This is a genomic window from Microbulbifer sp. YPW1 (genome assembly GCF_013367775.1).
Lineage (GTDB): Bacteria > Pseudomonadota > Gammaproteobacteria > Pseudomonadales > Cellvibrionaceae > Microbulbifer.
Map to the genome: position 1 here is coordinate 1,691,688 of NZ_CP055157.1, position 57,671 is coordinate 1,749,358.

The following is a 57,671-nucleotide window of genomic DNA, read 5'->3' on the forward strand; positions in this document are numbered from 1 at the left end:
GGATTGCGGATGCCAGTTCTGCCATTGTTTGGCGAGCAGGTGGTCGAACCAGATATCCAGGGCGATGCCGCCGAGTCGCCGCCACTGGGGGCCGAGACGGTGGAGTGCTTCGAGATAGGCGGGATGGCGGTCGCTCAACAGGTCGATGCGCCGGTGCAGGCGCATACCGTCTTCAATGGCCTGGGGGCGCTCGCCCTTGAGCGGGCCTTTGACGAAATCGCCCAGTAACCCGCCCAGTTGCCAGTCCGGGTCCGGACCGGAGAGAAGCAGGTGGGCGAGGTAGTTCATGGCGGCACTCTTAGAATAAGTACTGTGGCGGTACCGCAACCGGGTGCTGGTGCGTGAGACACGCCGTAAACCCATCCCCGGGGGCTCTGCAAAAACATCCTGTTTTTGAAGGTCTCACGCACCAGCACCCGGCAGCGGCACCTTCGATTCCGGTTATAAACCTTTCTGACAGAAGGTGTACTGGGCGTAATACTGCCCGAGAAAATCCTCGAACGTACCCGTGTCTGCGGCTTCAACCGCGGCTTGCTGCTGCAGGGATTCCTCGGCCAGGCGCTGGTATTCCGCCTGTTCTGCCTCACTCAGCGGGCGCTCGAGGAAGTACTGGCGGTGTTGCTCGGCCTTGGCCTGGGCCCACTGGAAGAAGGTCTGCTTGTGCTCGTGCATTTCCGCGAGCATCTGCGCCGCCGGGGTCGGGACCTTGCCATCGATCTTGTCGCGCTGGGCGGATACGGCGCGCTGGTAGTCGTGACTCTCCCAGGCGCTGTCGAGCAGCTCTGCCATGGGGCTGATTTCGTCGAGCAGCTCCGAGGCCCAGTCGGTGAGCTTGCGCTCGCTGCCGTTGTGCACCAGCTGGATTTCCGGGTCGCGCCCCTGATAGACGATGCGCGACTGGTTTTCCTGGATTGCGCGGTAGTCGGCGTCATCCGCCTGCGGGCTGTCGCTGAGCAGGCAGTGCAGCAGGAAGGCGTCGATAAAGCGCATCTGCGGGGCTTCGACGCCGAGGGGTACGAAGGGATTGAGGTCCAGACAGCGCACCTCGATATATTCGACACCGCGGGCGTCGAGTGCGGAGAGCGCGGTCTCCCCCATGCCCGCCGGGTTCTTCGGGCGGATCGGGGAGTAGAACTCGTTTTCGATCTGCAGTAGGCCGGTGGAGAGCTGCTGGTACTCGCCGTTGGCATCTTTCACGCCCTGCTCATGGTAGGGCGGATAGGGTCGGCTGATGGCCGCGCACAGGGTGGTCAGATAGCTGGGCAGGTCGTTGTAGCAGACGATCAGGGATTTCTGTGCGTCGCTGGTATAGCCCAGGTCGCCCATGCGCAGGGAGGTGGCCTGGGGCGCATACAGGCTGCGTCCGTCGCCGTCGAATGATTGCAGCTTGTGCTCGCGATCCTGCACGAAGGTGCCGCACACCGCGGGAGCGGCGCCGAACAGGTAGATCAGCAGCCAGTAGTGGCGACGGAAGTTGCGGATCAGGTCGAAGTAGCGGCGGGTTTTGAAATCCTGCAGCGATTCGTCACTGCCTTCTTTCGCTTGTAGCCACTGCCAGAAACTGTCTGGCAGGGAGAAATTGTAGTGGATACCGGCAATGGTCTGCATGGCGCGGCCGTAGCGCAGGCCGAGACCGAGCCGGTAAATGGTTTTCATGGTGCCGCTGTGGGAGCTGCCATAGCGGGCAACGGGAATGTCTTCATCGCGACCGATGCGGCCGGGCATGCTGTTGACCCACAGGCGTTCGTCGCCGATCTGGCTGTAGGTATAGCGGTGGATCTGGTCGAGCTTTTCCAGCGCCTGTTCCGGGGTGGCTACCGGCGGCGTGATGAACTCCAGCAGGGCTTCGGCAAAGTCGGTGGTGATGCACTCGTGGGTGAGTGCGGAACCGAGGCCGCGGGGGTGCTCGGTGTGCGCCAATTCGCCCTCGGGGGAAACCCGCAAGCTTTCTTTCTCGATGCCGCGGCGAATGCCCTTTAACAGAGCTAAAGCTTCCGGCTGGGCCAGTTCGGCCAGGTTGAACGTGGTCACTGGGATCTCCTGTGGGCAGCCGGTCGGCTAACGGGCCGGGTTGCCGCAAACCGGATGGTTTACGCATCCGGCCTAAATGGGGGCGCGGCACAGCAACTCAAGGGGGCTGGGGGGAATCCCCGATTTGCCCGGCACATTTGAATCAACAGGCGCGCGATGGTGGCCGCTCAGGCCGGGCCGGATACGGATTCCGGGGGTTGGTTGGGCTCCACTTCCGGGGTAGTACCGGGGAACTGATCCGGATTCACTTCCGGCTGGGGTTGTGGCTCCACTTCCGGTACCGGCTGCGGGTCCGCTTCCGGGTTGTACTCCGGCGGTGTTTCGCTCGGATCCGGTTGCGGCAGCTCTTCCGGATCTCCCGCGGCGATCCCCTCTTCAGTGGCGAGCAGCGGCTCGTCGCTCAGGGCCTCGGCGGGAATCTGGGGGTGCTTTTTCGTGTCCAGCGCACACTCGAGCAGCTCGATGCGCAGGGTGACATCGCGAGTGTTGGCCTCGAACATCTGATTGATGGCGACATCTTTGTGTTCGGTGCGGAACAGCTTGGTGCTCTCGCGGCCATCGATCCACTCGTTGCTCTTGCTTAAAAACTGCTGGTGCTGGTTGGTCAGCACATAGACGTGACTCATGCGTGGGGACATCTTTGCTCAGACATGGGGGCAGTTTAGCGGCGGTAGGGGGGAGGCTCAAGGATCGGGAGGCGAAGTGATTATTTGCCGTCCGGTTCCACCGAAATGCGGGTCGAAGGTGGCGATGGCCAGTGCAGACTTGTGAGACCTTCTAAAACAGGGATGTTTTAGAAGAGCCCCCAGGGATGGGTTCACGGCGTGTCTCACAAGTCTGCACTGGCTGGCGCCACCGCCAGCGGGATTTCAATCCACCGCTAGAGGGTTTTCAGCGGGTAGTGCGCCGGATACGGCAAGCGTGCGGCGCCGCTGTCCACCGCGGCGCGCGCAACGGCTGCGGCCACTTCCGGCAACAGGCGCGGGTCGGTGGGCTTGGGCAGGATGTAATCGGAACCGAAGCTCAGTTCCACACCGCCGTAACCTGCGCGCACTGCTTCCGGCACCTCCTCGCGTGCGATCTTGCGGATCGCCTCGATGGCGGCCAGTTTCATATCCTCGTTAATACGCGTGGCGCGCACGTCCAGTGCACCGCGGAAGATGAACGGGAAGCACAGTACGTTGTTCACCTGGTTCGGGTAGTCCGAGCGGCCGGTGGCCATGATCAGGTCGTCGCGGGTGGCGTGGGCCAGTTCCGGGGCGATTTCCGGGTTGGGGTTGGAACAGGCGAATACCACCGGATTGGGGGCCATATGTGCCAATTGTTCCGCGCTCAGCAGATCCGGGCCGGATACGCCGAGGAATACATCGGCGCCTTCGATGGCGTCGTCCAGGGTCCGCATTTCGGTATCCCGTGCCCACTCGCCCTTGTAGGCGTTGATGTCGCTGCGACCGGAGTGGATAACACCGCGGCTGTCGAGCATGGTGATCTGTTCTTTCTTGGCGCCGGCGGCCAGCAGTAGCTTGCAGCAGGCAGTGGCGGCCGCACCCGCGCCGAGGCACACGATGCGCACGTCTCCGATCGTTTTACCCTGGATCTCCAGCGCGTTGAGCATGCCGGCCACGGTGACGATGGCGGTGCCGTGCTGGTCGTCGTGGAACACCGGTACCGAGCAGCGCTCGATCAGGGTCTCCTCGATGTGGAAACACTCCGGCGCCTTGATGTCTTCCAGGTTGATACCGCCAAAGGTGTTGGCGATGGCCGCGACCGTCTCGATAAAACGCTCGGGACTGGGGCAGTCCACTTCAATATCCACCGAGTTGATGTCGGCAAAACGTTTGAACAGCAGCGATTTACCTTCCATTACCGGCTTGGAGGCCAGCGGCCCCAGGTTGCCGAGACCGAGGATGGCGCTGCCATTGGAGATTACCGCTACCAGGTTGCCCTTGCCGGTATACAGGTAGGCGGCTTCGGGGTCTTTGGCGATTTCGCGCACCGGCTCTGCCACGCCCGGACTGTAGGCCAGGGACAGGTCTTCCTGGGTTTGTGCAGGGGTTGTGAGCTCCACCGAAAGTTTGCCCGGTGTCGGCATGGCATGATAATCGAGCGCTGCCTGGCGCAAGGAGTCGGTCATCAGGATGTCATCTCTATAGGTTTGGAATGCGGCCGGCACTGGTTGGGCGGGCGGCAATTTACAGCGGATTTTTGATTTTATTGTGGGGGCAGGAGGACGCCCCTATCCGAGGCGCGAAGGATAACCGAGACGACTGGATATCCACAAGCTCAAAAACTGAACGCCATAGTTAATTTCTACTAATTTCGATAGTAAATTCAGAATCGGACGCAATAAACCATCTTTTATTCTCCCTATTCCGGGATGAATATCTCTTGCCTCGGTCCACCAGCCAGCCTTTCACCACTATTTGACGCCCTTGCCAATTGCGCCCGTTTCGGTGGCCATAATCCCGTTTCGGATCCAGGCGCACCGCTACCGGGCCGTCCAGTTCCAGCCACAGGAAGCGGTTGCGATCGGTTTTCTCGACCCTGCCGGTGAGCAGCACAAAGCCGCCATCTCCCGGTCGCACCTGGGAGGCTTCGAGCACCGGCCATACTCCCGGGGCCCAGACGCCGCGCTGGTACTCCCGGGCGCGCTCCTCGCGGCTGGCAAGGCACTCGGCGAGACTGAGATTGGGCGCGACCGCGATGTGGAAGGCGAGGCCGGCGGAGAGCAGCGCGGACTCGAGGCTGTCGCCGCGATGGTTGTAGACATGGGCGAGCAGGCGGCCGTGGTTGTCGTAGCGGTCCTTGTCGTAAACCAGTTCCAGGTCGCCCCCGGCCAGGAAGCGCTCGGTAAACTCCTTCGCCTCCTGCGCCAGTGGCTGTGCGCGGCGCCGGCCGTGGGCCAGCTCCGGTGTGTTGACGCCGATAAGACGCACCCGGCGGCCGTCTTTGAGACGCAGGGTGTCGCCGTCCACCACCTTCTTGAGCGCGACCACCTCGTCCGCCTCGCCCAGTACGCAGTCGGCGAACACCTGCGCGGGCAGCAGCGCGCTGATAAACAGAAACAGGCAGGCACAAAAAAAGACGCCGAGGGAGGCCCTGGGCGTCTTTTTCTTCGCTGCCGGAATCACACAAGCCATTCCGGTGCGCGGCTCGGCGGCACTTACTTGGAAATGCGGCTGCCGAAGCGCTTCTTGAAGCGGTCTACGCGGCCGCCGGTGCTCGCTTCGCGCTGCTTGCCGGTGTAGAACGGGTGGCAGTTTGCGCAAACGTCCAGCTGGATGTCCTTGCCCAGAGTGGAACCCATTTTGTAGGAGTTGCCACAGGAGCAGGTCGCGGTGATTTCGCTGTAATTCGGGTGGATATCGGTTTTCATGATGGCCTCTTTTCGACACCGCCACCCAGTCTTTCGCTGAGCACGGAATCGTCTTTGGTGCAGGGGTCTTCACCCCGGGCTGTTTAAAAAGTCGGCGCATACTATCAGATTAGCCCGGCGATTCAAGCGCAAATGCGGCTGCGGGGCCGTCGCGGCGCGAGACCCCGCCAGCCGGGGCTCAGCCACCGGTGCCGCTGGTGTCGATCAACGCCTGCAGAGCGGCCATATGCCCGTTCAGGGCAGTGCGACCGGCAGGTGTCAGCTGATACCACGTGGTCGGCTTGCGCTCCACAAAATCCTTGCGTGCTGCAATATAGCCGCGCTCTTCCAGTTTGCGTAATTGCGCCCCCAGATTGCCGTCGGTAGCCTGCAGCTGGGACTTGAGACGGGCGAAGGTGATTTCGCCGTGCTTGGCCAGCAGTACACAGGTGCCCAGGCGGAGGCGGTGCTCCAGCAGCGGGTCCAGTGCGCTCAGCGCCTTCATTCTTTTGCCCCGGTATCCTGTGCCCTGAGTGCCGCGCGACGGCTAAACCCTGCCCAGCACAGCGCCAGCCCCACGGTGATGCCGGTGATGGTCCAGGAATAAGGTGGCAGCAACACCACCATTACCCCGTAGGCCAGCAGCATCACAATGCCACACCACAGCAGCGGCCGTTCCAGGTGTACACCGGCCAGGCCGTAGGCGATACCGGTGATCAGCAGAAAATTTGCCCCGCCCATCTCCGGTGATACGCGCCCCAGCATCAGCGGCAGAAAGCACAACAGAAAGGCGGCACCGGCCAGCGACCAGTGCAGGCCGTAGCGCAGGCCCAGACGGCAGTCGTTGATACCCTGCCGCCGGCTCTCGCGCGCGCCCAGGTACCAGCTGAACAGGCCGCCGCCGATCCCCGCCACCAGCCAGTAAATCCCCGCCAGCCGGGGTGCGAAATCCGGCAGGCTGAAGCCCACCGCAATCAGCAGGGCCCACAGAAAATACAGTGCCGGAATACCGCCGGCGGTAGCGTCTGCGCGCACCGCGCTGCTGATATAGTCCAGGTCACTCTGTAATTTGTTCACGTCCGTCATGTTCACCTCCCTTGTGGATATATTTTGGCGGGACGGCTGTGGATAAGTCCCGTATGCGGATCGGCCCCGCCCTGCCTGCGAAATCTGATCAGGGGCGTGTCGGTGCCGCTAGAGAACTCTAATATTTAGAGTTGATCTGTAGAGTACTTTAAATTTTAGAGTTGGCAACTGGAAGCGACGCCAAACGAGGTATTTAGGTGGTATTGCGCGCCAGTTTTTCGCCTTTAGCCGCTTCCGGTGGGAGCGCGAGCGCGAAATGGCGCGTAACCATCTACCGCGTGGCATCGCGGCCTGCCACGTCGCAGTGCGGTAATGGCTGGCCATCGGTGATGGTGGTGCTGTACCCGGGGGCGCCAACCGGTACACTAGCGCGCTTTCGCGGCGCGAACGCGCGTACCTGATACCGGGCAGTTTGGGGGACAGATTGGAGCAAGCGGCGGCACATACAGGCGGAGTGCACGGCATCCTGCGATTGGCGGTGCCGGTACCGTTGCGTCGTCTGTTTGACTATCTGCCGCCGCAAGGACTCACCGCGGAAGACCTGCGTCCCGGGCAGCGTTACTGGGTCTCCTTTGGCAATCGCAACCTGGTGGCCGTACTGGTGGAGGTGGTTTCCGACTCGCCGCTGGCGGAGCTGAAGCCCGCCCTGGAGCGGATCGACCGCCAGCCCATTTTTGACGATCGCAGCCGCGGCTTTCTGCAGTGGGCTGCGGATTACTATCAGGCGCCGCTGGGTGAACTCTACGCGGCCGCACTGCCGGTAGCCCTGCGCAAGGGCAAGCCGGCGGATCACTGGGCGGAGCAGTGGCTCGAGCTCACTACCGAGGGCAAGGGGCTGCCGGAAACAGCGCTGGCGCGGGCCAGGAAACAGCAGGAATTGTTGCAGCTGCTGTTGCGCAGTGGGCGCCAGAGTCGCACCGCACTGAATGCCCGCGGGCTCAACAGCAGTGTGTGCAAGGCGCTGATCGAGCGCGGGCTCGCGCGCTGGGTATCGGGGCCCACCGCACCGCCGCCACTGGAGGTAGTGGAACCGCGCCCGGCCCCGGAACTGAATGACGAGCAGCGCCAGGTGATCGACGGTGTGGCTGCCACCGGGTTCAGCGCCTCGCTACTCGAGGGCACTACCGGCAGTGGCAAGACCGAGGTTTACCTGCGCCTGATGGAGCGTGCCCTGCAGCGGGGGCAGCAGGCGCTGCTGCTGGTGCCCGAGATCGGCCTGACGCCCCAGACCCTGCGCAGAATTGCCGCGCGCTTTCCCGACTTCCGTATCGCCGCCCTGCACTCCGGTCTCGCCGATGGTGAGCGCGCCCGGGCCTGGCTGTCGGCGGCAAGCGGTGTGGCGGACATTGTGATCGGCACCCGCTCCGCCATTTTTACCCCGCTGCCGCGGCTGGGGGTGATTCTGATTGACGAGGAGCACGACGGCTCTTTCAAACAGCAGGACGGGGTGCGCTACTCCGCCCGCGACCTGTCGCTGGTCCTCGCCAAGCGCGCCGATGTGCCAGTATTGCTGGGTTCCGCCACCCCGTCGCTGGAGAGCCTGCACAACGCCCTGAGCGGGCGCTACCAGCACCTGCGCCTGCGTCAGCGCGCGGGCAATGCGCGTCCGCCGGAAATCAGCGTGGTACCGACGTTTCACCAACAGCTGCAGGAAGGATTTGCGCCGCAGGTATTGCGGCATATCGGCGAAACTCTCAACCGTGGCGAACAGGCGCTGGTGTTTATCAACCGCCGCGGCTATTCCCCGGCACTCACTTGCGACGACTGCGGCTGGCTCGCGGACTGCCCGCACTGCTCTGCCAAGCTCACCCTGCACCGCCGCCAGCGCCAACTGCGCTGTCACCACTGCGACTACCGCATGCGCGAAGTGCACAATTGCCCGCAGTGCCACAGCCGCAACCTGAATGCACTGGGTGCCGGCACCGAGCGCAGTGAGGACTTCCTTACCCATACCTTTGCGAATTTCCCGGTAATCCGCGTGGATCGCGATACCACCGCCAGCAAGCAGGCGCTGGACAAACTGCTGGAACCCGCGCGCAACGGGGAGCCCTGCCTGCTGCTCGGCACCCAGATGCTGGCCAAGGGCCACCACCTGCCGCGGGTCACCCTGGTGGTGATCCAGGATGCCGACGGCGGATTGTTCAGTGCCGACTTCCGCGCACCGGAACGCATGGGGCAGCTGCTCGAGCAGGTGGCCGGCCGCGCCGGCCGCGGCGACCTGCCGGGACACGTGCTGGTACAGAGTCGCTACCCCGAGCACCCCCTGCTGCAGTTGCTGCTGAACAAGGGCTACGGCGCCTTCGCCCGCCAGTTGATGGAGGAGCGCAAGATCGCCCAGCTGCCGCCGGCGCGGGCAATGGCGCTGGTGCGCGCCGAATGCGAAGAGCCGCGCTGGGCGGAGGAGTTTCTCAGCAGTGCGCGGGAATACCTGCAGGCCATGGCGCCGCCCTCGCCGGAACTGCAGTATCTGGGACCGGTGCCGGCGCTGCTGGAGCGCAAGTCCGGACGCTTCCGTTTCTATGTGCAGATCACCGCCGACAAGCGCGGCTTGTTGCAGAAACTGCTCGCGCAGTTCAGCAGCTGGGCCGAGGGCAACCGCAATCGGCGCATACGCTGGGCGATCGACATGGATGCCCAGGAATTATCGTAAACCCCGCACACAGTGCCCAGCGCAGCGGTTACAATTTGCCGTCCGTACAATAATCATCGAAGACTGAGAGAAGTGTCATGGCTCGCCGCAATACCCGCCGCCAACAATCCACCGGCAAACCCGCCTGGGTCTGGTTTGTACTGGGCAACTTCGTCGGTGGTTTCGCGGTGTTTGTATTCCTGCTGAATGACCTCAAGATCGAACAGGGCAAGGTTGCAGCCCGGGCCGAAAAGCCCGCCGCCCGCGAGCCGGCACCAGCGGAAGCCAAGCCGCGCTTTGATTTCTACAAGTTGCTGGAAGAGAACGAAGTCAAAGTGCCCGAGCCGAAGAAGCAGCAGGCGAGAGTAAAAGCGGGAGAAGAGAAAAGCGGGGATACCGCGCAACGGGTAGAGCCAAAATCCGACCTGGTCTACATCCTCCAGGCTGCCAGCTTCCGCGACAAAGCCGAAGCCGATCGTCTGCGTGCACAGCTGATGCTCGCCAACCTGGACGTCAAGGTCGAATCTGCCACCGACACCCGCGGCACCTGGCACCGGGTACTCGTCGGCCCCTATACCAACCGCTCAAAAATGGCCGCGGCGCGTAGCGTGCTCGCGGAACACCGCCTGATGCCGCTGGTGCTCAAGCGACCTGCCAAGGGCTGACCTCGCAGACTGCGGAGTCTAAACCTCGGTTTCCACCAGGCTGCGCGCGATCCGGTGCGCCACCGGCGCGATCAGGGAAATCAGCGGAAATGCCACCGCCCAGGCCACCAGCCCCGCGTGCAGCCAGCGCGACAGGAAGCCCTCGGTCACCCCGGTATTGATGATTGTTACCACACCCGACATCAGTGTCGACATAAAGAACGACATAAAAAACGCGAACACCAGGGTGTAATAACGGGACTTCAAACGGGCCACAGGCACTCTCCATCCAACCTCAGGAAGTAGCCGCGGAGTATAAAGCCGCACCCCCCAAGTTGAAATCCTGCCCCTTCGACCACACTTAGTGCTCTTGAAATGTAAAACGCAGAGGCACACGTGCAACAATATCGCGGTACAACCATTCTCTCCGTCCGCCGGGGCGGCAAAGTCGTCATCGGCGGTGACGGTCAGGTTTCCATGGGCAACACCATCATGAAAGGCAACGCCCGCAAGGTTCGCCGCCTCTACAACGACAAGGTCATCGCCGGATTTGCCGGTGGCACCGCCGACGCCTTCACCCTGTTTGAACGCTTCGAAGCCAAACTGCAGGCCCACAACGGCCAGCTCACCCGCGCCGCCGTCGAACTCGCCAAAGACTGGCGTACCGACCGCGCCCTGCGCCGCCTGGAAGCCCTGCTCGCCGTCGCCGACGAAACTGCCAGCCTGATCGTGACCGGCAACGGCGACGTCATCCAGCCGGAAGACGACCTGATCGCCATCGGCTCCGGCGGCCCCTTCGCCCAGTCTGCAGCGCGTGCGCTACTCGACAATACCGAAATGGATGCGCGCAGCATCGTCGAGCAGGGATTGAAAATTGCCGGTGATATCTGCGTGTACACCAACCACAACAATACGATTGAAGAATTGAATTACTAAGTAAGAACCCACTTGCTGAAGAAGTAATTTTCTACGAATTGAAGGGCGGGCGCCGGGGAACAGGTTTCAGGACTGTCGGAAACAGGGATGTTTCCGACAGAGCGTACAGGGATGTATTCACAGCGGTCCTGAAACCTGTTTCCCGGTGACCGCCCGCCACCGCTCCAGCTTTAGAACGTAAAAGACTGGAACAAAGCGACAAAGAATCCGAGTAAAGACCATGTCCATGACCCCCAGAGAAATCGTCCACGAACTCGATCGCCATATCGTTGGCCAGAACGACGCCAAGCGCGCCGTTGCCATCGCGCTCCGCAACCGCTGGCGCCGCATGCAGGTCAACGAAGAACTGCGCGCGGAAATCACCCCGAAAAACATCCTGATGATCGGCCCCACTGGCGTCGGTAAAACCGAAATCGCCCGTCGCCTCGCCAAGCTGGCCGGCGCGCCGTTTATCAAAGTCGAAGCCACCAAATTCACCGAAGTCGGCTACGTCGGCCGCGACGTCGAATCCATTGTCCGCGACCTCGTCGAAATGGCCATCAAACTCGAGCGCGAGCGCGCCACCGAAGGCGTCAAACAGCGCGCCATGGACGCCGCCGAAGACAGGGTGCTCGACGCCCTGCTGCCCCCCGCTCGCAACACCGACCCCAGCGAAAAAGACTCCAGCACCCGTCAGGTCTTCCGTAAAAAACTGCGCGAAGGTGAGCTCGACGACAAAGAGATCGAAATCGACGTCTCCGCTAACCCCATGGGCGTCGAAATCATGGCGCCTCCGGGCATGGAAGAAATGACCAACCAGCTGCAGGGCATGTTCTCCAACATGTCCAAGGGTAAAACCCAGAAGCGCAAGCTCACCGTCAAGCAGGCGCTCAAGCAACTGACCGACGACGAAGCTTCCAAGCTGATCAACGACGAAGAAATCAAAACCAAAGCCATCCGTTCCGCAGAACAGAACGGCATCGTGTTTATTGACGAAATCGACAAGGTCGCCAAGCGCCAGGAAAGTGGCGGTGCCGACGTATCCCGCGAAGGTGTGCAGCGCGACCTGTTGCCACTGATCGAAGGCTGCACCGTCACCACCAAATACGGCATGATCAAAACAGACCATATTCTGTTTATCGCCTCCGGCGCCTTCCACCTGTCCAAGCCCTCGGACCTGATTCCCGAACTGCAGGGTCGTCTGCCAATTCGCGTGGAGCTGAGCTCGCTGACTTCCCAGGACTTCCAGCGCATCCTCACCGAACCCAGTGCCTCGCTGACCGAACAGCAAAAAGCACTGATGGGCACCGAAGGAGTAAACCTGGAGTTCTCTGAAGACGGCATCCGCCGGATTGCGGAAGTGGCCTTTGAAGTGAACGAATCCACCGAAAATATCGGTGCCCGCCGCCTGCACACGGTTCTCGAAAGATTGCTCGAGGAAGTGTCTTTTGCCGGCGGCGACGGCAATACCACCGTAACCATCGATGCGGGCTACGTGGACGCGCAGCTCGGTGAGTTGAGCAAGGACGAAGACCTGTCCCGCTTTATTCTTTAATTGTCTATTTTTGCGAGCAGAAAAAACAATTTGATCAGGAAAGAGGGGCCGTAGAGCCCCTCTGTTATTTGCATGAAATCTTCAGTAAAAAAACAGCAAAAACCGCCGCAGAAAATCCGCCTGGATAAAGCTGCCCGACAGCTGGTTCTGCAATACCCCGACGGCGAGTTTTCGCTGCCGGCGGAATATCTGCGTGTCTACTCTCCCAGCGCAGAGGTGCGCGGCCACGGCGCCAGCGATGGCATCCTGGTAACCGGAAAAATACATGTGGGTATTGAAAAAGTCGCCGCCGCAGGTCGCTATGCCCTGCAGATATTTTTTGACGATGGCCACGACAGCGGTATTTACACCTGGGCCTATTTGCGCGAGTTGTGTGAGGAGCAAGCGTCAAAATGGCAGGCTTATCTCGCGCAACTGGAATCCGCCGGCCAAGGTCGCGACCCGGATGAAAGTGCCGTGAAGTTTATCCAGTGATCCGGTGAGCCATGGACAGGGGATTTTGTTTGGTGTTACCGACTTCAGTTTGTGAACAGATTCCGAATTAATAAAAAGTTCACCAATACTTCACGCGCAATGTCACGACTCTGTCATTTCGAATCGTTTCAATCCCCGCTCGAAAATAATTTAGCTGGGTGGGTACATCATGATTCCTTTTTCCAAAACACCGCTGGCGATGAAGCTCGGGGTAATGCTCGCCGCATTTGCCCTGCTTCCCGCCTGTAGCGACGACAACAACAATCGCAACAATCCGCCGGTGGTCACGCCGGATCCGAATCCCGGTGATGGCGGTGATGAAGCGCCCGAGCGTTCCCTGAGCTTTACCGGAGTGCCGGCACCTGCCACCGACAGCGAAAAGCGTCAGATCCTGGCATCGCCCAAGGTCGAAGTGGACGGTGAAGAGTTCGATATCGGATTCCACACCCTGCTGCGCTCCGGCGATTCGGTAAATGGCAATGTGGTGTTCGGCCAGCTGGTGGATGCCGCGGGCCAGCCCCTGTACGGCGAAGACGGCATGCTCAAGGTCACCGATGCCAATGAGCACACCTCCCTGCTGCCGATCGGCGATCGCCTGTTCTCCGTATCGCAAATGGAAACCCGCCCCGGCGCCATGTTCCTGATGGAGCTGGACCAGAATCCGGAAAACGGTGCGCTGTCCACCAAAGATCTGTGGCAGATTGACCAGTCCGGTGTGGATGGTGGCTGGGTACACTGCGCCGCGTCGGTGACGCCGTGGAACGCCCACCTGGCGTCGGAGGAATACGAGCCGGATGCGCGCAGTCTGCGTACTCATGTCGAAGCCTCCGAGGACGGCTACTCCGCCGGTATGCTGGATTACTACGCGGATCCCAGCCAGTGGAACCCCTATTTCTACGGCTGGAATATCGAGATCAATATCAACGCGGAAGGCGAAGGAGAGCCGACCACCGACCTGGTCAAGCACTACGCCATGGGCCGTATTGCCTTCGAGCTGTCCTACGTGATGCCCGACAGCAAAACCGTATACATGACCGACGACGGCACCAATGTGGGCCTGTATATGTTTATCGCGGACACCGCCGGCGACCTGAGTGCGGGTACCGTGTACGCGGCCAAATGGAACCAGACTTCCGCCGAGGGCCTCGGCAGTGCCGATCTCGAATGGGTTTCCCTCGGTCACGCCAGCAATGACGAAATTGACGTGGCGGTGCACGGTGCCGAAGGCCAGCCTGCGGTGACCTTCGACGATATTTTCGAAGTCGACGGCGAAGGCTGCGTCGAGACCGCCACCAACGGCAACAGCGAGTGCCTGAGCGTCAAGCCGGGCATGGAAAAGATCGCTTCCCGCCTCGAGACCCGCCGCTATGCCGCGCTGATGGGCGCGTCCACCGAATTCCGCAAGGAAGAAGGGGTCACCTTCGACCCGGACGGCAGCAAGCTGTACGTGGCCATGAGCTCTGTGGGCCGCGGTATGACCGACGACGTTGGGCATATCCAGATTGCCGAGGGCAATTCCTGCGGCGCGGTCTACCAGCTGGATGTGGCGGCGGATACCGACATCGGTTCCGATTACGTGGCCACCAATATGAGCGGCCTGATCGGCGGTATCGAAGCGGAGTACCCGGCGGACAGTCCCTTTGCTACCTACAGCTGCGATGCGGATGCCATTGCCAATCCGGACAACGTGACCTTCATCACCGGTTACAACACCCTGATCATCGGTGAGGACACCGGTTCCGGTCACCAGAACGACGTAATCTGGTCGCTGGACCTGGATGAAGTCGATGCGGCTGACTCCACCGCGGGCCTCACCCGGATCCAGACCACGCCCTACGGCTCCGAGACCACCTCGCCCTACTGGTACCCGAATATCAACGGCTTCGGCTACCTGATGAGTGTGATCCAGCATCCCTACGGCGAGTCCGATGGCGACAAGCTGGCCCCCGGCTCCCTGGAACACCGCGCCTACACCGGCTACGTGGGTCCCTTCCCGGCCATGGATGTTACCGGCCAGTAAGCGGCACTGGCGCCCATCACGGGTAAAGCCATCCAGGCTGAAAACCCCGGCAGGTGACTGTCGGGGTTTTGTCTATCCGCTGTTCGAGCGGGCTTCTGAAAACGTTTTGAGTGAACTCCATGCGTACCATCATTCTGGCAATCACTACCGCACTGTTCGGGTCCGGTGCGGTTTCCGCCGAGCCGGAAAATCTCGGCCGCCTGTACCTTTCCAACCCGGCAGCGGTGACGCCACCGCAGTGTTATACCAAGACCGAAAATGAAAACGCGCCGGCGAGTAATCCCTGTTACGTCTGCCACACCGATAGCCGCGCGCCCAACTTTACCAACGACCTCGACCTGCAATTGCTGTACGACTTCGCGGAACCCGCGCGCACCAACCGCTGGCACAACCTGTTCAAGGACCGATCCGAGTATCTGGCTGAAGTCAGCGACGAGCAGATTCTCGGCTACGTGCGCGAAAGTAATTACCGCGCGAAGGATGGCAGTGTGCCCTTGCGGGAAAAATTGCGCGAAAACCTGCCGGCGCACTGGGATGGCAATGGCAACGGCCGCTGGGATGGCTATGTGCCCGATGTGCAGTTCAATTTTGACAGTGCCGGTTTTGACCGCGATGCCGACGGCGGGTACAGCGGCTGGCGCGCGCTGGCCTACACCCCTTTCCCGGGGACTTTCTTTCCCACCAACGGATCCACCGACGATGTGCTGATCCGCCTGCCGGCCATGTATCAAAACAATGAGCAGGGCGAGTTTGATGTCGAGGTGTATCGGATCAACCTGGCGATTGTAGAGGCGCTGATCAAGCGCGCGGATATTGCCATCGACCCGGTAGACGAGGAAAAGCTCAAGGTGGACCTGGACAAAAACGGCGAGCTGGCTACCGCTACACAGATTACCTATGACTGGGCGCCGCTGGAGCAGCGCCATATGTCCTATGTGGGCGAGGCGCGGCTGGCACAGCAGCGCAAAGAGGCACCTCTGTCTGCCGGTTCCTATCCGCTGGGCACCGAATTCCTGCACAGCGTGCGCTACCTGGATGTGGACACCAATGGTGAAGTCTCTATGGCTGCACGCATGAAAGAGCTGCGTTACGCGCGCAAGGTGCGCTGGGTCACTTATTTCCAGCATCGCGAACTGGCTGCAGACGAACTCAAGGACGCGCACGATTTTCCCGACCGCTTGGAGCCGGTGATCGGGGATATCGAGCGCGGTGTCAGCAATCGTCGCGGCTGGCGCTACAGCGGATTTATCGAGGATCGTCACGGCGGATTGCGACCGCAGTCCTACGAAGAGCTGGCCACCTGTAGCGGCTGTCACGGCGCCATTGGCGCCAATGTGGACGGCAGCTTCGCCATGACCCGCAAACTGGATGCGGGCAAGAGTTTCCAGCGCGGCTGGTACCACTGGGACCAGAAATCCCTTGCCGGCACGCCGGAGCCCCTGCGAGGGGATGGGCAGGGCGAGTATGCCTACTACCTCAAGCAGGTGGGCAATGCGGACGAGTACCGCTCCAACGGCGAGGTGCGTGCGCGCTTCTTCGATAGCGAGGGCGCACTCAAGAGCGCGATGCTCGACCGCCTGGCGAAGGATATCAACGTGTTGATCATGCCCTCACCGCGCCGTGCCCTCGACCTGAACAAGGCCTACCGCGCAATTGTGCAGGAACAGAGTTTCCGCGAAGGCCGCGATGCGGTGTTGAGCCCGCGCGACAACCTGCTGCGCGAGGTTGCCGAGGGACAGGAGACCGGTGTGCAGCGGGCGTCGTCGTATTTTTGATGCAGGCGTCCGCCGGCGCACGGAGGCGCTGGGATTCTTGCATCATTTGTCGTGGGCGGCGATCGGTCGCCGCCCCGGTCACGGTTCTGTAATATTCCCCCTCTTTAATTGGCGCGTTTGTTCTCTCAGGGGTATTCAGAATGATCCAAAAAACGCTCTCCGCGGTGCTCGCCGCGCTCTCGACCGCAGCCATTCTCGGCGGTTCTCTCGCCTACAGTTCGGAGGGCGTTGCTGCCGCCAAGGATTCCGGCAATGACGCCGTGCAGTTGCAGGGCAGCCAGCGTTCCAGCCACTGGTTCAATGAGGGGCAAGCAGCCCTGCGGCAGGCTATCTCGCAGCCGGTCAACAACAAGCGCGGCGCGGCAAGAAACGTCATCCTGTTTGTGGGCGACGGCATGGGTATTTCTACCGTCACCGCCGCGCGTATTCTTGCCGGCCAGCAGCAGGGTCTGGACGGTGAGGAATACCGGCTCAGCTTCGAAAAAATGCCCTTTGCCGGCCTGATCAAAACCTACAACACCAACCAGCAGACCCCGGACTCCGCCGGTACTGCTACTGCGATGCTGACCGGTGTGAAAACCAAGGCTGGATTTATCGGTGTCGATGAAGCGGTGGATCGCGGCGATTGCCCTGCGAGCCTCGAGCATGGTCTGACGACTGCACTGGAGCTCGCCGAGCAGCAAGGCAAAAGCACCGGCCTGGTGAGCACCGCTCGCATTACTCACGCCACCCCGGCTGCGGCCTACGCCAAGGTGCCCGAGCGAGGCTGGGAGTTCCAGGCACCGGAAGGCTGCCGGGATATTGCCGCGCAGTTGGTCGCCCTGCCTGCGGGCGACGGTGTTGATGTCGTACTGGGTGGCGGTCGCCGCAGCTTTCTGCCGCAAGAAGTCACGGACCGGGAAGGTAAAAGCGGCAAACGTACCGACGGCCGCAATCTGGTGAGCGAGTGGAAGCAGCGTTACGGTGACAGCGCGGCCTATATCGAGGATCAGGAGGGATTCGACGGCCTGGATCTGGCGGCCACTGACAAGCTGCTGGGCCTGTTTGAAAGCTCGCATATGCGCTACGAAGCGGACCGCAAAAACGATGTGGCCGGCGAGCCCGCCCTGCACGAGATGACCGCCAAGGCCATCGACCTGCTGGAGAAAAACGACAACGGTTACTTCATGCTGGTGGAAGGTGGACGCATTGACCACGGCCACCACGCGGGCAACGCCTACAACGCCTTGAATGATGCGGTGGAAATGGCGCGCGCGGTGCAGGTGGCGATGGAAAAAACCAGTGCGGAGGACACACTGATCATCGTCACCGCCGATCACAGCCATGTGATGACCATCGCCGGATATCCGACCCGCGGCAACCCGATCCTGGGCAAAGTGGTGGGCAATGACAGCCGTGGCCAGGCCGAGGACACGCCGTCACTGGCCGCCGATGGCAAGCCCTACACCACTATCGGTTACACCACCGGCCTCGGCCACGCCCACTATGGCGACGAGACCGATGCCGATGTGCGCTACAGCGACCCGATCGACAGCGGACGCAAGGACCTGTCCAAACTGGATACCACCGCGCCTGGCTATCACCAGGACTCCCTCGTGCCTCTGGGCTCGGAAACCCACGGCGGCGAGGATGTCGGTATCTGGGCGCGCGGCCCGGGCGCACACCTGTTGAGCGGCACCAATGAGCAGAGCTTTATTTTCCATGTGATGGCCCACTCCGGAGGCCTGTTGGGGGAAGACTGAGCCTGTAATAGATCTGTGGGAACAGCGGAATTAAAAATACTGAGGAGAATCTGCGAGACGGGATTCGGATAACAAAAAAAGCCGCATCGTTGGATGCGGCTTTCGAAGCGGGAGCCTTGCGGCTCCCCGGTTCTTGTTGTTTCTCTGAGAGAGATTTTTAGAAGGTGTAGTTCACACCCATGTAGAAACTGCGACCCAAAGTGTCGTACATACCGGAGCCACCACCGGTACCGGAAAGGTACGCGGGGGGATCCTGATCTTCGATGTTGTTGATACCACCGTAAACTTCGAAGGAGTCCTGATACAGGTATGCTGCACGCAGGTCGTTGTAGCGGATCACACCGGTGTTACTCGGAGCTGCGCTTTCCGGCTGAGTCAGGCCAATGTCGTACAGGGCCATGTCATCCAGGTAGCGATGCGCCCAGTTCACGGACAGGTCACCGTAGCGGTAGGTGACGTTCATGTTGTACGCGTTGGTGGGATCACCCAGTTCGCCGTCGATGCGGTCTGCACTGTCAGGCTCGTTCTGGAAGGAGTAGTCGTCGCGTTCCAGCAGGCGAGTACCCTGCAGGCTCAGGGTCAGGTTGCCCAGCTCGGATTTGAACAGGTCGGCCAGCGCCATTTCGTAACGCACTTCGTAGTCAATACCGCGAGCAGTGAGCTTGGATGCGTTCAGGGCCGAGCTGGTCAGGGAAACCAGGTCGCCGTTGGCATCGCGCTGGATGTTGCCACAGAACTGGTTGTCGATGGAGGAAGCGTCAACACACTTGTCCAGAATCGTCTGGCCACCGTAGTAAGAGATCGCATCTTCGATTTCGATGTCCCAGTAGTCTGCGGTAACGGTCAGGCCTTCAGCGAAGCGCGGGGTGAGCACCACACCGAAGGTCAGGGTAGTCGCAGTCTCTTCCTGAAGATTTTCGTTACCACCGCTGAAGCCCGGCAGAGTCGGACCTTCGTTCCATGGGGACTGGTAGTCTGCGGCCAGGCCCAGGGCGGCACAGTTGGCTGCACGCTGAGTCGGGTTCGGAGCGTAGGCTACCTCGTCGGCATCACACGGATCGTCAATATTGAAGAAGTTCTGGCCCAGCGGTGCGAACAGCTCGTCGATGTTCGGAGCACGTACTGCCTGAGAGGAGGTAGCGCGGACACGAACGTCGTCGATCACAGTCCAGTCCAGTCCGGCCTTCCAGGCACCGGTGCTACCGATGGTGGAGTAGTCAGCGGCGCGGTATGCGGTGTCGAATACCAGGCTCTGGACACCCGGGAGGTCGGACAGCAGCGGAGCAGACAGTTCTACGTAGGCTTCCGATACGTCGTATTCACCGTCAGTGGTCGCGAGCGCGTTCATGAAGGTAGCGCCGCTTTTGATGATTTCATCAAAGTCGACAAAACTGGTTTCTTCGCGGTATTCGAAGCCGCCGACTACGGACAGCGGGCCCGCAGGAAGGTCGAACAGGTCACCGCCGATAAAACCGGAAGCGACGGTTTGAGTCATCTCTTCCACTGAACCGGTGTTATCCAGCATTACCCAGTCGATAGCTTCCTGGGAGTTCTGGTTTTCGCCGAACAGGTCAAGCGGCTGACAGCCAGCTGCGCGGGCGTCGGCGTCGGCACAGACAATCTGTCCATCGACTTCGATGGCGTCGATGGCCTGGGCGAAGCGCTCGTTATGGCGGTTGTTCAGGTAGAAGATGTCGGCGTCGTACTGGCCGTAAACGAGGCTGGCCTCGTAGTTCCAGCGGCTACCGATGTCGCCCTTTACGCCCACTACGTAGCGCTGGGTTTCACGCTCGGCCAGATCGCCGCGGTAACCCAGGTCGGAATGCATGCGGTACATGCCGAAAGCGGGAATGCCGGCAGCTACCAGCTCGTCGGACAGATCTTTGTCCAGGAACGGGTTGGTGGAGGAGTAGCCATTGTAGCTGAAGCTCGCCTGACCCCAGCTCTCGGCTTCGTGGCTGACGTATTTGGCTTCGGCAAACAGGCGCGTGGAGTCGTTCAGGTCGAAGTGACCCTTCACGTACACATTGTTGGTATCCATGCTCGGATACATCTGGTACTGGCCAATCCAGCGATAGCCGTCACCACCGGTACAGCGGCCGGCGGAATCACAGTAGTCACCGGGGATAACCGGGCGCGCGGAGCCGTCTTCGTCAAAGGTGTAGTCACCGAAAGGCGCGGGCAACCAGGCGATACCGGCGTCACTCAGGATGGGCAGGGTGTAGTTCTGCACGATGAAACGATCCGGGATGCCATCTTCGGGGCCGGTGTCGTTGGGGTTGCGCAGGGTGCCGTAGCCTTTGGTGATCCAGTCGCGATCGGTGCCGTACACATCGCCGCGGCTGGTAAGGGAGACACTACCAGCGACGTTTGCGCGGCCGTCGAAAAAGTTTTGGCCGAAGGTAAAGGAAGCTTCAGTAGTTTCCGCGCCACCGTTTGTGGTATCGCTGGCGAAGGCGCTGATCTTCACGCCTTCGAAGTCATCTTTCATGATGAAGTTAACTACACCGGTTACAGCGTCCGCACCGTAGATCGCGGAAGCACCGCCGGTGATCACGTCGACGCGCTCAATCAGGTCTTCCGGGATAGTGTTTACGTCAACCGCAGAAGTACCTACAGAGGAGGCGATGTGACGACGGCCGTCCTGCAGTACCAGGGTGCGGGAAGTGCCGAGACCGCGCAGGTCCAGCAGGTTCAGGCCCACGGTGCCGATAAAGCGACCGGAGTTCTGACCGGAAAAGGTGGAGCGCAACGCAGGCAATTCGTTGAGGAAGTCACCCAGGTTGGTTTCACCACTGAGGCTGATATCTTCCGCGGTCAGGGTGGTGACCGGGGTGGGGCTCATGGAATTGGGACGCGCGATACGCGAGCCGGTCACGGTGACCTGTTCAATGGCGCCATCGTCGATTTTGGAAGCATCTACTGCTTTGGTGTCTTCCTGAGCGAATGCGGGAGTAACACCAACCGCCGCCAAAATGGCGCCGCGGATGGCCATGGAGAGCGTGTTGCCTTTCATATTTTTTATTCCCCCCCCAGAGGGTTTCTCGTTCTTGGTCAGAAATTCGGCGTTTAGAGTTTTGTGCCGTATTCCAGTAACGATTGGGAGGAAAGTTCCCTCATGGAAATTATTAACAAGATTAAATATTTTTTGTTTCAGATGAAACCTAATGAGATATTGTGCAAGGAGGGCTAAAAAATGACATTAATGCTAAAGTTGAGCCTGACTGACGGCTGAGTCACCCTGCTGTGGCGAGCCTTTCGTTGGCCAATGTGCTCGACGCAAAAAGGTTCCTGCATGTCCCATTCCAATTCGGCCCATGTACAATACCGCCCTCAAATCTGGCTCAGCAGGCATACGATGACGGAACGCAAGACGACCCACTTTGGCTACCAGGAAGTACCGGTGGAAGAGAAGGCCGGTCGGGTGGCGGATGTTTTCCACTCGGTGGCGGCCCGCTACGATGTGATGAACGACCTGATGTCCGGCGGTGTGCACCGGTTGTGGAAGCGTTTCACCATCGAGCTGTCCGCGGCGCGACCGGGGCAGACGATCCTGGATATTGCCGGTGGCACCGGTGACCTGACGGCGCGCTTTTCGCGTATTGTCGGCCCTACCGGCAAGGTGGTGCTTGCCGATATCAATGCGTCGATGCTGAAGGTGGGCCGCGATCGCCTGCTGGACCGCGGTATTGCGGGCAATGTGGAGACGGTACAGGCGGATGCCCAGTACCTGCCCTTCCCGGACAATACCTTTGATTGCATTACCATTGCCTTTGGCCTGCGCAATGTGACAGATAAGGATCTGGCGCTGCGCTCAATGCTGCGGGTGTTGAAGCCCGGTGGTCGGCTGCTGGTGCTGGAGTTTTCCAAGCCGCAGTCCAAGCTGCTGGAGAAGGTCTACGATCAGTACTCTTTCCGCCTGCTGCCTTTTATGGGCAAACTGGTGGCGGACGATGCGGACAGTTACCGTTATCTCGCCGAGAGTATCCGCATGCATCCGGATCAGGAGACCCTGAAAGACATGATGGGCGAGGCCGGTTTCGTGGATTGCGAATTCCACAACATGACCGGTGGCATTGTGGCTTTGCACAAGGGTATCAAACCCTAGCTCTTTTCTCTGTCTGTGGCGGTCCGAGCGGCGTGAACCCCTCGCGAGACACGCCGTGAACCCATCCCTGGGGGCTCTTCTAAAACATCCCTGTTTTAGAAGGTCTCGCGAGGGGTTCACGCCGCCCAGACCTTCGCATCAGCGTATTTCGCACGGACGAATTCAGAAAAAGTAATGACCGACCCCACCTTCCGCGCCGGCTTCGACGCCACTCTGGAAACCGCCATCAACTCCGCACTCCGGTATGACCCGGGTACCCGCGCGCGCCTCGGCAAACTGGCGGGCAAGGTGCTGGCGGTGAAGTTGACCGCACCCGCCATGACCCTGTTTCTGGCGATCGAAGATGACGGCGATGGCGGTTTTATCGAGGTGCATGGTCGCTGGAGTGGCGAAGTGTCCACCGAGCTGTCCGGGTCGGCGATGGCGTTTGTGCAACTGCTGCGCAACCGCGATGCCACGCCGGCCAAACTGGGGGTGACGGTGCGCGGCTCCAGCGCACTGTTGGCCGAACTGCAGTCGATTCTGCGGGATCTGGATATCGACTGGGAAGAGCCGCTGGCCAAGTTGATTGGCGACGCGCCAGCTCACCAGCTGGGCACGGGCATGCGTATGGCGGCGAGCTGGCTGAAGGGCGCGCTAGCTGCGGCGCCGAAGGCCGGTGCCGAAGCGGTGAGTGAGGAGTGGAAGGTGACACCGCCGCAGGCGCAGTTTGAAGCGTTTGCGGAGGATGTGGCGGAGTTTGCCCAGGGGGTAGACCGGCTGGAGGCGCGCATCGAGATTTTGCGTCGCAAGCTGGAAGGTGGCCAACCGCCGAATGAACGCAAACCGGGTCAGGGGAAAGATTGACGTGCCAGTAGCGAGAAGCCTGACCATCGCGCGGATTTTTCTGCGCTATCGACTGAACGAACTGGTGCCTGCCGAGCATCAGCCCCTGTGGCTGCGCGCGTTGTGGGCGCCGGCAAAACTGCTGCCGGCAAGTGGCAAGATCAAGCAGATGGGGCGCGGGGAGCGGCTGCGACGGGCGCTGGAGGACCTGGGGCCCATCTATGTGAAGTTCGGGCAGTTGCTGTCAACGCGCCCGGATCTGCTGCCGCCGGATATGGTGCTGGAGCTGAACCAGCTGCAGGACAATGTGCCGCCCTACCCGGCGGATCAGTGTATTGCGCGTATCGAAGCGGCGCTGGGGGCACCGGTAGACGAGCTGTTCGCAGAGTTTGAGCGCGAGCCCCTGGCTTCGGCATCGGTGGCCCAGGTGCACGCCGCGCGGCTGAAAGGCGAGCGGGGCGCAGCGGGAAAGTCCGTGGTGGTGAAAGTGCTGCGGCCCGGTATCGACAAGATCATCCAGCAGGACCTGCAGCTGTTGCGGCATATCGCGCGCTGGATCGAGCGCTTTCTGCCCGACGGCCGCCGCATGCGCCCGGTGGAGGTGGTGGAGGATTACCGCCACACCATCGAGGGGGAGCTGGACCTGGTGCGCGAGGCCTCCAACGGTTCCGAGCTGAAGCGCAATTTCGCCAATTCACCGCTGTTGTACATTCCCGAAGTCTACTGGGATTACACCCGCGACAATGTGCTGGTGCTGGAGCGCATTGACGGTATTCCGGTTACCGACCTTGAGCAGTTGCGAGCCCAGAACACCGATATGGAATTGCTCGCCGAGCGCGGCGTGGAGATATTCTTCAAGCAGGTGTTCGAGCACAACTTCTTTCACGCGGATATGCACCCGGGCAATATTTTTGTGTCCCGGGAAAATCCGCAGCGCCCCAAATATATCGCCATCGATACCGCCATCGTCGGCAGCCTTACCCGCGAAGACCAGTACTATTTGGCGCGTAATTTGCTGGCTATGTTCCGCCGCGACTATCGCATGGTGGCGGAGCTGCATGTGCAGAGCGGCTGGGTGCGCAAAGATACGCCGGTCAATGCATTCGAAGCGGCGATCCGCTCGGTGTGCGAACCGATTTTCGAAAAGCCCCTGGGAGAAATTTCCTTTGCGCGGGTGCTGATCAGCCTGTTCCAGACGGCGCGGCGCTTCGATATGGAAGTGCAGCCGCAACTGGTGTTGTTGCAGAAAACCCTGCTCAATATCGAGGGGCTGGGGCGACAGCTTTATCCGCAACTGGATCTGTGGAAGACTGCCCATCCATTTCTTGAGCGGTGGATGCGCGAGCGTATTCACCCCAAGACCATCGTCGGCGAAATCCGGCGATACGGACCGGAATGGCTGGAAAAATTCCCGCAACTGCCGCAAATGGCGTTCTCTGCGCTTGAGCAGGGGCAGCAGCTGGGGCCACAACTGCAGCAGTTGAGCGATCAGCTCGCAGGCAGCCGACAGCGCGGGCGTGCCCGCTATGCGCGAATGATCGTGGGAGGGCTGCTCGCAGCGGGAGCAGCGCTGGTGGCTTCCCCTGGATTGCTGGCGCAGATACCGGTGGCCAGTTGGGTACTGGGGGCGGCGGCTCTGGCCATGTTGCTCTGGCCGTGAGCCGCTGCCCTGAAGCGAACTCGCCAGCCTACAATAACGAATGCAGTAAGGACGCACACGTGAGCGATACCGATTTCACCCAGGCAGTCAGCTGGAACAGTGACGGGCTGGTGCCCGCCATCGCGCAGGATTACAAGAGCGGCCGGGTGCTGATGATGGCCTGGATGAACGCCGAGTCCCTGCGACTTACGGTGGAGGAAGGGCGCGCGGTCTACTGGTCTCGCTCCCGCGGCAAGCTCTGGCGCAAGGGGGAGTCCTCCGGTCACGTGCAGCAGGTGCGCGAAATCCGACTCGATTGCGACGGCGACACGCTGGTGCTGATGGTGGAACAGCTCGGCGGCATTGCCTGTCACACCGGTCGCACCAGTTGCTTTTATCAGGTACTGGAAGACGGCCAGTGGCAGATCCGCCAGCCGGTGATCACCGACCCGAAAGAGATCTATTCAGGGGAGAAATAGACAGCGCCATGAGTAATATGCTGATACAACTGGATCGCGTACTGCGGATGCGTATGCAACAGGGGGATGCGGAGTCCTCCTATGTCGCCAGCCTGCATCACAAAGGGCTGAACAAGATACTGGAAAAGGTGGGCGAAGAGGCCACCGAGCTGGTGCTCGCGGCGAAAGACGCCGAGGGCGCGGATCTGGATAGCGACGCGCACAAGGCGCTGATCAGTGAAACCGCAGACCTGTGGTTTCACTCGCTGGTGGTGCTCGCACACCTGGGGACGGATTCCCGCGCGGTACTGGATGAACTGGGGCGTCGCTTCGGCCTGTCCGGTCTGGAAGAAAAGGCCGCGCGCAAGCCGGACTGATTTGAATTTCACCGGCCCAGGCCGATACAAGATCAAGAATTTTATTCAGGAGTAATTCACATGGGTATTAGCTGGCAACAACTACTGATTCTGCTGGTCATCGTTCTGCTGATTTTCGGCACCAAGCGTCTGCGCAACCTCGGTGGCGATCTGGGTGGAGCCATCAAGGGCTTCAAAAAGGCCATGAAGGAAGAAGGCAAGAAAGACGGCGAGGAAGAAGATGCCGACAAGGATCCGGAACTTCTGACCAAGGACGAAAACGCCAAGCCCCAGCAGAAAACAACCAGCGAAGAAAAGCAGTCCCAGGACAAGTAACCTGGCACCGGCATCGTCCGCAACTGATAGAGCGAACCGCGCGTGTTTGATATCGGATTTTTTGAATTACTGCTGATCGGTATCGTTGGCCTGGTGGTCATCGGTCCCGAGCGCCTGCCGGACGCGGTGCGCACCACCGTGCGCTGGTGGACGCAGCTGAAGCAGACCCTGAGCAGTGCCAAAGACGAACTGGAGCGGGAAGTGGGTGCCGACGATATCCGTCGGGAGCTGCACAACGAGCGCGTACTGCGCGAGTTGCGCGAAAGCCAGGAGGCGATGGAGCGCACCTTCAGTGATGCCGAGCGCAAGTTCGAGCAGGATCTCAAGGCGGTGGAAGCCCAGGCGCAGTCGCTGAAACAGGACGCAGAGACTGAGGGTGAAGCAGCGCCGGAAAAAGAGCCGCCTGCAGAGCCGGATGTGGCGGCGGACCAGCGTCGGCAGGCCGCGGACTACCTCCCGGAAGAAGATCGCGAAGCGCGTATCGACGAGAGGTCCGATGAGGAGTACCTGCCGGAGGAAGATGAGGACGACGAGGATCAGGAAGATCCCGAATATCCCGAGCATCTACACGATCATGGCGACCCGCAATACAACCCGCACCACCCCGACCACTTCAAGCACGAGGAAGATGAAGCCTGGGCGGAAGTGGATCGGCTGGACCCGGCGGAGACGAAGGACCGTGCCGAAGCAAGTGCCGAAGAAAGTTCAGAATCGGCAAGCCCCGCAAAAAGCGACAGTGCAGGCCAGGTGGAAGACAAGCGTCAATGACCGAGAAAGACCAACCGTTTATTGAGCATCTTATCGAGATGCGCGACCGCCTGCTGAAAACCCTGATGGTGGTGGTGGCGATCTTTGCCTGTATGGTGCCTTTCGCCAACGAGATCTACAATTTCGTTGCCGACCCCCTGCAGGCCCGCCTGACCGAGGGCGCGGGGATGATCGCCACCGAGGTGACATCGCCGTTCCTGACCCCCTTCAAGACCACTTTTGTGCTGGCGTTTTTTGTCGCGATTCCTGTGGTGCTGTATCAGTTCTGGGCATTTATTGCCCCTGGCCTGTACAAGCACGAAAAACGACTTATTGCACCGCTGATGTTCTCCAGTGTGTTCCTGTTTTACGCGGGCATGGCCTTTGCCTACTTCGTGGTGTTCCCGCTGATTTTCGAGTTCTTCATCAGCTCCGCCGATGCCGATATCAAGGTACTGCCGGACATCCGCAGTTATCTGGACCTGGCGCTGAAGCTGTTTTTTGCGTTTGGCTTCGCCTTCGAAATCCCCATCGCCACCGTGTTGCTGATCTGGAGTGGTGCCGTCACCGCCAAGGATCTGGCGAAAAAGCGCCCCTACGTGATTGTCGCCTGTTTCGCTGTGGGCATGCTGCTCACCCCGCCGGACGTCATCTCACAAACCCTGCTGGCCATTCCCATGTGGCTGCTGTTCGAGGTGGGTATTTTATTCGGTCGTATGATCAAAAAGCGCGGTAAAAAGGAAGCGGAAGCCGAATCGTCCTGATGTCATCCGCGGGCCTGTATGCGGCGTACAAACCCTGCACAGATCCCGTGCTACTGTCAGTGCAGAGGGCGCGCGATTTTCGGTGATGTACTCGAATTGACGGCGGAATTCCCCGGAATTCTTAAGGGTGGCTTTCTGTGGTGGTACACAAAACCTGTTCGGCGGTTACCCGCGTGCTGGGGCTACTGGCAGCACTGTGCATACCCGTTACAGTGCTTTCCGCGCAGTCCTATCCTGTAGGGGCGGAAGACAAAGCCTCCGCCGCCAACGCCTGTGTCATCCTGCTGCACGGCATCACCAAAGATTCGTCATCGATGCGCTCGATAGAGCGCGCCCTGCGAGAGCGGGGCTATCACACGGTCAACCTCGACTATCCCTCCCGCAGTAACCCCATCGAAGTACTGGCCACTGAAGCGATTCCGCGGGGGCTGGCTGCATGTGAGGAGGCCAACACCGGTGACTTGCACTTTGTCGCCCATTCCATGGGCGGATTGCTGGTGCGTTACTACTATGACCGCCGCGATGCATCCGACGTCACCAGTGTCGTTATGCTCGGCACCCCGAATCAGGGCAGCCGCCTGGGCAATTTCCTTTCCTGTATTCCGTGGATCAAGGACGTGAACGGCCCCGCCGGCAAACAGATGGGTATTGATCCGCGCAGCATCCCCAACCGGATGGGGCCGGTGCGCTTTCCCCTCGGGGTGATTGCCGGCACCCGCACGTTCAACCCCCTGTTCGCGGCAATTATCAGCGGCAATGACGACGGCCGTGTTGGCCTGCCCAGTACCTACGTTGAGGGCACTTGCGCGCGCGTCACCTACCCGCTCACCCACGACAACCTGACCGACGATCAGCGGGTGATCGATCAGGTGGTGGCATTTCTGAACACTGGGAATTTTCGCGGTGATGGAGTGGAGGCATTCCCTTGTGCAAACCCGGTGGAGACGGAGTAGCGCCTTTCCCGAACGACTGGTTTTCCCTCAGGAATAAATTGCGACTATGCTGGAAAAGCCGGCCACCAGCACCACCAGTGGCAACAATCCCTGGCGATGCTGACTGTCGGCCAGCAACAGTGCCAACGGGATCGGCGGGCAAAGAATAGCGAGCACCGTCAGGCCAGTGGATTCAGCGACACTGAGCCGCACTACCTGAATCCACAACACGGCGCCGAGAACCATCGTAAAAACCAGTGAGACCGCTGCCACGGGCTGCATGGATATTTCCCTTAAACGTTTCTTCGCATACCTAAAGTTAGCTGCTTCCAACCTGATTGGCAGTGGCCGGTGTAGGCGATTGCCAATTACCCTGGTAATCCTGGGCGCGTTTTCTGTGGCCGGTTGTGAAACCGTGCATTTCTACTCCCAGGCGGCCACCGGCCAGCTGAAAATACTCGCCGGGCGCAAATCCATTGATCGCCTGGTGGCGGATGAGCAGACCGATCCCAAGCTGAAATTACAACTGGAGTGGGTGCGCGCGATCCGCGCCTACGCCGCCGGCGAACTGCACCTGCCCGTGGACAGCGCATACAGCGACTATACCCAGCTGAGCGGGGAATACGCGCTGTACAATCTGATCGCGGCGCCGGAGTTTTCCCTGTCCCCGAAACGCTGGTGCTATCCAATTGCCGGATGCGCCAGCTATCGCGGTTATTTCGATAAAAGTGACGCGGTGCGCCAGGAAGGACGCCTGCGTGCGCAGGGCTATGATGTCTATCTGGGCCCGGTGCCCGCCTACAGCACGCTTGGCTGGTTCGATGACCCGGTGTTGTCGAGCTTCGTAAACTGGAAACCGGACCGGCTCGCCAGCCTGTTGTTTCACGAGCTGGCACACCGTCGGGTTTACATCTCCGGCGACACCCGTTTCAACGAGAGCTTTGCCACCGCGGTGTCGCGGATTGCACTGCCAGACTGGCGGCGTCGCAACGGCATACCGCAGCCCGCGGTAAAGAGCGTGGCCCAGGCCAGGCGGGTAAACGGATTGATGGTGGCGGCGCGCAAGCAGTTGAAGTCCATCTACGACGACACTGACCTGGGCACCGAGGAAAAGCGCGCACGCAAGGCGCAGACCCTGCAACGGTTGCGTCACTGCTATCGAGAGGCCTCGGCGGGCTGGGTGCAGGACGAGAAATTTGCGCGCATGATCGAAAAGACCAACAACGCCACCCTGGCACTGGTGAGCGAATACCAGTCTCAGGTGCCCGCGTTTGTGCAGCTTTACCGGGATAGCGGCGAAGACTGGGAGGCGTTCTACACCGCGGTGGAGCAGTTGGGTGCGTTGCCCAAGGACACCCGCAAGGCGCGCTTGAAGGTGCTCAGTGAGCGGGCTCAGGCTTCAAGCAAGAACGTGACCGGGCCATCGTTGCAGAGTGATACCTGCATGTCCGCGGCGAACTGACCGCCGGCTACCGGGAATTCCTCGGCGGTTTTCACGCGCGCCTGCTGCAGGAAGTAGTCGTAAAGGGCTTCCGCCTGCTGCGGTGTGGCGCCGCGACTGAAGCTGGGGCGCAGACCCTTGGCGGTATCCGCCACCAGGGTAAACTGACTGACCACCAGCAAACCGCCGCCGGCCTGCTGCACGTTCAGGTTCATCTTGCCCTGCTCGTCGCTGAATATCCGGTAGTGGAGCACCTTGTGCAGCAGCTTGTCCGCGGTTTCCTCGGTGTCTGTGGCTTCAACGCCGAGCAACAACAGAATCCCGTGGTCGATGGCGCCGACGTTTTCACTGCTCACTTCCACTTTCGCGTGCTTTACCCGCTGAATCAGGCCTTTCATCGATAACCTCTTCTAAAATGCTGTTACCCGCTAGAACGCTGGCGGCGAATTTTCTAGATTAGCCCACTGATCGCCAATAAAAAACCGGAAGTCTCCATGAAGAAAACCGCTTTCACCCTGGGTGCCGTGTGTATTGCTGTGGCGGCTGCGTTCGCTGTCAGCGACGAGGGCCAGCCTGAATACCCTGAAACCAAGACCGTCGACCAGAAAGACGACTACTTCGGTACCGAAGTCAGTGATCCCTACCGGTGGCTGGAGGCCCAGGAATCCGCGGCGGTGAAATCGTGGGTGACGGCGCAGAACGACTTTTCCCTGCCGCAACTCAAGGCGCTGCCGGGCTGGCAGAAGATCAACGATCGCCTGACCCAGCTGTGGGAGTACGAGCGCTATGGCGTGCCCTACAAAAAGGCCGGCCAGGTGTTCTACGAATACAACGACGGCAGCTGGGACCAGAGTGTGTTTTACACCACCCGCGATATCACCAAAGACGGACATGTGGTACTGGATCCACGCACCCTCAGTGAAGACGGCACCATCGCCGCCAAGCGCTACTCCGTTAGCCCCAATGGGCGCTACCTGGCCTACGGTACCTCCGATGGCGGCACCGACTGGACCGACTACCACGTGCGGGACCTGAAGACCCGGCGACTGATTCCCGATCACCTCACCGGTATCAAGTTCAGCGGTGCCAGCTGGGCCAAGGATGAATCCGGTTTTTACTACAGCCGCTATCCGTTCAATGAAGACGGCAGTGCCGACGACAGCAAGCAGGTCTCAGTCTATTTCCACAAGATCGGCGAGCCCCAGAGCAAGGACCAGCTTGTCTACGAAATTACCGATCACCCCACCCGCAATCCGGGTGCTGAAGTCAGTGACGACGGTAAATACCTGATCCTGGGGATTTTTGATGGCTACGACAGCAATGGCGTTTACTACAAGGATCTGACCGATCCCGATGCAAAAGCGGTGAAACTGCTGGACGAGTGGGACGCGCTGTACACCTATCTCGGCAACAAGGGCAAGACGTTCTATTTTGAAACCAATGCGAATGCCACCAATGGTCGCATTATTGCCATCGACCTGGATCAGCCCGACAGGGCGCACTGGAAAACCCTGGTACCCGAGCAGAAGGATGCCCTGCAGAGCGCGAGCCTGATTGGTGGCCGCTTTGTACTGCATTACCTGGAAGACGCAAAATCCAAGGTTGTGGTGACGGATCTCAATGGCCGGCAGCAGTACCAGCTAAAGCTGCCCGGAATGGGGACCGTGGCCGGTTTCTATGGCGACCCCGACGACAGCGAGACCTACTACTCGTTCAGCAATTTCATAACGCCACCCAGTATTTACAAACTGGACGTGGCCAGCGGAAAAACGGAGAAGGTCAAAGCACCGGAATATCCCGCGGACTTTTCTGACTACACCATCAGCCAACACTTCTTTAAAAGCAAAGACGGCACCCGTGTGCCGCTGTTCCTGGTGCATAAAAAAGGGCTGAAAAAGGACGCGGCAAATCCGACGCTGCTTTACGGATACGGTGGCTTCAACGCCGCGCAGTTGCCGAGCTTTTACACCCGCTTTGCCGGTTGGCTGGATATGGGTGGCACCTTTGCCATGGTGAACCTGCGCGGTGGCAGCGAGTACGGTGGAGCCTGGCACAAGGCCGGTACCAAGCTGCAGAAACAGAATGTGTTCGATGATTTTATCGGTGCGGCAGAGTGGCTGATCGAAGAGAAGATTACCTCACCGGAGAAGCTCGGCATCATGGGCCGTTCCAATGGCGGCCTGCTGGTAGGCGCTACCGAAGTGCAGCGTCCGGAGCTGTTCAAGGTGGCACTGCCGATTGTCGGTGTGTTGGATATGTTGCGCTACCACACCGCTTCCGCCAACGCCCGCCAGTGGTCCAGCGATTACGGCCTGTCGGAAAACAAGGATGAGTTCGCTGCGCTCTATGCTTACTCACCGGTACACAACACCAAAAAAGGCACTTGCTACCCGGCGACCCTGATCACCACCGCGGATCGCGACGATCGCGTGGTTCCGTGGCACAGCTATAAATTTGCCGCAGCGCTGCAGCGCGACCAAGGCTGCGATAACCCGATTTACCTCGCCGTAGAGACTCGCGCGGGCCACGGAGCTGGCAAGCCGGTGTGGATGCAGGTGGAAGACTTTACCAACCAGTATGCGTTTCTCGCCCATGAACTGGGTTTGAAGATAGAGTAGTCTCTTAGTTCCCGGGCGGCGCCGCCGCCCGACGAATCAGAGAATCGCAATGCAGGCATTTGTGACTGGAGGCACCGGCTTTCTCGGTGCCAACCTGATCGAACAGTTGGTGAATGACGGATGGCAGGTAACTGCCATGCATCGTGCGGGTGCCAACGTGCGCAGGCTGGAAACCCTCGGTGCAACGCCAGTACAGGCGGCCCTGGACGATGTCGCCTCCCTCGAGCGCGCGCTGCCCGCGCAGGTCGATGCCATCTTCCACCTCGCCGCCAATACGAGCATGTGGCGCGGTGGCAATGCCCAGCAATGGCGAGACAATGTGGAAGGCTCGGCCAATATCGCCCGTGTCGCGCGCCAGCAGTTCGCCGCCCAGCAGCGTCCGGGCAGGCTGATCGTTACCAGCTCCATTTCCGCCTACGGTTACCACCGTACAGCGATCACCGAAGACAGTCCGAAGCTGGCGGATGACCCCCGGCATCACTACCTGTACAGCAAAAAGCGCGCGGAACTGGCAGTGCGTGAGGAAGTGGCGCTGGGGCTGGACGCCGTATTCCTGAATCCCTGCGGCATTGTCGGCAAGTACGATGTATCCAGCTGGGCCCAGACCTTCTTTATGCTCGCCGAAGATCGCCTGCCGGGCGTGCCACCGGGGAGCGGCTCCTTTTGCCATGCCGGCGCGGTAGCGCGCGCGCATATCGATGCCTTTCACAAGGGGCGCAGTGGCGAAAACTATATTCTCGCGGGCACCGATGCCAGTTTCCTGGAGTTCTTCGGCATTATCGCGCGCCTCGTTGGCAAACCCGTTCCCACCCGTACCACGCCGGCATTTCTGATCCGCGCGCTGGCGCAGTGCAATGATCTCGCCGCCCGGGTGAGCGGGCGCGAACCGACACTGACCCCGGAAAAAGCAGCGATGATCACCCGCAGGGTGGTTGCCGACAGCAGTAAGGCAGCAGCGGAACTGGGTTATGGAAATGACCTCTCCCTGGAGGATATGCTGCGCGAATCGCGAGACTGGCTGGTGTCCGAGGGCCTGCTCGCCGTTGAGGCACCTTGTGGGGGAGCGCATTGATGAACCGCCAAAACCTGATCTTTATCCTGGTGATGACCTTGCTGGTACTGCAGCTGGTGCAGCATTACTTCTTTTCCGGTGCGCAGTAGTCTACTCGCCTGCTGTCGGAAGAATTACACGAAAGCTTTTTATGATTACCTGGCCGTCATTGCGGCCGGTGCCTTATTCTTGATCGCCAATAGCCACCGGTAACAGGAGACAATATTGTGGATGGATTGAAAGCGCAGATGGAAGAACTGTGGCCCGTGGTGATGGACGTGGGGCTCAACCTACTGTGGGCAGTGCTGGCGCTGATCGTTACCTGGATTGCGGCGAAGCTGGTATCGCGCGCGGTCAATCGCCTGACCGAGCGCGGGATCGATGAAACCCTGGTGCCGGTACTGGAAACCCTGGCGGTGTGGGGTACCTACGTCATCGGTGGCCTGGTGGTGCTGGATATCTTCGGGGCCAACACCACGTCACTGGTAGCACTGCTCGGTGCCGCCGGTCTTGCCGTGGGCCTCGCACTCAAGGATACCCTGCAGTGTATTGCGGCCGGCTTCGTGCTGCTCGGGCTGCGCCCGTTCCGCGTGGGAGAAACCATCCAGTTCGGCAGTACCATCGGCACCGTGCGCAAGATCGGCCTGTTTACCACCGAGATGGACACCCCGGATGGCCTGCGTATTTCCGCCCCCAACGACAAGGTTTGGGGTGAAACCCTGACCAATTTCACCCGCAACGCCAGCCGCCGTATCGAGATCATCGCCAGTATTGCTTACGGCGACGATATTGAAACCGGCATGCGCGTGCTGCGCCAGCTGGTGGCCGACGAGCCGCGTATCCTCACCGACCCGGAACCCGCCTACGCCGTGCGGGCCCTGGCCGACAGCTCGGTGAACCTGCACCTGCGCGCCTGGGCCAAGACCGATGACTACTGGGATGTGTACTGGGAACTGATGAAAAAGCTCAAGCCCGCGCTCGAGGCGGAGGGGCTTACTATCCCGTTCCCACAGCGGGAGCTGCATATCGTGAACGGCGCGGAAAAAAAGCTGACCAAGGCGGAAACCCTCGAGCAGCAATAAACCCCGTTTTACCACTGGTCTCGCGTGGCGGTAAATTCGTCGCAGCGGTATCGACCGGGCCGGGCCAGCATGCGATGTTGGCCGGCTGAATTTTATTTCACGTTTTATTTCACTCTGTGTAACAACAAGACTTGAAAACCCTAGAGGCAAATACCTATGCGTAAAACGCTCCTGAGTCTGGTGATAGCGACCGCGATTGCGGGCTGTCAGCAGGCAGAAGAACCCAAGCAGACCAATGACAGTGTCGAAGCCACCTCGGCGCAGGCCTCAGACCAGGCTACCCAGGCCGGAGACCAGCAGCAAGAGACCAAGCGCCTGGTCGAGTGGTTTGACACTAAGTACGAGGAGCAGCTGCAGTTCAGCCCGATCCAGCTCAGCTACCTGGGTCGCAAGGAGCAGTACGACAAAATCGACGATATGAGCAAGGCCGCGTCCGAGCGCGAGCTGGCGTGGAAGAAAGCCACCGTCGAGGAGATGAAGGAACAGTTTGACTACGACAAGCTGACCCCGGCGGGCAAAGAGTCCTATGACCTTTGGGTACACCAGTACGAGCAGGAAAAGGCCAACCAGCCGTTCTGGGACTACTCCTACTTCGCCAGCGAGCTGGGCGGGCCGGAAGCGCAGTTCCCCACCTTCCTGATCAACCAGCACAAGGTCGACAGTGAACAGGATATGCGCGACTACATCGCCCGTATCGTCGGTATCAGCCGCGCTCTCGGACAGCTGCTGGAGCGCGCCCAGGATTCCGCCAGCAAGGAAATCCGTCCGCCCCAGTTCGCCTACGACCTGGCGATCGAACGCGCACAGAAGGTCACCTCCGGCCAGCCGTTTGGCGAGGGTGACGACGCACCGCTGATGGCGGACGCGAAGAAGAAAATTGCCGCGCTGAAAGAAGCGGGCACCATCGATGACGCCACCGCCAAAGACCTGCAGGCGCAAGTGGAGAAGGCCCTGAGCGGAGAGCTGAAGCCTTCCTACGACGCCTATATTGCGTGGCTGCAGGAAGATCGGGTGAACGCGGATGAGGAGCCCAAGGGCGTATCCGAGTTGCCGGACGGCGAGTCCTTCTACAACAACCGTCTCGCCAACTACACTACCCTGCCGCTGACCGCGGACCAGGTGCACGAGATTGGACTCAACGAAGTGGCGCGTATCCGCAAGGAAATGGAAGCCATCAAGGACAAGGTAGGCTTCGACGGCGACCTCACCGAATTCTTCGCGTTTATCCGCACCGATGACCAGTTCTACTATCCGAACACGGATGAGGGACGCAAACAGTACCTGGAAGAAACCCAGGGCTTTATCGACGATATCCACAAGAAGCTGCCGGAATATTTCGGCATCCTGCCCAAGGCGGGTCTTGAAGTGAAGCGGGTTGAGGCCTTCCGCGAAGTGCCGGGCGGCGCCCAGCACTATGTTCCGGGTACTCCCGATGGCTCCCGCCCCGGTACCTACTATGTGCACATGTCTGACATGAGCGCGCTGTCCACTACCGATATGGAAACCGTGACCTACCACGAGGCCATCCCCGGTCACCATATGCAGATCTCCATTGCCCAGGAGCTGGAAGGTATTCCGCAGTTCCGCACCCAGGCGCATTTCACGCCTTACGTGGAAGGCTGGGCGCTGTACTCCGAGAAGCTGTCCAAGGAAATGGGCCAGTTCCAGGATCCGTACAAGGATTTTGGCCGTCTGACCGCAGAAATGTGGCGCGCCATTCGCCTGGTGGTGGATACCGGTATGCACGCCAAGGGCTGGAGCCAGGACCAGGCGGTACAGTACTTCCTGGATAATTCCGCAATCCCGGAGGGCGCGGTGCGTTCGGAAGTGCGTCGCTACCTGACGGTTCCCGGCCAGGCCACCTCCTACAAGATTGGCATGCTGAAAATCGAAGAACTGCGCGGCCAGGCGGAAGAAGCACTGGGTGACCAGTTCGACATTCGCGCCTTCCACGATACGGTTCTCGGTGGTGGTGCACTGCCGCTACCGCTGTTGGAAAAACGCGTCAATGACTGGGTTGAGAGCGTCAAGGCTGATTAACATACGCGGTTAACAGCACACAGGAAAATGGCGGGCCACAGTGCCCGCCATTTTTTTGCGCGGAAAAAAGGTCGCGACTTTATTTCTTGGGTTTATAAAAAACCAGCTACGCAACAGATCCTGTTCCGGATCAGGTTTTTTATGCGCACTTACTCAATCTGTGAAAAGTGGCAGGTTTTCAAACTGCAATGTAATTCTCCCGAATCCAACGCCGAGGATGTCGCGTAGCAATGACACCAATTGTGATCAACGGGAAAACATCATGTTGCAGAAAAAGTCTCTTGCTCTGGCTATTGCCCTCGGTCTCGGTTCCTCCGCGGTTTATGCGGATGGTTTTTATGTCAGCGGCACTCTCAGCTACAACAATATGGATGACACCGTTAACGACGGCACTTTCACCAGCGAATTTGTTACCGGCCCGGGCACCACCATCCCTGCCGGCGTCGCGCTGCCGGCTGGTACCGATGTGCGGTGGCGCACCAATGTGGACAGTGGTGCCGGGGTAAATCTTGCGCTGGGTTGGCGTATGGACGCCCTGCGTTTTGAAGCCGAGTATGCCTACGCCAAACATGACGTGGATCGCCATTTTGGTGTGTCCGCTGCGGATATCCCTTTGGGAAGTGAAGACGCTGGTGTGCTGGTCAGCGGTGCCCCGGGCAACCTGGGTATCTCCGTTGCCGACCTGGTGGCAGACGGGCGCGGCGACTTTTCTGCCGACTATCTGTTCGTGAATGCGTATTACGATTTCGACGCGGGCTGGTCGCTGAATCCATATATCGGTGCGGGCTTGGGTAACGCCTGGGTGGACGTGGATTACAGTCCTTCAGCGGTGTCTATCATCGACGACGATGACAGTGTATTTGCCTACCAGTTGATGGCGGGTCTCAATTATCAGTGTAACGAACAGCTGGAATTTTTTGGCGGGCTGCGCTGGCGTCAGACCGACGACATCGAGGTCAATTCGAACTTATTGCCGGCGTCTTTCAAAATCGAAAACGAAAGCTGGTTAGCAGAAATCGGTGCGCGCTGGACCTTCTGATCGGGTCTTCAAACCTTACCTGAAAAATTCACAAGGTTTGCAGGCAGGCCTTGTGAATTTTCTACTCCGCACGCACTCGCAATCGATCATGAGTGCCCTCTTGTCCCCTTTGCGGCTCCCTCCCGCAAAGGGGTTTTTTTTAAAACGCCACGCGGCGGTAGCGTCGGTAATTGGGCGACCAGAAATTTTTCTCGATATTCTTTTCCAGTTTTTCCTCGGTAATCCCCGGGGCTACACCGTCTTCCTGGGCCTGCTTGCCCACTGCCATGGCAATGGCCTTGCCCAGCTCGCGAATTTCTGACAGCGGCGGCAGCAGTGCACCACTGCCGTGTTTCACCACCGGAGCATGTTCTGCCAGTGCGTTGGATGCCGCCATCAACATGTTTTCCGTCACCCGGTTGGCACCAGACGCGATTACACCCAGGCCGATGCCGGGGAAGATATACACATTGTTGCACTGGGCGATGGGGTATTTTTTATCGTTCAGTTCCACCGCTTCAAACGGGCTGCCGGTGGCGACCATGGCTTCGCCGTTGGTCCACTCCAGTACCTCCTGTGGTGTGGCTTCGGCGCGCGAGGTGGGGTTGGACAGCGGCATCACCAGCGGACGCTTGCAGCCCTTGTGCAGGGCTTCAATGGCCGCCTGGGTGAACAGGCCGCCCTGGCCGGATACGCCGATCAGGATGGTGGGCTTCACCTGCTCGATCAGGGTCTGCAGATCCCACTCCGGGGCCTGTGGGTAGCGCTCGGTGCTTTGCGCCAGCTTTTCCTGGAAGTCGTGCAGGCCTTTCATTTCGTTGGTGACCAGTCCGTAGCGGTCGAACATGTAGATCCGTTCGCGGGCCTTCTCGTCCGTCAGCCCTTCCCCGACCATGGCCGACACCACCTGTTCGGCAATACCGCAGCCCGCGGAGCCCGCACCCACCACCAGTACTTTCTGTTTGGAGAGTTTCTCTTCCTTGGCCTTACACGCCGCGAGCATAGTGCCCAGCGCCACCGATGCGGTGCCCTGGATATCGTCGTTGAAGCAGCAGATTTCGTCGCGGTAGCGCTTCAGCAGGGGCATGGCGTTGGTCTGGGCAAAATCCTCGAACTGCACCAGTACCTTGGGCCAGCGGCGCTTTACCGCAGCGATGAATTCCTCGATGAATTCGTCGTACTCTTCCTGGGAGATGCGCTCATTGCGCCAGCCCATGTACATGGGGTCGTTCAGCAGAGTGCGGTTGTTGGTGCCCACATCGAGGGTGACCGGCAGGGTGTAGGCCGGGCTGATACCGCCACAGGCGGTGTACAGGGACAGCTTGCCGATGGGAATCCCCATGCCGCCGATACCCTGGTCGCCGAGGCCGAGGATGCGCTCACCGTCGGTGACCACGATGACCTTTACGTTCTCTTTAGTCGCGCTGCGCAGAATGTCGTCCATATGCTTGCGGTCCGGGTAGGACACAAACAGGCCGCGGTGATTGCGGTAGATATTGGAGAACTCTTCACAGGCCGCGCCCACGGTGGGGGTATAGATGATCGGCAGCATCTCTTCGATATGTTGCTCGATCAGGCGGAAAAACAGAGTCTCGTTGTCGTCCTGGATGGCGCGTAGGTAGATATGACGCTCCAGGTCCGTGCGGCACTGCTGGTACTGGTGGTAGGCGCGACGCACCTGTTCGCTGATGGATTCGACGTTGTTTGGCAGCAGGCCAATCAGGTTGAATTCGATGCGTTCCTGCAGGGTAAAGGCACTGCCCTTGTTGAGCAGGGGGATTTCCAGCAGGGATGGCCCGGCGTGGGGAATATACAGGGGTCGTTTAGCTTTCTGGCTCATAAAAATAGGCGGTAAATAAAAAGAGAATGGAAGCTGTACGGCGTTGTACGGTGGCGGGTGCTACGGAATGCTTGCGCCAGCGTAGCGAATCTGGGTGCGGCATTTTACGCTGATCTGGCCCAATCTGTCTTTTGCATTGGCAAAATCGCCCGTCGTTTCGGCCCAGCTGGCCGATTGCGCTGCAGGCTGGTTAAATACTCCGCTTTCCCAACCCCATCCGTTCATGAGGATAAAGATGTTCACGTACCAGGTTGAACCCCGCTTCAGTGAATCCGACGCCCTCGGGCATATCAACAATACCGTGGTACCAGTATGGTTCGAACAGGGACGCACGCCGATCTTTGCGCTGTTCAATCCCGATCTGGCGCTGGACGGGTGGAACCTGATCCTGAAGAAAATGGATGTGGATTTTGTCGCGCAGATCTATCTGTTCTCGCCGGTGGAAGTACGCACTTCTCTGCGAGCGGTGGGCAATACCTCCATGACCATCCATCAGGAGGTATGGCAGAAGGACAAGCTGGTGGCCCAGGGCGACTGCGTAATGGTGCACTTTGACTACAAGCAGCAGTGCAAGGCGGAGATTCCACCGGAAGTCCGCGAAAAGCTCCTCGCTCACCTCTCCTGAACCTGGCCCGTTCGATACTATTTAGGGGTATCGGGTCAGGTTAGGGGTATCGGGTCAGGGGCATAGGGGCCGGACTCTGCCGGCCCTTTGTTTCCTGTTGTCCGCTGTCGTGTGTTGAGCCGTACGATTCAGTGAATCTGGATACGGTGGGTGACCGGTTCCTTCGGCTCTGACTTGGGCACGGTCAGGGTCAGCACGCCATCCTTGAAGGTCGCATCGATATCCTCCTCGCGAATATCTTCACCCAGATTGAAACTGCGGGTGAATTTGCCGTAGCGACGTTCCTGACGCAGCACCTTGCGATCATCTTCGCCCTCGGTGTGCTGGTGCATTTCCGCTTCGATGGTCAGAACCCCGTTTTCCAGGGTCACGTCCAGGTCTTCCTTGCGGATGCCGGGCATTTCCGCACTCACCTCGTAGCAGTCCTTGCGCTCGTGAATATCCACTCTCGGGGTAAAGAACCCGCTGCGGGACTCACCCCGGGATTGTCCGGTATTGAAAAATTGCTCTACGATTTCATCGAAATCGAGCATGGTGTCTCGTGGAATCAGTTTCATGGCGATTTCCTCCCGAGCAGTTGCGTTCTCCGGCGCGGGCTCAAGCACATCCGCACCGGGCGGCTGCTGACATTATAGGGAGGGGCCTGCGCTTTCGCAGGCCGTCGGGGTCGGAGATTTGGGGTTGCTTGGAGGGGGTGCTGGAAGGTAGCGCAGTGCCGCCGTCGGGTTTAGGCGGTGATCACCTGATTGCGCCCGGCATCCTTGGCCCGGTACATCCTCGAATCGGCCTCGGCGAGCAGCTGTCCGTGATCGGCCTGTGTTGCGCCGGCGCCACCCTCGGCCACGCCGAAGCTGATGGAGATTTTGGCGGCTTCTTCGTACTGGTCACTGAGTGACTCGACCTTGTGGCGCAGTTTTTCGGCCAGTACCCCGCCGCCTTCCACGTCTGTGTTTGGCAGCAGGATCAGAAACTCCTCCCCGCCCCAGCGCGCCACAACATCGTCGGCACGGGTATTTTCCTGCAGTATTTTCGCCACATCCTGTAGTACCCGGTCACCGAAACTGTGGCCGAAGGTATCGTTGATGGCCTTGAAACTGTCCAGATCGCCAATCAGTACCGTGTAGCGCCCGGCCAATTCGCGGTTGCGACGCTCCAGCTCATCGATGGCTTTGTAGGCCTCGCGGCGGTTGGAAAGTCCGGTCAGTGCATCGGTACAGGCGTGGTTTTCCAGCTCTGCGGTGAGCCGGTGCAGCATCTGCTGGGTCTGGTGACGACTGCTGTCGAGGATTGCGGTGAGCGCCGTGAGCGCGCCAAACACCGCGATAAACCGCGCGCGGTGGGCTGTGTCGTACTGGGCGAGCAGGCCGGGAAAGTCCGGAAAAAACAGGATTAGCGCGGTGGCGGCACCAACGCCGGCGAGAGTGACCGTGCCCCACTTGTAGCCGTACAGGTTGATAAATCCGGGCACCAGCATCACCGCCCACATGAGGCCGGTATTGTTCACCCCGCCTGACAGCAACAGGTAAAAGTAGAGCACCAGCAGCAGCGCGCCGACCAGCATCGGGGTTTTGCGGCTCGGGCCTGCCACGTTTACTCCGACATAGGCCAGCAGAATCACGCCGGCCACACAGAACAGCGTCGCGGCCAGTACCAGGTCCGCGCCCATCAGGGCGATCACGCCCATGGCACCGGTGATTGCTAGGGCGAAAATAAGCATGTACCCCGAGGCCTGGATACGTCGGCGCAGCTCAAGTGCGCGGGCCTGGATAACGGGATCGGCAGCGGAGACATCCCGCGGGGACGCCTGATGATTTTGTTCTGCGGTTTTTTCCATGATGTGGCGTACTGTGTTTACGGCCGGATCCATCGGCCGATAATTCGGAAGCCCCGTTTCGCGGGAGTCAGCAGGCTATAGTAATGGTGAACGGGATTGGCGCGGAGGCCACCATGGGACAGCTGCAGCTGATTTGTGACAATGTTCTCACTATCGAGGCTGATGCACTCGTGTGTCCGGCACACAAACACCTGATTCGCGGACGAGGACTGTCTGCACAGATCTACGATCGCGCCGGACAAGAGTTGGTAAGTGAGTGCTCACAACAGCCCGAGTGCGGGGTCGGAGAGGCGCGTATTACCAGTGCGCCCAACCTGCCGGTGCACTACCTGTTACACACCGTCACGCCCCAGTGGAGCAGTGGCGACCAGTGGGGAGCAAAGGGTATCGCGCAACTGCGCCAGTGTTATCAGAGCGTGCTGGCACTGGCGCGGGAAAGAAACCTGAAGCGCTTGTTGTTCCCCGCCCTGGGCGCGGGTACCAATCGTTTTCCCCACGAAATCGCCGCGCATCAGGGGTTGGAGACGTTGCAGCAGGCGCTGGAAGACTTTCCCCTGATAACCGTGTGTCTGCACAGCCGCAGCGCACTTGGCACCTGGCAGCAGGTGCGCGAGCGATTTTTCTAAAGTTAATGGAATGGAAACCTTCCCGCGCTAAGTGCGCACTGTGCGCCCGCAGTCTCTAGCTTGAATTGTAAAGCCGATAGCTATTGATGGTGACTCACCTTTTCGCCATGATCGACCACTTTGTTAAAAAAGTGGACAAGGAAAAGGACGAATCGCTATGAAACTTTTTGGCAGCCTGACTTCACCCTACGTGCGCCATTGTCGTCTGGCTTTAATGCAATCCGGTCTTGACTGGGAAATGGTGGAGCTGGATATCCACAGCACCACCGAGCCGGGCACGCCTACCCTGCGTGTTCCCTTTCTGGAAGACGCTGGGCTAAAACTCACCGATTCCACTTCGATCGTAAAATACGTGCGCGAGAAATCCGGCAAAGAGTTTATTCCCGACGCAGTGGATCTGGATCGGTACTGTCTCGCCAACACGCTGATGGATGCGGCCATCAACCTGTTCCTACTGGAGCGCAGCGGCCTGGATATCGATGCGAATGTGTATACCCGCCGACAGAAACTGCGTGTTGAAAAAATTCTCGATGAGCTGAATTCCGCACCTTTGCCCGAGACCGGCAATTTGGGCGACGCAGATTACCGTGTGGCAGTGGGGGTGGCCTGGGGTGTATTCCGCAATCGTTTTTCCATCGATTCCCATCCGAACCTGCAGCGCCTGCTGGAAATCGCCGGGCAAGATGAATTTTTCGTCGAGACGGCGCCGCCCCAGGCGTGAGGATACAATGGCAATAAAGTCATTAATTGCTGTTGCGCGACGCATCTGAATTTTAAACCTGACTTTACTGGTCTTCTTTACTCTGCTGTTTTTTTCACACTGTTTGTCGCGAGCCTTTCGGTAGACTTCAACACACTAATGCTTTCCAATCGGTTTGTGCGCAAGGGGTGACTGTTTCACCCTTTGCGTGCATCGCGACAATTTTGACGAATCAATCTATACGTTGAAATTTTGATCCAAAAAATAATAAATGCTTATTGGAGAGAAACCATGAAGGTCCAACAAATAGTTACTTCGCTTTCCCTGGTGGCACTGGCTGGCAGCCTGGGAATGCCTGCATTTGCACAGACCAGCGGCGATGCCCAGGAAGTGATAGAAGAAGTGGTTACCGTGGGTTCCAGAACCAAACCCCGTTCAGTGACAGAATCTCCCGTACCAGTGGATGTACTCAACGCGAATGACCTGGCCAAATCGGGAAGCAGCGATATGCTCGACTTACTGAAAGGCTCGGTTCCCTCATTCAACGTGCATGACCAGCCGATTAGCGATGCTGCCTCGATGATCCGCCCGGTCAACATGCGCGGTTTGTCATCGGATTCCACCCTGATTCTGGTGAACGGCAAACGCCGCCATCGCGCCTCGGTGATCGCCTTCCAGGGCGGCGGCCTGAACGATGGCGCCCAGGGCCCGGATATTTCTGTGATCCCCAGCATCGCGCTCAAGCAGGTCGAAGTTCTGCGTGACGGTGCGGCAGCCCAGTATGGTTCCGACGCTATTGCCGGGGTGATGAACTTCGTGCTCAAAGACAATGCCGAGGGGGGCTCCCTGGAAATCAAAAGCGGCGAATTTTTTGAAGGGGACGGCCAGACCACGACCATGGCGGGCAACTATGGCATGCCCATGACCGACTCCGGTTTCCTGAATTTAAGCTTCCAGTTGAAGAATGCCGACGATACCTCGCGCTCGGTGCAGCGCCCGGATGCACAGGAAATGATCGACGCCGGCAATACGGCGATTGCGGAGCCGGCGCAAATCTGGGGGTCCCCCAAGATCGAGGATGACCTGACCCTGTTCGGTAATTTCGGCATCGACCTGAAAGATGGCAGCGAAATTTACGCGTTTGCCAACTACTCCAACCGTATGGTCGACGGCGGTTTCTATTACCGTAACCCGAATGGTCGTGAAGGTGTCTACACCGATGGCGACGGCATTCGACTGGTCGGCGCACTGGACGGCAATGCGGCGAGTTGCGATGCCTACCGCACAACGCCGCTGGCGGATGGCTCCGATATGGTGAACTCGGGGCTGCTGGACGACGCGAATTGCTTCGTCTTCAACAAAATGATTCCCGGCGGTTACACCCCGCGCTTTGTCGGCGATATTACCGACACTTCCATTACTGCGGGTCGTCGCGGTGAGTTGACCGACGGCTTCATGCAGGGCTGGAATTACGACGTCAGCGGTTCTGTGGGCCGCAACGAAGCGGAATTCGGTCTGAACAACACCATCAACCCGTCGTTTGGCCCGGACAGCAAGCGCGACTTCAAAACCGGGGCTTACATCCAGCTGGAAAAGACCCTGAACCTGGACCTGCAAAAGCAGTTTGATTCCGTGAGCCTGGCAATGGGTGCCGAGTGGCGCGAAGAGTCCTTCCAGATTATTGCCGGCGAGGGCATGTCCTGGCAGGTAGGTCCGCTGGCCGAGCAGGGCTTCAATATCGGATCACACGGTTTTGCCGGCTTCTCGATTGATTCAGCGGGCACCGCTGAGCGTCGCAACTACGCGCTGTATATGGACGTGGAGAATCAGGTAACCGATGACCTGTTGCTGGGCGGCGCGCTGCGCTACGAAGATTTCGATACCTTCGGTGATACCGCCAACTACAAGCTGGTCTTTAACTGGCAGCTGACCGACAACGTGGCCTGGCGCGGCTCGCACAGCACCGGTTTCCGTGCGCCGACCATGGGGCAGTCCTCAGTGGTCAACACGCAAACGTCCATTGTCGGCGGCCAGCTGACCCAGGCACAAACCCTGCCGGCCCCCAAACTGGGTGAAGCAGAATTGACGCCTGAAGAGTCTGTGAACTTTGCTACTGGTCTGGTTATGTCCGCAGGACCGGTTGACCTGACCATCGATGCTTTCTACATCGAAGTGGAAGACCGTATTGCGCTGACCGATAACGCCGCACCCTCCGACGCCCAGCGCGCGGCGATGGCGGCCGCTGGTGTACCCAATCCGGAACTGATCGGGCAGATCAACTATTTTGCCAATGATTTCGATACCGAAACCACCGGTGTCGATGTGGTGGCAACCTACGGTGCGGATCTGTTTGGTGGTGCGACCGACTTCAGCATGGCTTACAACTGGACCAAGACCGAGGTAAAAGGGGGTGATGCTACCTGTGGCGGCGGCTTTGTGAATAACCAGGGTGAAATCTGTAAAGCGGTTCGTCTGGAGCGCGGACTGCCGGAGCACCGCGCTTCCTTCACCATGGCGCAAAACTGGGACAAGCTCAGCGCCTTCGTGCGTGCAAACTTCTACGGTGAGTATGTCGGCGTACACGCCGACTGGTTTGGTGAGCAGCTGGGCTCCGAGTTCACGCTGGACATGGAGGCTTCCTACCAGGCTACCGAGTCCATTTTCCTGACCGCCGGTGCGTCCAACCTGCTGGATGAGAAGGGTGGCAAGATTGATGGCTCCATTGTCGGAGCGCCGGACAACGTGCTGGGCGGTGTGTACTACGAAACCTCCCCGTTCGGTATCGGCGGTGGCTTCTATTACCTGAAAGCGAGCTATGAGTTCTAATTCATTTCTCTGTTTTACAGGTTAAAAAAAGCGCCCCTTGGGGCGCTTTTTTATTTTCCTGAAGAATTACTTCTTCGCGCGCTTGCGCATATTTTCCTGCAGGATTTTTTTGCGAATCCGGATGCTTTCCGGAGTCACTTCCACCAGTTCATCGTCTTCGATGAATTCCAGTGCCTGCTCCAGGGTGTGGCGGATGGGCGGTGACAGGGTCAGCGCGTCGTCGGTACCGGAAGCGCGCACGTTGGTGAGCTGCTTGGCCTTGGTGGGGTTGACCACCAGGTCGTTGCCGCGGGAGTGAATGCCGATCACCTGACCTTCATACACTTCCTCACCGTGGCCCAGGAACAGACGGCCGCGATCCTGCAGTGCGAACAGGCCATAGGCCAGGGTCTTGCCCTTGGTCATGGACACCAGTACGCCGTTGATACGCTTGGCTACATCGCCCACCTTCACCGGACCGTAGTGGTCGAAGATGCTGGTCATGATGCCGGAACCGCTGGTGATGGTCAGGAACTGGGAGCGGAAACCGATCATGCCGCGGGACGGTACGATAAAGGTCAGGCGCACACGACCCTTGCCGTCCGGTTCCATGTTGGTGAGGTCAGCCTTGCGCAGGCCCAGCTCTTCCATGATCGGACCCTGGTGCTGCTCTTCCACGTCGATGACCACTTCCTCGTAGGGCTCGTGGATCTCGCCGTCGACTTCCTTCTGTACCACTTCCGGACGGGATACGCCCAGCTCGAAACCTTCGCGACGCATGGATTCGATCAGTACCGACAGGTGCAGTTCACCGCGGCCGGAAACCTTGAACTTGTCCGGGGAATCGCCCTGCTCCACACGCAGTGCCACGTTGTGGATCAGCTCCTGGTCCAAGCGATCCTTGATGTTGCGCGAGGTTACGTACTTGCCTTCTTTACCGGCGAACGGGGAGTCGTTCACCTGGAAGGTCATGCTCACGGTGGGCTCGTCCACCGACAGCGCGGGCAGTGCTTCCGGGTGGTCCGGGTTGCACAGGGTATCGGAGATATTCAGCTCGCCCACACCGGTAATACACACGATGTCGCCGGCGCTGGCCTGCTCGACTTCCACGCGCTCGAGGCCCAGGTAACCCATTACCTGCAGCACCTTGGCTTTGCGCTTGTTCTCGTCGCGGTCGAGGATTACCACCTGCTGGTTCGGCTTGAGGGTACCGCGCTTGATGCGGCCCACGCCGATTACACCCACGTAGCTGTTGTAATCCAGTGCGGAGATCTGCATCTGGAAGGGACCGTCCAGGTCTACCTTGGGCGGCTCAACCTTGTCGACGATCATCTGGAACAGCGGAGACATGTCTTCGGCCATATCGGTCTCGTCGAGACCAGCGATACCGTTCAGGGCAGAAGCGTAGATAACCGGGAAGTCCAGCTGCTCTTCGGTGGCGCCGAGGCTGTCGAACAGGTCGAACACCTGGTCCATTACCCAGTCCGGACGCGCGCCCGGGCGGTCGATCTTGTTGATCACCACGATCGGGTTCAGGCCCTGTTCAAAGGCTTTGGAGGTCACGAAGCGGGTCTGCGGCATGGGGCCGTCAACCGCGTCCACCAGCAGCAGTACCGAGTCCACCATGGACAGTACGCGCTCTACCTCGCCGCCGAAGTCGGCGTGCCCGGGGGTATCCACGATGTTGATGCGGTAGTCGTTCCAGCGGATCGCGGTGTTCTTGGCGAGGATGGTAATACCGCGCTCTTTCTCCTGGTCATTGGAGTCCATCACGCGCTCGGAGTCGGCGCTGCGGCGGTCGAGGGTGCCGGACTGCTGCAGCAGCTTGTCTACCAGGGTGGTTTTACCGTGGTCAACGTGGGCGATGATCGCGATATTGCGAAGATTGTCTATCACTGGGGGCCTCTGGGCGTAATGCGTGATTGGGTGTGCCTGCGAGCTATCAATAGAGGCAGATCACACCGGAGAATTTGGTCAGGCGGGGACTGGGCTGAGGTTAGAAACAGCGGCTATCCGGCCAAGGCGCGCGCATTATAGAGGTGATGTGTGGCAATTGGGAGTCGGATTGGCGGAAATTTGTGCGGTTTCGGGATTCAGATGGCGTTATTTCGGCCCTGGCGCACGGTGACGTCGAGGCGGCCGCTTTGTCAAAGCGCGCATTATTGATCTCTTTTAAGGTGTCCTGGCTGGTCTGGAGTCCTCACCAGGTGCGGCTACAGGCAACAAAATAGTGCTGCTGGCCTGATGGCTCTGGCTGCGGTGACCACCTTGGACCGGCGTCGCTATGCGGCAGCACATGGCCGCTGGTTCACGGTGATCCAGGGTAGTTTAGGGTGAAAGACTCGCCCGCTGATTCGGCTCCCTGGTCAATGCCGGGGAGCAAGGCCCTGCGGCGCTGCGGAGCCAATCCGGCCACGCCGACGCAATCGCACAGTTGATGGCGCCAACTTCCTGCTGCCGCTGGTATGCCTCCAGTAATGCCGCATAGGTGCGGAAGCGCTGTGAAATTTTGCGCACGTAGTCATAAGGCTCTCGGCCCCGGGCGTATCCATAGCGCGCCTTGGAATAATATTTTTTCTCGGAAAGCAGCAGCATGGCCTTTTCCACATTGTTGAACCAGACTTTTCGGTTCCAGCCCTTCTGCTCGGCGAGGTCCTGCGCATCGTAGACGTGCCCCAGGCCTGCGTTATAGGAGGCGAGGGTAAACCACATCTTGTTTTCCGGGCTGATGCCCTTGTCTTCGAATTTGCGGTGCAACCAGTTCAGATATTTCAGGCCGGCACGCACACTGGTTTCCGGGTCGAACAGATTTTTTTCACCAACCTGCTTGCCCGTATCGGGCATTACCTGCATCAGGCCACGCGCCCCGACCCAGGATTTGGCTTTGGGGTTGAAGGTGCTTTCCTGAAACATCTGCGCCACGATCAGGCGCCAGTCGAAGTCGTATTCATCCGCGTATTTTTTCACTAGCTTGTCAAACGGCGATATTTCGCCCTTGATGCTCAGTGATTTGATTTCGTCACGGGTGCGCTTTGGTTCGTCAAAATATTTGTGGAACAGTGTTTGGCGCAGCTTGACGATTTTCGGGTCGTTGAAAAATTTGGTCACCGCCTCTAAAAGCTTCGGATTGCTTTCGCGCACCATCCACGCGTAGTAGTTGTCTTCGACGTGGAGGTCGAAGACGTTGACCACATCATCGCGCCAGTGGTGCTCCAGGCGCACGGTGATGTCATCGGCAATGGTGAGGTCGTAGTCTCCATCGGCGACGCGGTCAAGAATTTGCGGGATGGTCAGGTCCTCGGGTACCAGGGTGATGTCGATTTTTATTTCCTTTAACTCGGGGTGCTCAGCAAACAGCTCCATCAGCAGTTCAAACTGGCTACTTGAGCGCAGCAGATGAATACTTCTGCCATTCAGGTCTTCCAGTTTTTCAATCTTTTCGTCGGGCCGGCCAACCAGAGACACCTTTTCGTTCATATAGGCGGGGCCAAAATCCATACCGGCTTCGTCCCGTGCTTTGGTGGCGGATAACAGACTGGCAGCGACATCGGCCTTGCCGTCCCGGACCATGGTAAAAATTTCCCGGTGCGTGGGCGCGACAATGATTTCAAGTCGCACATCGAGGGACTTGGCGAACTTTTGCAAAAGTTCATATTCATAACCCATCACCCTTCCCTTCCACATGAAATAGGTGCCGGGGTGGTTGCGGGTTACTGCGCGCAATACGCCTCGCTCCTTGATCTTGTCGAGGTCACCCAGGTGGCGCGCGTAGGGGTTGGTAAGCTTGATATTGCGAATTGCTGCATCCAGTGCTGCTTTGAGTTGTGGTGAATCCTTGCGGATGCCAATCGTTAGCGGGTCTTCCCGCTCGAATACAATATTTTTTTTGAGATTGTCGCGAAATTGCTGGACGAGGTCGAAAATCTGCTCATCGATAATCGTGAAGTCGATATGTCCAAGTGACACATCGAGCGCTAGCTCCACATAGTTTTTTTCCACAACCTCGAGCTTCAGTCCCGGATGCTGACTGGCCAGCTCGTGCCCTCGCGTCTCGAAAACCGTGCCTTTGGTGACCGCAAGGGTTTTGCCTGCCAGTTTGTCATCGGATTTGACTTCAGCGACGTCGGCTTGGGATATAAGAGTATCGTGGGTTGTTCCCGTTGGGCGGGTAAAGTCAATGATTTCCGCTCGCTCTTTGGTGGGCACCAGATTATTGGCGATGATGTCCCCTTCCCCTGCGATGAGTTTGGGAATGAGCTGGTCGAAACTATTTACAATCAGCACAACAGGTTCGAGCCCCAATATTTCGGCTTTCTGCTTTGCCAATTCGATTTCAATGTCCTGCTGGGTTGCCGCGCGGTGGAGCGAATCTGTATTGGCAACATCGGTGAGAATACGCAGTTTTCCCCGCTTGCGAAGCGCGTCCAGATCGCCCTTCTCGATGTAGTTGTTGAACGCACCAATGGGAAACTCACCGGTGGTGTCCGGCGCCCAGTCGGCTGTTGGGCGCAGGTCATTTTTTTCTGCTGCTTGACCGGTGAACTTTTCGCGGGGTACGTTTTTCTCCGAAGTTTTCTCCGCCCCGGCCGGCTGGTCCGTGTCGGTAGCCTGGTCCGCCTCGGCGGGGACAGTCTCAGTGCCATCGGCAGTGGTACTATTGGCAGAAGCCTCGCGCTCTTCGCCGGCCATGGCGCCGGGTTCGGTATTCCGCTCGATGGTTGAATTTTCCGGCGGACGGTCGCAACCAGTCACTGCAATCAATATGCAGAGCACACAGAGACCTGTGAATGTCCGCAGGATATGTCGCATCTGCCCTCCCGGCTTCACTTAAACGGATATTTTTAGTTTAGCCATAGGCGCGCATCCCGCTGTGGATGCTTACATTTTGGTTCGGCGGTGTGGCAACTTGGCCTGACACTGGCGCAAATCGGGATGGTCATGAGGGACACCTCTTTCGTGCAAGTTGGTCCCGTACCGCGCAAGTGGCCTGCAGCCTGCCTGGAGTCGCGTCTTGCTACAAACTGTTACAGTCGGTCCCGCGGGTCACTCGTGCCGGCGCGTTACAGTCCCGCGTTGCCGGAAAACCTGGCAAGTGAGAACAATGAGAGGGGGCGCGGCTTCGGCCCCTGAAGTAACTCCGTGGTACCGAAATGAGTGACGCAGAAGTAACCGCCGAACCCGAAAAGCTGGCGGCAGACAGGGTAGGCAACACCGCGCAACAGGGACATCAGCCAGAACAGCCCACCGATCCCGCCGCCGACGAGCCGCAGAAGCCCCAGCCGGAACCGGTGCGCAAATCCTGCTCTGCAGAACTTGCTCAGTGGATGCACGAGCGCCAGTTGTCCATCGCGTTCACTTCCTGTCAGTCCGGCCGCGTTTACATGGTGGGCGCCGAGCCTGGCGGCAGGCTGTCCTTCCACGAGCGTATCTTCCAGCGCGCCATGGGTATCGTGGGCAACCGCAATCGCATATACATGGGTGGCCTGCATCAGATCTGGCGTTTTGAGAACGTATTGCAGCCGGGACAGGTGGCAAGCAAGGTTTTCGATGCCTGCTACGTCCCGCGTAACCTGCAGTTTACCGGCGGGGTGGATGTCCGCGAGCTGGGCGTCCAGAAAAACGGCAAGGTCGTATTCGTCAATACCCGCTACAACTGTCTGGCGGAGCCGAGCCTGACCCGCAGCTTCCGCGCAATCTGGAAGCCGGACTTCATCAGTCAGATCGCGCCGGGAGACCGCTGCCACCTGAATGGCCTGGCGATGATGGACGGCAAGCCCAAGTACGTGAGTGCGGTATGCCAGTCCGACATCATCGATGGCTGGCGCGCGCGCTGCGACAACGGCGGGGTCATTATCGATGTAGAGACCAACGAGGTTGTGTGTCAGGGGTTGTCCCTGCCGCACTCACCGCGCTGGGTGAATGGCAGGTTATGGGTGCTTAACAGTGGCACTGGCTACCTGGGCTACGTGAATTTCGAGACCAGGAGTTTCGTGCCACACACTTTTTGCCCGGGCTTTGCCCGCGGCCTGGCAATTCTCGGGGACTATGCGATCGTCGGTCTCTCCAAGGCTCGTCACGAGCGTTTTGAGGGGCTTGAGCTGGATCAGAACCTGGCAGATAAAGACTATGAGGCCTGGTGCGGTGTACAGTTCATCAACCTCAAAAACGGCAACCTCGAGCACTGGATCCGTCTCGACGGACCGGTAAAAGAGTTGTTCGACCTCACTGTGCTGCCGGGTACCCGCTGCCCCATGGCCATCGATCAGCAGAGCAAAGAAAGCGGCTCCATGGTCACGTTCGAAGATGCCACCGCCACAGTCGCTGATGCCGAGGCCATAGGCTGATTTTCGATTTCACGCCCGGTTGGGCCAGCGCAGTGTGGCGCGGGTACCGCCGAGACTGGGTGACTGATCCAGCAGCAGCTCACCCTCGTGCCACATCATCACCTTCTTCACGATATACAGCCCGAGGCCGTAACCCTGGTCATCGGTGGCTGAACGGGTAAAGGCGTCAGTCAATTCCAGGGCGTCGCCGCCCAATCCCGGGCCGTTGTCTTCCACCGACAAATGACAGAAGCCGGCGCGCAACTCAAAGCGTATATCCACCCGGTCGCGGGCATATTTTCCAGCGTTGGCCACCAGGTTCTGGATCGCAATGGTCAGCGAGTCCGGCTCAAGCCAGGCGTGCTTGTCGGGAAAATAATAGGCAATTTCCAGATCGGGGCAATGGGTTTCCAGATGCGACCCGAGCTCGGTAAAAAATGTCTCGAGGGAGATGGATTTCCGCGCGAGGAATTGCTCGTGCACTTCTACCCTGGCGAAGTTCAGATATTTATCCACCAGTTGTTCGATATCCCGCGTGGCCCGGTTAATCACCAGCGCACTTTCCGAATCACTGTCTGCCAGTGCCTGCTGAAACTTGATTCTCGCCAGTGGCATGCGGATCTCATGAGCGATGGTGCGCGCTAGATCCTGGTTCATCTGGAAGTGACCGGTAACGATATTTGCCATGCGGCGGAAGGTCTCCGCCAGGGGGAATATCGTCGAGCGCCGGCTGAACTGATCGGGGATATGGAAAGGCTTTTTACTGAAGCGAATCGCCTGGTTCTGCAGGCGATTGAGATCGCTGAACATCGGCCACGTCAGCAACAGTAAAACGACCAGCATGGCGCCGATAAACAGCAGTCGCCACTGGGTTACGCTCTGGGCCTGCTCGTGGGGGAAGGGGCCGATTTCCAGCACCGTATTGTCGTGCCGATGATAAAACAGAATCTGGTCATCGCCCGCAGCCAGCCCAATAACCTCACCTGCATCCAGGCGCTCGCGCAACGCGCTGGAAAAATGAATGGCGTCCGCGGGATAGCTCTGTGCCAGGGGGGCATCGCTGCGCTCCAGTGCCTGCGCCAATTGCGCGGCACTGATGGTGTATTCCTCAGGCGTGGTGGAGTAGAGGTTATACAGTGCTGCGACCGAGGAGTAGACCACCACCAGAGCCAGTGCGAGAACGCTGACCAGGCGCAACATCTGCAGGCGCATCAGGGTGCGCCGTGCACGGTATTCAGGGAGTATCCGCGACCGCGGATGGATTGGATGGCGACGCCGTCGGCAATGGCATCCAGTTTTTTGCGCAGGCGACTTACGCGCATATCGATCACCCGATCGAGCCCGTCAAATTCCCGTCCGATCACCCGCCGGAACAGGTATTCCCGGCTCAGCAGGCGCGCCGGTTGCTCGGCAAAAATTTGCAGCAGGTCGAACTCGTTGGTAGTGAGCGGCAGCGGCTGGTCGCGCACCAGCGCCTGGCGGCTTACCAGGTCGACGCTAAGTGGGCCGAATTTTATGCTGGCAGTGCTCGGTGTCTTGCTGTTGGTAGTGCGCAGATGGGCCTCGATTTTTGCCCACAACAAGTGCGGATCGACCGGTTTTACCAGGTAATCGTTGGCGCCGAGTTGCAGGCCGGTTACCTGATCATCTACAGAACTGAGAGCGCTGAGGAAAATCAACGGGCAGCTGAGCTGGCTGCGGAACTGCTCAAGCAGTTTGAACCCGCTGGCATCTGGCAGCACCACGTCGGCAATGATCAGGTCATAATCTTTGTGGTGCACGGCCTTCATGAAATCGCGACCATTGGCGGCGTAGGTGACTGCGCAGTGCCGCTCGGACAGGAAACGCACGATCAGCTCGGCGAGCTGCTCATCGTCTTCCAGCAGTAAAATACGGTAATTACCCGGTGCTCTTTCTGTCTCTGCTGTGGATGGTTTGCTTGCGGATGTCATTACAGTAGGCCCCAGCCGTAGCGACGGCGATGGCGTTTGGGTTGGTATTGGGCGACTTTCAGGATTGCTGCTGCGACGTCCTCCCCACTTTCACTGGAAGTTACCTGAAAGCGGGTGTCGTTGGCGCTGCTGATAAATACTTCGAGATCGTCGTTGTCCCCGGAAAAGCAGCGCACCAGTCCCCTGCCGACGATGGACAGGCAGTAGCGCTTGTTGTCGTCCGCATCAAAATGAATTTTTACTGAAATACTGCAGCGGGATTCGGTCTCGTCTACCGCGCAAACACTGGGTATCAGTTGCAGGTCTGCGGCCTGCGGTAGCGCAGGTAGCAGGGATGGCAGCAGCAAAAGTATTCGCCACATCATGTTATTGCCCGCTACCGATGGTGTACTGCACACCGGCGAACCAGTTGAGTGTTTGCGGGTGTTCGATAAAACGCGGGTTTCTTCCCGCCTCGTCATAGCGGTTGTAACGCGCAGCCAGACGCAGCTCGAGGTTTTTGCTCAGGGGGTAAGAAAAATGCAGGCGCGCGTATGTGTCGGTTGCATCAGCCGCAGGGAAGGCGAGCGCGTACCGATTGTAGTAAATACCCGCTTCCTGCTCGGTGAACTGGTAGTAATAGCTCACCAGATCCGCGTCTTTCTGGGTCGCGCCTATTCCGAACCCGATAGCCCCGCCAAACAGGGGGTACTGCTTGTCAAAACTCAAATGGGTTTCGCTGCCGTGGTGCACATCACTGACGTCGTGAAACCAGGAAAAGGAAACGTCCACCCAGTCGGACACCAGCGTAAAACTCGGGCCGGCGACGATTGACACATTGCGCTCCACATCCGCTGGATCCGCGGCGGCCCGGAAGTGCGTCATAAAGTTGCTCAGCAGACCATCGCTGGCAGTGGTGTTCTTGTCCAGCTGATAATAAAGGCCGTCTTCATTGGGGCGCGCAACCAGGTCGAGATAAATATTCTCGTTTTCCAGCAGGGTGTAACCCGCAGTGAGATTGCTGAAGAAAAAACGTTCCCCGTAATAGCTGAAATTTGGGAGAAAATAGGTTTCCCCGTCGCGCTTTCCCTCGATAGGGTTCTCTACTACCCCGTAGCCGGTGGCGAGGCTGATTTCCCACTCTGGCGCTTGGACTTCCGCCGGGGTGGCGCCGGTGGCAAACAGTGGCGCCAGGTACATCAGCAGAGCGATCGGGGTGAACTTGGTCATCGAGGTCATGTGAACCGGGGTTGCTACACAGCTTTCAGGTATTGATGCTGGTTGATTTTTGAACTTTTGTATCACAGGGTCACAGGTCGCTCCAGAGCCGCTCAAAAAACCTTACAAACTGTTACAAATCTGTTCCCGGCCGAATATATTTCGGTAATTAGGACGAGTGTCAAACAAATTGGCTGCTGTGGTTTTTGGACCCGGCAGTCGGTTTTTTATCTGCTGCACCTGGGGGGCTAGCGTGGTTGTTCTTCCGGTTCAGCGTGGGCTTTCAGGGGGGGCTGGGTTCAGCTGGAGTTGTCGAAAATACAGCGGCAAAAACGCAAAAGCCCGGCGCTTGGGCCGGGCTTTTTGATCTCGGGAACAGGGAAGCCCTGAACCAGGCTTACAGGCGGCGCAGTGCGCAGATCTTGTTGCCGGATGGGTCGCGCAGGTAGGCCAGGTACAGCTTCATGTCGCCGCCCTCGCGGACCCCGGGCGGATCCTCGCAGGGAGCGCCGCCGTTGGCGATGCCTGCAGCGTGCCACAGGTCGGCCTGTTCCGGGCTCTCTACCGCAAAACCGATGGTGCTGCCATTGCCGCAGCTGGCCGCTTCCCCGTCGATGGGTTTGGTGAGTGCAAATACGCCGGTATCGGTGAAGTAAAAGCAGCGGCCTTTGGGATCGATAACACCGGGCTTGTGACCCAGCACGCCGAGGATCGCATCGTAGAATGCCTTGGATTCCTCAATATCATTGGCGCCGAGCATAACGTGACTGAACATCGAAATTCCTTGTGGTTTGGACCATGTTTGGGGAATAAATCGACGTCGAGCTTAGTGGAAAAAGCGGTGGAGTGAAACAGGCGCTGCGGTGGTCTGAATGCGGTCGCGCCTGTTCCCATGCGCAGGTGAATTGCCGGTTGTCCGGGTAGCAGCGCCACACTGATTCGTTAAGTGGCGCTCCAGATCCGGGTCAGTGTTTGGGCTTGACCGGGCGGAACACACCCACGTTGCGGTAGCCCTCATCCAGCAGGTGCGATGCGTGCAGCTGGCTCATTACGCCGCGGTCGCAATACAGCAGGTAGTGCTTGTCTTTATCCAGTTTCTGGAAGGCGGTACTCAGGCGGAAGAAGGGGATGGTTTCCACTTCGGTGCCGTCAAGTTCCAGTGGATTGACTTCCTCTTCGGTGGGATGGCGGATGTCGATCACGGTGGCGCTGCCCGGCTCGGTGACAATATCCACCGGCGGCACGTCTTCGCCCAGGTCCGTCATCACCTCATCGATGTTCTGCATCACCCGGTCGCCGATGGCGCGGTCGAGTACGGTAAAGTCGAAGCGGGTTTCCTCGTGTTCCACCTTTTCCATTTTTGCGCGAGTGGTGGGTTTTACCGAAATCACCCCGCAGTACTCCGGCATGTTCGCCGCGAACTCCTCGGTGCCGATGGCGCGCGCGGTGCGGATGATGTCGGTTTTGTCCGAGGTGATCAGCGGGCGCAACACCAGGGTGTCGGTGACGCTGTCGATCACCGAGAGGTTTTTCAGGGTCTGGCTGGATACCTGGGCGATGGCTTCACCGGTCACAACTGCATCCACTTCCAGTTCCTTGGCAACGGCGGAGGCGGCGCGCAGCATCATGCGTTTCAGGGTTACGCCCATATAGGAGTCGTCCACCTGTTCGAGGATCTCTGCGACCACTTCGTCGAAGGGCACGGTGATGAACTTCACCCGGTGGGAGGCGCCGTACTTTTCCCACAGATAGAAGGCGACCTCCTTTACTCCCAGTTCGTGCTGGCGCCCGCCCAGGTTGAAAAACAGGAAGTGGGTGCGGATACCGCGTTTCATGGTCAGGTAGCTGGCCACGGTGGAGTCGAATCCGCCGGAGACCAGGGACAACACCGGATCCTGGGTGCCCAGGGGGAAGCCGCCGAGGCCCTGGTGCAGCTCTTCGATCACGTTCAGTTTGTCGTGGCGGACTTCCAGTTTCACCGTGACATCGGGGTTTTTCAGTTTTACCCCAAGGGCATCGGTATTCTTGTTGAGGCCGCCGCCCACATACTGCTCCACGTCGAGCGACTGGAAATCGTGCTTGCCGGTGCGCTTTACGCGCACACAGAAGGTCTTGCCGGCCAGCTGTG

The 57,671-nt window shown here is 59.2% G+C and carries 51 protein-coding genes (2 of these 51 cut by a window edge); 28 read left to right on the forward strand and 23 right to left on the reverse strand.

The window, feature by feature from the left end; genetic code table 11:
• From HUW35_RS07195 to HUW35_RS07230, 8 genes are all read right to left on the reverse strand, one after another.
• Positions 1-288 carry the 5' portion of an ACP phosphodiesterase gene (locus HUW35_RS07195; RefSeq protein ID WP_181254910.1) on the reverse strand. The gene continues 306 nt to the left of window position 1, outside the view, so 288 of the gene's 594 nt are visible here — the first part of the coding sequence; its start codon is at positions 286-288; the stop codon falls past the left edge of the window.
• 153 nt (positions 289-441) lie between these two features.
• Complete coding sequence (gshA, locus tag HUW35_RS07200; RefSeq protein ID WP_181254911.1) at positions 442-2,031, reverse strand: glutamate--cysteine ligase; 1,590 nt, start codon at positions 2,029-2,031, stop codon at positions 442-444.
• A gap of 167 nt (positions 2,032-2,198) precedes the next feature.
• Positions 2,199-2,657, reverse strand: coding sequence for a hypothetical protein (locus tag HUW35_RS07205; RefSeq protein WP_181254912.1), 459 nt, complete (start codon positions 2,655-2,657; stop codon positions 2,199-2,201).
• 254 nt (positions 2,658-2,911) lie between these two features.
• The gene (locus HUW35_RS07210) at positions 2,912-4,165 is read right to left on the reverse strand and encodes a malic enzyme-like NAD(P)-binding protein (protein WP_181254913.1); all 1,254 of its coding nucleotides are present in this window, start codon (positions 4,163-4,165) and stop codon (positions 2,912-2,914) included.
• A gap of 169 nt (positions 4,166-4,334) precedes the next feature.
• Complete coding sequence (locus tag HUW35_RS07215) at positions 4,335-5,162, reverse strand: thermonuclease family protein (protein ID WP_181254914.1); 828 nt, start codon at positions 5,160-5,162, stop codon at positions 4,335-4,337.
• A 32-nt stretch (positions 5,163-5,194) separates the two neighbouring features.
• Entirely contained in the window at positions 5,195-5,407 is a 213-nt protein-coding gene (gene rpmE, locus HUW35_RS07220; RefSeq protein WP_078082942.1) for a 50S ribosomal protein L31, read from the reverse strand.
• A 178-nt stretch (positions 5,408-5,585) separates the two neighbouring features.
• On the reverse strand, positions 5,586-5,891 hold the full coding sequence (locus HUW35_RS07225; protein WP_181254915.1) for a transcriptional regulator: 306 nt from the start codon (positions 5,889-5,891) through the stop codon (positions 5,586-5,588).
• On the reverse strand, positions 5,888-6,472 hold the full coding sequence (locus tag HUW35_RS07230; RefSeq protein ID WP_181254916.1) for a hypothetical protein: 585 nt from the start codon (positions 6,470-6,472) through the stop codon (positions 5,888-5,890). Before HUW35_RS07230 ends, HUW35_RS07225 begins: the two co-directional genes overlap by 4 nt.
• A gap of 424 nt (positions 6,473-6,896) precedes the next feature.
• Here HUW35_RS07230 and HUW35_RS07235 point away from each other — a divergent pair, with 424 nt between their 5' ends.
• On the forward strand, positions 6,897-9,122 hold the full coding sequence (locus HUW35_RS07235; protein ID WP_255463539.1) for a primosomal protein N': 2,226 nt from the start codon (positions 6,897-6,899) through the stop codon (positions 9,120-9,122).
• Positions 9,123-9,199: 77 nt separating this feature from the next.
• Entirely contained in the window at positions 9,200-9,766 is a 567-nt protein-coding gene (locus HUW35_RS07240; protein ID WP_181254917.1) for an SPOR domain-containing protein, read from the forward strand.
• Between the two features lie 18 nt (positions 9,767-9,784).
• Here the strand turns inward: HUW35_RS07240 and HUW35_RS07245 are convergent, their stop codons facing one another.
• Positions 9,785-10,021, reverse strand: a complete 237-nt coding sequence (locus HUW35_RS07245; RefSeq protein ID WP_219932663.1) for a DUF2798 domain-containing protein — start codon at positions 10,019-10,021, stop codon at positions 9,785-9,787.
• Between the two features lie 120 nt (positions 10,022-10,141).
• Between HUW35_RS07245 and hslV the strand changes: the two genes are divergently transcribed.
• The 6 genes from hslV (at position 10,142) to HUW35_RS07275 (ending at position 18,226) form a co-directional block, all read left to right on the forward strand.
• Positions 10,142-10,681, forward strand: coding sequence for an ATP-dependent protease subunit HslV (hslV, locus tag HUW35_RS07250; protein ID WP_181254918.1), 540 nt, complete (start codon positions 10,142-10,144; stop codon positions 10,679-10,681).
• A 220-nt stretch (positions 10,682-10,901) separates the two neighbouring features.
• Positions 10,902-12,215, forward strand: a complete 1,314-nt coding sequence (gene hslU / locus HUW35_RS07255; RefSeq protein ID WP_181254919.1) for an ATP-dependent protease ATPase subunit HslU — start codon at positions 10,902-10,904, stop codon at positions 12,213-12,215.
• Between the two features lie 72 nt (positions 12,216-12,287).
• The gene (locus HUW35_RS07260; protein WP_181254920.1) at positions 12,288-12,689 is read left to right on the forward strand and encodes a gamma-butyrobetaine hydroxylase-like domain-containing protein; all 402 of its coding nucleotides are present in this window, start codon (positions 12,288-12,290) and stop codon (positions 12,687-12,689) included.
• A gap of 169 nt (positions 12,690-12,858) precedes the next feature.
• Positions 12,859-14,709, forward strand: a complete 1,851-nt coding sequence (locus tag HUW35_RS07265) for a PhoX family phosphatase (protein ID WP_181254921.1) — start codon at positions 12,859-12,861, stop codon at positions 14,707-14,709.
• A gap of 119 nt (positions 14,710-14,828) precedes the next feature.
• Complete coding sequence (locus HUW35_RS07270; RefSeq protein WP_181254922.1) at positions 14,829-16,484, forward strand: hypothetical protein; 1,656 nt, start codon at positions 14,829-14,831, stop codon at positions 16,482-16,484.
• 140 nt (positions 16,485-16,624) lie between these two features.
• Positions 16,625-18,226 carry an alkaline phosphatase gene (locus HUW35_RS07275; protein ID WP_181254923.1) on the forward strand — a complete coding sequence of 534 codons (1,602 nt, stop codon included), beginning with the start codon at positions 16,625-16,627 and terminating at the stop codon, positions 18,224-18,226.
• Between the two features lie 157 nt (positions 18,227-18,383).
• Here the strand turns inward: HUW35_RS07275 and HUW35_RS07280 are convergent, their stop codons facing one another.
• Complete coding sequence (locus HUW35_RS07280) at positions 18,384-21,242, reverse strand: TonB-dependent receptor domain-containing protein (RefSeq protein WP_181254924.1); 2,859 nt, start codon at positions 21,240-21,242, stop codon at positions 18,384-18,386.
• A gap of 342 nt (positions 21,243-21,584) precedes the next feature.
• Between HUW35_RS07280 and ubiE the strand changes: the two genes are divergently transcribed.
• The 9 genes from ubiE to HUW35_RS07325 all read left to right on the forward strand — a co-directional run bounded on the left by ubiE (position 21,585) and on the right by HUW35_RS07325 (position 28,412).
• Positions 21,585-22,334: a bifunctional demethylmenaquinone methyltransferase/2-methoxy-6-polyprenyl-1,4-benzoquinol methylase UbiE gene (gene ubiE / locus HUW35_RS07285; protein ID WP_181254925.1), complete on the forward strand. Its 750-nt coding sequence runs from the start codon at positions 21,585-21,587 to the stop codon at positions 22,332-22,334.
• A gap of 174 nt (positions 22,335-22,508) precedes the next feature.
• Complete coding sequence (locus tag HUW35_RS07290) at positions 22,509-23,180, forward strand: SCP2 domain-containing protein (protein WP_181254926.1); 672 nt, start codon at positions 22,509-22,511, stop codon at positions 23,178-23,180.
• Entirely contained in the window at positions 23,149-24,819 is a 1,671-nt protein-coding gene (gene ubiB, locus HUW35_RS07295; protein WP_255463540.1) for a ubiquinone biosynthesis regulatory protein kinase UbiB, read from the forward strand. Before HUW35_RS07290 ends, ubiB begins: the two co-directional genes overlap by 32 nt.
• A gap of 59 nt (positions 24,820-24,878) precedes the next feature.
• Positions 24,879-25,277 (forward strand): phosphoribosyl-AMP cyclohydrolase, encoded by a 399-nt coding sequence (gene hisI, locus HUW35_RS07300; protein WP_181254928.1) that lies wholly within the window; start codon positions 24,879-24,881, stop codon positions 25,275-25,277.
• Positions 25,278-25,285: 8 nt separating this feature from the next.
• Positions 25,286-25,633 carry a phosphoribosyl-ATP diphosphatase gene (locus tag HUW35_RS07305; RefSeq protein ID WP_181254929.1) on the forward strand — a complete coding sequence of 116 codons (348 nt, stop codon included), beginning with the start codon at positions 25,286-25,288 and terminating at the stop codon, positions 25,631-25,633.
• Positions 25,634-25,693: 60 nt separating this feature from the next.
• Positions 25,694-25,948, forward strand: coding sequence for a twin-arginine translocase TatA/TatE family subunit (tatA, locus tag HUW35_RS07310; protein ID WP_078083979.1), 255 nt, complete (start codon positions 25,694-25,696; stop codon positions 25,946-25,948).
• A 42-nt stretch (positions 25,949-25,990) separates the two neighbouring features.
• Positions 25,991-26,716, forward strand: a complete 726-nt coding sequence (gene tatB, locus HUW35_RS07315; RefSeq protein ID WP_181254930.1) for a Sec-independent protein translocase protein TatB — start codon at positions 25,991-25,993, stop codon at positions 26,714-26,716.
• Positions 26,713-27,459, forward strand: a complete 747-nt coding sequence (gene tatC, locus HUW35_RS07320) for a twin-arginine translocase subunit TatC (protein WP_181254931.1) — start codon at positions 26,713-26,715, stop codon at positions 27,457-27,459. The genes tatB and tatC overlap by 4 nt, the downstream gene beginning before the upstream one ends.
• 137 nt (positions 27,460-27,596) lie before the next feature.
• Positions 27,597-28,412 carry a triacylglycerol lipase gene (locus HUW35_RS07325; protein ID WP_181254932.1) on the forward strand — a complete coding sequence of 272 codons (816 nt, stop codon included), beginning with the start codon at positions 27,597-27,599 and terminating at the stop codon, positions 28,410-28,412.
• 27 nt (positions 28,413-28,439) lie between these two features.
• On the opposite strand, the gene HUW35_RS07330 is transcribed toward HUW35_RS07325, so the two are convergent.
• The gene (locus tag HUW35_RS07330; protein ID WP_181254933.1) at positions 28,440-28,673 is read right to left on the reverse strand and encodes a hypothetical protein; all 234 of its coding nucleotides are present in this window, start codon (positions 28,671-28,673) and stop codon (positions 28,440-28,442) included.
• 79 nt (positions 28,674-28,752) lie between these two features.
• Here HUW35_RS07330 and HUW35_RS07335 point away from each other — a divergent pair, with 79 nt between their 5' ends.
• Positions 28,753-29,853, forward strand: a complete 1,101-nt coding sequence (locus HUW35_RS07335) for an aminopeptidase (RefSeq protein ID WP_255463541.1) — start codon at positions 28,753-28,755, stop codon at positions 29,851-29,853.
• Here the strand turns inward: HUW35_RS07335 and dtd are convergent.
• On the reverse strand, positions 29,784-30,230 hold the full coding sequence (gene dtd, locus HUW35_RS07340; protein WP_181254935.1) for a D-aminoacyl-tRNA deacylase: 447 nt from the start codon (positions 30,228-30,230) through the stop codon (positions 29,784-29,786). The two genes, HUW35_RS07335 and dtd, sit on opposite strands and share 70 nt — an antisense overlap.
• A 96-nt stretch (positions 30,231-30,326) precedes the next feature.
• Here dtd and HUW35_RS07345 point away from each other — a divergent pair, with 96 nt between their 5' ends.
• The 5 genes from HUW35_RS07345 to HUW35_RS07365 all read left to right on the forward strand — a co-directional run bounded on the left by HUW35_RS07345 (position 30,327) and on the right by HUW35_RS07365 (position 37,662).
• Positions 30,327-32,450 (forward strand): prolyl oligopeptidase family protein, encoded by a 2,124-nt coding sequence (locus HUW35_RS07345; RefSeq protein WP_181254936.1) that lies wholly within the window; start codon positions 30,327-30,329, stop codon positions 32,448-32,450.
• 49 nt (positions 32,451-32,499) lie between these two features.
• Complete coding sequence (locus HUW35_RS07350; protein WP_181254937.1) at positions 32,500-33,522, forward strand: NAD-dependent epimerase/dehydratase family protein; 1,023 nt, start codon at positions 32,500-32,502, stop codon at positions 33,520-33,522.
• 206 nt (positions 33,523-33,728) lie between these two features.
• Positions 33,729-34,583 carry a mechanosensitive ion channel family protein gene (locus HUW35_RS07355; RefSeq protein WP_219932664.1) on the forward strand — a complete coding sequence of 285 codons (855 nt, stop codon included), beginning with the start codon at positions 33,729-33,731 and terminating at the stop codon, positions 34,581-34,583.
• A gap of 156 nt (positions 34,584-34,739) precedes the next feature.
• Positions 34,740-36,623: a DUF885 family protein gene (locus tag HUW35_RS07360; RefSeq protein WP_181254938.1), complete on the forward strand. Its 1,884-nt coding sequence runs from the start codon at positions 34,740-34,742 to the stop codon at positions 36,621-36,623.
• A 262-nt stretch (positions 36,624-36,885) separates the two neighbouring features.
• A complete protein-coding gene (locus HUW35_RS07365) occupies positions 36,886-37,662 on the forward strand; it encodes an outer membrane protein (RefSeq protein ID WP_181254939.1) in 777 nt (258 codons plus the stop codon).
• Between the two features lie 139 nt (positions 37,663-37,801).
• Here the strand turns inward: HUW35_RS07365 and HUW35_RS07370 are convergent, their stop codons facing one another.
• Positions 37,802-39,481: an NAD-dependent malic enzyme gene (locus HUW35_RS07370; protein ID WP_181254940.1), complete on the reverse strand. Its 1,680-nt coding sequence runs from the start codon at positions 39,479-39,481 to the stop codon at positions 37,802-37,804.
• Positions 39,482-39,716: 235 nt separating this feature from the next.
• Between HUW35_RS07370 and HUW35_RS07375 the strand changes: the two genes are divergently transcribed.
• On the forward strand, positions 39,717-40,106 hold the full coding sequence (locus HUW35_RS07375; protein WP_181254941.1) for a thioesterase family protein: 390 nt from the start codon (positions 39,717-39,719) through the stop codon (positions 40,104-40,106).
• Positions 40,107-40,234: 128 nt separating this feature from the next.
• Here HUW35_RS07375 and HUW35_RS07380 read toward each other — a convergent pair whose 3' ends face one another.
• Complete coding sequence (locus HUW35_RS07380) at positions 40,235-40,663, reverse strand: Hsp20/alpha crystallin family protein (protein WP_181254942.1); 429 nt, start codon at positions 40,661-40,663, stop codon at positions 40,235-40,237.
• A 170-nt stretch (positions 40,664-40,833) separates the two neighbouring features.
• Positions 40,834-41,973: a diguanylate cyclase gene (locus tag HUW35_RS07385; RefSeq protein ID WP_255463542.1), complete on the reverse strand. Its 1,140-nt coding sequence runs from the start codon at positions 41,971-41,973 to the stop codon at positions 40,834-40,836.
• A 50-nt stretch (positions 41,974-42,023) separates the two neighbouring features.
• On the opposite strand from HUW35_RS07385, the gene HUW35_RS07390 reads away from it, so the two are divergent.
• The 3 genes from HUW35_RS07390 to HUW35_RS07400 all read left to right on the forward strand — a co-directional run bounded on the left by HUW35_RS07390 (position 42,024) and on the right by HUW35_RS07400 (position 46,092).
• A complete protein-coding gene (locus HUW35_RS07390) occupies positions 42,024-42,566 on the forward strand; it encodes a macro domain-containing protein (protein WP_255463543.1) in 543 nt (180 codons plus the stop codon).
• Positions 42,567-42,723: 157 nt separating this feature from the next.
• Positions 42,724-43,287 (forward strand): glutathione S-transferase family protein, encoded by a 564-nt coding sequence (locus HUW35_RS07395; protein WP_181254945.1) that lies wholly within the window; start codon positions 42,724-42,726, stop codon positions 43,285-43,287.
• Between the two features lie 270 nt (positions 43,288-43,557).
• Positions 43,558-46,092 carry a TonB-dependent siderophore receptor gene (locus HUW35_RS07400; RefSeq protein WP_181254946.1) on the forward strand — a complete coding sequence of 845 codons (2,535 nt, stop codon included), beginning with the start codon at positions 43,558-43,560 and terminating at the stop codon, positions 46,090-46,092.
• Between the two features lie 66 nt (positions 46,093-46,158).
• Here HUW35_RS07400 and typA read toward each other — a convergent pair whose 3' ends face one another.
• Both typA and HUW35_RS07410 read right to left on the reverse strand, forming a co-directional pair.
• Positions 46,159-47,967 carry a translational GTPase TypA gene (gene typA, locus HUW35_RS07405; RefSeq protein ID WP_181254947.1) on the reverse strand — a complete coding sequence of 603 codons (1,809 nt, stop codon included), beginning with the start codon at positions 47,965-47,967 and terminating at the stop codon, positions 46,159-46,161.
• Between the two features lie 432 nt (positions 47,968-48,399).
• Complete coding sequence (locus HUW35_RS07410; RefSeq protein WP_181254948.1) at positions 48,400-50,880, reverse strand: transporter substrate-binding domain-containing protein; 2,481 nt, start codon at positions 50,878-50,880, stop codon at positions 48,400-48,402.
• Between the two features lie 341 nt (positions 50,881-51,221).
• On the opposite strand from HUW35_RS07410, the gene HUW35_RS07415 reads away from it, so the two are divergent.
• The gene (locus HUW35_RS07415) at positions 51,222-52,415 is read left to right on the forward strand and encodes a TIGR03032 family protein (RefSeq protein ID WP_181254949.1); all 1,194 of its coding nucleotides are present in this window, start codon (positions 51,222-51,224) and stop codon (positions 52,413-52,415) included.
• Between the two features lie 9 nt (positions 52,416-52,424).
• Here HUW35_RS07415 and HUW35_RS07420 read toward each other — a convergent pair whose 3' ends face one another.
• The 6 genes from HUW35_RS07420 to thiI all read right to left on the reverse strand — a co-directional run.
• A complete protein-coding gene (locus HUW35_RS07420) occupies positions 52,425-53,606 on the reverse strand; it encodes an ATP-binding protein (RefSeq protein ID WP_181254950.1) in 1,182 nt (393 codons plus the stop codon).
• Entirely contained in the window at positions 53,606-54,346 is a 741-nt protein-coding gene (locus tag HUW35_RS07425; protein WP_181254951.1) for a response regulator transcription factor, read from the reverse strand. The genes HUW35_RS07420 and HUW35_RS07425 overlap by 1 nt, the downstream gene beginning before the upstream one ends.
• Positions 54,346-54,711, reverse strand: a complete 366-nt coding sequence (locus HUW35_RS07430; protein WP_181254952.1) for a DUF3019 domain-containing protein — start codon at positions 54,709-54,711, stop codon at positions 54,346-54,348. The genes HUW35_RS07425 and HUW35_RS07430 overlap by 1 nt, the downstream gene beginning before the upstream one ends.
• A 1-nt stretch (position 54,712) precedes the next feature.
• A complete protein-coding gene (locus HUW35_RS07435; RefSeq protein ID WP_181254953.1) occupies positions 54,713-55,564 on the reverse strand; it encodes a MipA/OmpV family protein in 852 nt (283 codons plus the stop codon).
• 376 nt (positions 55,565-55,940) lie between these two features.
• Positions 55,941-56,318, reverse strand: coding sequence for a VOC family protein (locus tag HUW35_RS07440; protein ID WP_181254954.1), 378 nt, complete (start codon positions 56,316-56,318; stop codon positions 55,941-55,943).
• Between the two features lie 190 nt (positions 56,319-56,508).
• Positions 56,509-57,671 carry the 3' portion of a tRNA uracil 4-sulfurtransferase ThiI gene (thiI, locus tag HUW35_RS07445; RefSeq protein WP_181254955.1) on the reverse strand. The gene runs 304 nt beyond the window's last position, so 1,163 of the gene's 1,467 nt are visible here — the last part of the coding sequence; its start codon lies beyond the right edge, outside the window — the gene reads right to left on this strand; its stop codon occupies positions 56,509-56,511.

Coding starts and splice junctions, on each gene's coding strand:
- HUW35_RS07205 (WP_181254912.1), bottom strand. CDS start 2,657: ATGAGTCACGTCTATGTGCTGACCAACCAGCACCAGCAGTTTTTAAGC.
- HUW35_RS07210 (WP_181254913.1), bottom strand. CDS start 4,165: ATGACCGACTCCTTGCGCCAGGCAGCGCTCGATTATCATGCCATGCCG.
- rpmE (WP_078082942.1), bottom strand. CDS start 5,407: ATGAAAACCGATATCCACCCGAATTACAGCGAAATCACCGCGACCTGC.
- HUW35_RS07225 (WP_181254915.1), bottom strand. CDS start 5,891: ATGAAGGCGCTGAGCGCACTGGACCCGCTGCTGGAGCACCGCCTCCGC.
- HUW35_RS07230 (WP_181254916.1), bottom strand. CDS start 6,472: ATGACGGACGTGAACAAATTACAGAGTGACCTGGACTATATCAGCAGC.
- HUW35_RS07240 (WP_181254917.1), top strand. CDS start 9,200: ATGGCTCGCCGCAATACCCGCCGCCAACAATCCACCGGCAAACCCGCC.
- hslU (WP_181254919.1), top strand. CDS start 10,902: ATGTCCATGACCCCCAGAGAAATCGTCCACGAACTCGATCGCCATATC.
- HUW35_RS07260 (WP_181254920.1), top strand. CDS start 12,288: ATGAAATCTTCAGTAAAAAAACAGCAAAAACCGCCGCAGAAAATCCGC.
- HUW35_RS07265 (WP_181254921.1), top strand. CDS start 12,859: ATGATTCCTTTTTCCAAAACACCGCTGGCGATGAAGCTCGGGGTAATG.
- HUW35_RS07270 (WP_181254922.1), top strand. CDS start 14,829: ATGCGTACCATCATTCTGGCAATCACTACCGCACTGTTCGGGTCCGGT.
- HUW35_RS07275 (WP_181254923.1), top strand. CDS start 16,625: ATGATCCAAAAAACGCTCTCCGCGGTGCTCGCCGCGCTCTCGACCGCA.
- HUW35_RS07280 (WP_181254924.1), bottom strand. CDS start 21,242: ATGAAAGGCAACACGCTCTCCATGGCCATCCGCGGCGCCATTTTGGCG.
- ubiE (WP_181254925.1), top strand. CDS start 21,585: ATGACGGAACGCAAGACGACCCACTTTGGCTACCAGGAAGTACCGGTG.
- HUW35_RS07290 (WP_181254926.1), top strand. CDS start 22,509: ATGACCGACCCCACCTTCCGCGCCGGCTTCGACGCCACTCTGGAAACC.
- ubiB (WP_255463540.1), top strand. CDS start 23,149: ATGAACGCAAACCGGGTCAGGGGAAAGATTGACGTGCCAGTAGCGAGA.
- HUW35_RS07305 (WP_181254929.1), top strand. CDS start 25,286: ATGAGTAATATGCTGATACAACTGGATCGCGTACTGCGGATGCGTATG.
- tatA (WP_078083979.1), top strand. CDS start 25,694: ATGGGTATTAGCTGGCAACAACTACTGATTCTGCTGGTCATCGTTCTG.
- tatC (WP_181254931.1), top strand. CDS start 26,713: ATGACCGAGAAAGACCAACCGTTTATTGAGCATCTTATCGAGATGCGC.
- HUW35_RS07330 (WP_181254933.1), bottom strand. CDS start 28,673: ATGCAGCCCGTGGCAGCGGTCTCACTGGTTTTTACGATGGTTCTCGGC.
- dtd (WP_181254935.1), bottom strand. CDS start 30,230: ATGAAAGGCCTGATTCAGCGGGTAAAGCACGCGAAAGTGGAAGTGAGC.
- HUW35_RS07345 (WP_181254936.1), top strand. CDS start 30,327: ATGAAGAAAACCGCTTTCACCCTGGGTGCCGTGTGTATTGCTGTGGCG.
- HUW35_RS07350 (WP_181254937.1), top strand. CDS start 32,500: ATGCAGGCATTTGTGACTGGAGGCACCGGCTTTCTCGGTGCCAACCTG.
- HUW35_RS07360 (WP_181254938.1), top strand. CDS start 34,740: ATGCGTAAAACGCTCCTGAGTCTGGTGATAGCGACCGCGATTGCGGGC.
- HUW35_RS07365 (WP_181254939.1), top strand. CDS start 36,886: ATGTTGCAGAAAAAGTCTCTTGCTCTGGCTATTGCCCTCGGTCTCGGT.
- HUW35_RS07370 (WP_181254940.1), bottom strand. CDS start 39,481: ATGAGCCAGAAAGCTAAACGACCCCTGTATATTCCCCACGCCGGGCCA.
- HUW35_RS07375 (WP_181254941.1), top strand. CDS start 39,717: ATGTTCACGTACCAGGTTGAACCCCGCTTCAGTGAATCCGACGCCCTC.
- HUW35_RS07380 (WP_181254942.1), bottom strand. CDS start 40,663: ATGAAACTGATTCCACGAGACACCATGCTCGATTTCGATGAAATCGTA.
- HUW35_RS07385 (WP_255463542.1), bottom strand. CDS start 41,973: ATGGATCCGGCCGTAAACACAGTACGCCACATCATGGAAAAAACCGCA.
- HUW35_RS07390 (WP_255463543.1), top strand. CDS start 42,024: ATGGTGAACGGGATTGGCGCGGAGGCCACCATGGGACAGCTGCAGCTG.
- HUW35_RS07395 (WP_181254945.1), top strand. CDS start 42,724: ATGAAACTTTTTGGCAGCCTGACTTCACCCTACGTGCGCCATTGTCGT.
- HUW35_RS07400 (WP_181254946.1), top strand. CDS start 43,558: ATGAAGGTCCAACAAATAGTTACTTCGCTTTCCCTGGTGGCACTGGCT.
- HUW35_RS07410 (WP_181254948.1), bottom strand. CDS start 50,880: ATGCGACATATCCTGCGGACATTCACAGGTCTCTGTGTGCTCTGCATA.
- HUW35_RS07415 (WP_181254949.1), top strand. CDS start 51,222: ATGAGTGACGCAGAAGTAACCGCCGAACCCGAAAAGCTGGCGGCAGAC.
- HUW35_RS07420 (WP_181254950.1), bottom strand. CDS start 53,606: ATGCGCCTGCAGATGTTGCGCCTGGTCAGCGTTCTCGCACTGGCTCTG.
- HUW35_RS07425 (WP_181254951.1), bottom strand. CDS start 54,346: ATGACATCCGCAAGCAAACCATCCACAGCAGAGACAGAAAGAGCACCG.
- HUW35_RS07430 (WP_181254952.1), bottom strand. CDS start 54,711: ATGATGTGGCGAATACTTTTGCTGCTGCCATCCCTGCTACCTGCGCTA.
- HUW35_RS07435 (WP_181254953.1), bottom strand. CDS start 55,564: ATGACCTCGATGACCAAGTTCACCCCGATCGCTCTGCTGATGTACCTG.
- HUW35_RS07440 (WP_181254954.1), bottom strand. CDS start 56,318: ATGTTCAGTCACGTTATGCTCGGCGCCAATGATATTGAGGAATCCAAG.